Here is a 57,671-nt window from a genome sequence, read left to right on the forward strand (position 1 = left end):
AAGCCTCCTACGTGCTGCAAGTTAGCCTGTTCGCACTGCTGCATCATCTTGGCCTCGTCGTACTTAGAACCTGCACGCTGTGCCTTCTTTACAACTTGGAACGTATAAACTCCAGATTCGCCCTTTACAGGATTCTTGGAGAACTTGCCTGCCTGAGTTGCTGCAATGGCACCGGAAAGAGCCGGCTCAACAGAACCTGTTTCCTGAACAAATGCAGGAGCAGAGAAAGTTACCTGATTGAGTGCTGAAACCTTAGCACCCTTAGCCTGCGCACCAGCGATATTCGTAACGCCCTTCAGCTTAGCCATCAACTGTGCCGCCTTCTTGTCCTTCATAACTTCGCGCTTCAGCATTTCCTTAACCTCTGCATCGTCCCAAGAACGATAACCCTGTGGGTGTATATTTGTGAGCGCAACTACCATAAAGTGGTCGTTGTTGCCACATTCATACAATGGAGAAACATCGCCTGTCTTAGCATCGAAAATCCACTTCAGAGCCTCACGGGTTGAGCGAATGCCTACTACATTGTGAACAGTTGTTGCGATGTTGTTCTGACTCTGAACCTTGTAACCATACTTCGCAGCGTTCTTCTCGAGTTCTTCGATAGTCGTACCCTTTGCCACATATTCAGAGAACTTGTTGAATGCAGCCGATCTTGTATCATTGGAGAACTCGATTGGCTTCTTGATGACAGCTGCCAGCGTCTTGCTTGAAACAGCACGCTTGTCAAGCACCTGAAGAATTACATTGCCCTGAGACAGAGCAAGATTCTGAACTGCATTCACTTCGCCATTCAAGACTGCCTCCACGTACTGACGGTTTTCAGGGCTGATGGTTGTTGCAGTTTCATACGCATTTGTAAACCAAGTCTTTTCGCCAGTCTGCGCATAGCGTTTTGCAATCTCCTCAAAGTTTGCACCACCTGCCAAAGCCTTCTGAATAGAGTCGGCCTTCTGACGAGACTGCTCAACCGTCGCACCTGCTACCTGAATCTGACGAATCTGCACAGAATCTGGAAGCTGCACCTTAGACATCACACGGATGATGTTCAATGTGTTGTCGGCCTTATTCTCGATTACGCCTGTCGTTCCAACTGCAAGAGAATCAATCCTGCCTGCGATGTCAGGATATGCCACATAGGCTTTGCTGCTTACCGGCAAACCCAAATAAGAGATTATGCTACCACTCTTGCTGACAACCTGTGCAGGGTCGGCAGCAGAAGCCAACTGCGCCTGCAATGCTGTCATATTCTTATTGATAGCATTTCTGTCTGCCACACTTGGAAGAATCTGATAGTCTACATATTTAATGTCGCGGGTTTCAACACTCTGCATAAAGAGCGGCTTCAACTCTTCGTACTTTGCCTTCAGGTCTTCGTCAGACACCTTGATGTCGGCATCCTTTACAGAGCTGTATGGCAAAGATGCAAGCTGAACGTCTGCCTCCTCGTTCTCATCCTTGAATGCGAGCTTCGCCTCCACCTTATTGGAAAGAACACAGCTTGCGAGCAAAGACTGATACTTCTGACCCAAAATCTGTGTACGGAGTGTCTTCTCCATAAAGAGCCAGTAGTCATAGAAAGACTGCATCTGCTCCAACTCCGGAGAATTGCTTGCCTTTGCCTTGTTATAGCCGTCGAGGAACTGCTTCAGGGCATTTACATCAAAGCGTCCGGTCTGCTGATTTACGAACGGAGACTGAACGAGCATAGGGTTAGTGCCTTCTTTAAGAACTTCATTAAGCTCATCTTCTGTTACAGCCAGACCCACTTTGGCAGCGTCTCTCTCAAGCACCTTGTTTGTAACCATCTGCTGCCAAACCTGATCCCTGAACTGATTCATTTCGTCCTCAGTAAAGTTATCACGCTGAGACATAATCTTATTGACGTTCTGGAACTCCTCAACCATTTTCTGGAATTCCTGAACATTCACTTTCTCCCCGAGCACCTCGCCAATATTCTGGCTCGCCTCGCCCTTAATACCATTGCAGGAGCGAACTGCTTCTTCAGCAATAAACGCAAAAAGACCCAGACCGATGATGATAATCAGCCAGGCACCTCTGCTTCTAATTTTTCCTAATGCTGCCATTTTTAATTTATTATTTTATTTTTAATTTTTTCCGTTTTTAGCAAATTGCCTACAAAAATACAAAGAAAAACATAATTAGAGTAATATTTTACAAAGAAAATGAACTACTCTATTATTTTTAGCTTTACCAATTCAATCTTGGTCATTGTATTCTTGATGATTTTAAATTCAAGATTGTCTATCTTCACGACTTCGTTCAGCTTCGGAAAACTCTGAAACTCGTGCAGAATCAATCCGCTGATGGTCATATATTCGTCGCTCTCGGGCAATGCCAAATCAAACATATCGTTTACCTTGTCTATCTCAAGTCGGGCAGACAGGAGGTATTCGTTCTCCCCTATCTTCTTGGCAATATACTTTGAATTGTCGTGCTCGTCTTCTATCTCGCCGAAAATCTCCTCAACGATATCTTCCAAAGACACGATTCCGCTCGTGCCTCCGAACTCATCCACCACCACTCCCAAGCTCTTTTTCTGTTGCAGTAGAATCTTCATAAGCCGTTGGGCAGCCATTGTCTCGGGCACGAACGGCATCTGACGGATATGCCCTTTCCACTCTTTCGGATTACGGAAAAGCTCCGACGAATGGATATAGCCCACGATATGGTCGATATCGCCCTTGTAGACGATTATCTTCGAGTTTCCACTCTCTATGAACATCTGCTGAAGCTCTTCGACAGACGAGTTTTCCTCAACGGCATTTATCTCCGTACGGGGAATCATACAGTCGCGCACCTTCGTTTCCGTGAACTCGAGAGCGTTCTGAAATATCTTCACTTCCTCCTCTATCTCTTCATCGTCTTTTGCATTGTCGATGGAGCTTTGCACAAGATAGTCGAGGTCCACCTTCGTAAAAGTGCCGTCGCTTTCCTCCTCGTTCATCTTCACGCCCACCAAACGCAGCATCAGGCGCGACACGAATGTGGAGAAACGGCTGATAGGCCACAACACGATAAAGAAAACGTAGGCCAACGGCGCAAAGATGGTAAGGAGCTTGTTGGGGTTGCTCCTGAAGAAAGTCTTGGGAAGAAATTCGCCCGTGAAGAGTACGATTATCGTGGAGAACACCGTGTCGAGAAAAACCTGTGTGCCCGGATCGAAACCCCTGAATATGGTTTTATTGAACAGGTCGGCGAAAAGGATTCCGTAGAGTACAAGAACCATATTGTTTCCCACCAGCATTGTGGAGACGAAACCGTTGGGATTGCGATAGAAAACCTGAATGCACCGCTGCGAGAGTCCGTTTTTCTCCTTATCCATCTCTGCCAGCATTCTGTTGCTTGCCACGAAACCTATCTCCATTCCCGAGAAGAATGCAGACAGAATAAGGGTTATGATAATGCCGATAACTATACTTATATCCAATTTTCTATCGTTTTAAGACCGGTCCCTGCATATTGTCCACCCTGCCAGTGTCGATTGGCATAGGAGCAAGTGCGGCACTATTCGACGAAGGCAGCTCCTTCTGTTCCATAATAGTCCAGCCCTTTGTTTTTCTTATTTCATAGTTGCTCATCGTCTCATCGCTTCTGAACCAGTCGCCCTCGAGTTCCTTGTCGGGCGTTTTCAGATGCGAATAGACGTGCGACCATATTTCGTGATTCAGTTCGTCCCAATGCAGCTCGTTGCTTTGGAACTCAACGCCTTGCGCCGTATGGATTCTCACGCGGCCTCGAAGCGTCCACCGGCGTTCCTTGTCGTAGTAGACAGCCGTGTCGCACTGGACATAGCCCACCACGTGCTTCTTCAAATCGAACTGCGTGAGCAGGATCCCCTTGTTGAAAGTCCACCGCGAAGGCTTCTTCACTTCGTTTACCTCCCACTCCTCAGCCACGATTCTGTACTTGATAACCCCCGAATCCGACACCAGCGTATTGACGCCATAGGTTGTCATCACAGGAACGGAGTCGCGCTCGTGAATTGCAGGGGCGGTATGTGCCTTCTCTTCGCTGCACGAGGTTGCAAAAACAGAGAATAGAAACAACGAAAATAGTATGAAAGGAGCCGTTCCTTTCATACTACCCTTAGCCTTTAATATGCTGTTCAGCACCTGCATACAACGAGTTGAATTATCTTAATATGCTCTTTTTGAGAGGGTTATTCAACCTTGAACTTCGCAAACCAACGCTCGTTGAAGGTCAGTCCCACGTTGATTCTGAACATATTCTCCTTAATCAGTCCCGGTGCACTCAGGTTCACCCATTCTGCGCTCACGTTCAGGATGCTTCTGTTGTTGTAGCCGTTCACGATGGGAATGCCCACACCCAGACTGGCAGAGATTTCCTTCGGTCCGTCCTGTCCGTTTATCTTTAAATAAGGTGTAGCATAGCTCACGCCGGCACGATAGTGCATTCTGCTGAAGAATCCGCGGTAACGCTCGCCCTTGCAGTAGTCGCCGCCGAAGGTAAACTTCTGACGGTCGTTGAACTGGTTGCCCACGAGCGCGTATTTTCCGACGTTGTTCACTACGCTGAATTCCGGCATTTCTATGTCCTTCCACTTCTGCAACTCATAATCGAAACCCAGTTTCAAACGGTTGTTGTGGTTCCACATAAAGCCCACGCCGTAGGTATGGGGAATCGTCAGCGCATTGTCAATGGAAAACTTGGTAGTGTCTGCTACCATCGTCTGCGAATTTCTGGAAATCACATTGCATTCGGCGTCGGCTCCGAGCTTGTGCCCGAGCGTATAGGCAAGACCTATCGTCAAGGCATCCTTCTTGGACAGTTTTGCTGTGTATTGCAAACCGAAGTTTGCATTGTAATTCCGCACGTCCATGCTGTACGTCTTCGAGAGCGTGTTCACATTCTCGTCGCTGTAACTGTTCACCACGCTTCTGTTCAGGCTGCCCCATAGATAGGAAACATTCGCACCGAAGGCAAATCCCCTGAACGGTTCCCATCCTATACCGAGATAAAACTGATGCAAACCACCATCGCCGGAGTAGGTGTTGGAATAAGTCGCATTAGGTTTAGAAGTGCTTGGGAATGCGTTCACGTTCTGCGTGTTGCTGTAATTGTAGCCCACGTTCGTATAAGGCATAAGACCGAAGCTCACACCCACGTGCCTGAAGGCACGGAACGCCCCCACCACATATTCTATATCTCCGTTGTTGGCATTCTTCTTACGGCCGTTTTCCTCGAAATTGGTCATCTGCAAGCTCACACCTGCATCAAAGATGAACGAAAGCGAATCGAGAGCCGAATAGGAAGCTGGGTTCTGATAGTTTATCTGGTTCCGCTCGTGGAAACCATAGGCAAGCCCGTTCATCCCCCGGTTGAAGCCCACTGACTGTGGTGCCAGCGTTCCCAGCCCAAATTGGCTGTATGGTGAGTTCGTGCCGCTCTGCGCCCAGACATTCAATGAAAGGACTCCCAATAGAGCAGTTGCAAGTAGTTTTTTCATTCGTTTTTTATTTTTCAAGAATATAAACTGCGCAAAGTTATTAAAAAAAAATGATACTCCGAACGGTTCTATACATTAATTAAGTATTAAACATAATCTTATATCTTCATTCAAAAAAACAATAAATCAGAACATAACTGTTTTTGAGTTCAGATTTTTCTTGAATCTGATAGACATTAAGACTATAAATTAACAGGTTACAATTAAGTCTTCTGTTATGCCCGGAGGAATGAACTAAAGAATAAGGATTGCAGCAATTAGGATAAATAAACAAAATTACCCGTTCATCCATTAAATTATACATCTATGGATTTTTTGAATGTAGACAAATATTAAGAAAAATAAAAACTATAAATATTATGTAGAGTTATGAAAAAGAAAAGATTAATCATCATTTGTTTTGCGTTATAATTAATATGTGATATGTTCATTGATTAACCTCAAAAATAAACAATTATGAAATTTAAATTTCTTTCATTATTCAGAATTAGAAAATCGCAAGACAGCTTTCATACAAAGGCAAAGAAGGTACAAAAGACACCAACTACTTTCGGTTCCTTTCTAAATACAGCATCAAAAGGCCTCAGCATATCTACAAAGCAAAATTATGAAACAGCTGTACGGTCATTCATCCGTTTCTCTAATGGGAAAGATATTTCCCTTGCTCAGCTCAGTAGTGAATATATCAAGGCTTACGAACGATGGATGAGAGACAACAATGTCTGTCTCAATACATCTTCCTGTTATCTCCGCTCGCTACGTGCCATTTACAACAAAGCTGTGCTTCAACGGAAAATCAAGGATTACAAGCCCTTTGACAAAGCTTTCACTGGCAATGAAAAAACTGCTAAACGATGCATCACCGAGAATGAGATACGAAAGATTAAAGCAACGGGTATCAACAACAAAAGTTTTAAAAGAAAGCTTACCTGCGATCTATTTTTATTCTCTTTTTATGCAATGGGAATGCCATTCGTCGATATGGCAAATCTTAGACAGCATCAAATAAAAGACGGAATACTGACATATTATCGCCGAAAAACAGGCAAACAAGTGAGAGTGAAGATTGAACAATGTATGCAGGATATCATTTTACGATATACCACAGAGAAGTCCGATTACGTTTTTCCTATTCTATATAAAATAATAAATAAGAAAATAAGAAAACGCACCTATTCCACTGCGCTCAACCTATACAACCAAAATCTGAAACGACTTGCACACGAAGCGAATATAGGCGTAGCACTTACTTCTTATATTTCCCGACATTCATGGGCAAGCATCGCTTACAGCCATAACGTAGAGTTACCAGTAATATCGCAGGCTATGGGACATACAGATACCCAAACAACACTTATCTATATAAATGAAATAGGCGATAAGCAAATCGCACAAGCCAATCATAAAGTTTTGGAGGAAATATTTTCAAGAACTCTTGGTAAGAGGTGTTACACATTCTTAAAAACAATGCAAAGATAGACCTTTTTTTCCATACTTACAAATAAATTCTGAAAAAATTACTATTCCACAATGAAATCCTAATATAAGAATATCCTAACTATACCTTAATATTATAACCAATTATTTTCTAGGTCATTTAGAGATTATTCATACCTCTTACCAAGAGGTAAACTAAATATTTTAACAATATTTCTATGGAAAAAAATAAAAAACAGACATATCTCCAACCTCAAATCAGCATTATAGCCGTAGAGAAAGAGACCCCAATGTTTGCCACTGAATGGAGTACACCACTCAAACAGAAAACAACATAATCACTTGTAAACCATAGTAACTACAAGAAAAGATCTGTATTACCAAAAGAAGTAAAAGTAGAGCACAAGAGGTAGCTGACAAGTACGATACTTGTCAGCTATAAGTTGCATACTTATGAAGTACTACTTCCTTACTTGTTGAAAAGCTAACTAATAACTTCATAAAAATAAGATTATGGCATTTTACAAAAAAGTATTGAAGAAAATCAACAACAAATGGTACCCACAATCGGTACTCGTGGGTAAGCCTATTACAACCGAGCAAATTGCAAAGCGACTTGCCACAGAATCAACTGTAAGCCCTGCCGACGTACGAGCAGTGCTTACTGCTCTTGGCAGTGTGATGGGCGACTATATGGCACAGGGACGTTCCGTAAAATTAGACGGCATAGGTACATTCTATTTCACTGCTACTGCATCCAAGAATGGTGTAGAAACAAAGGAAAAAGTTACAGCCAATCAAATCAATGGCGTGCGAGTACGTTTCGTGCCGGAGACCTATTTCCGTCGTACATCAGGCACCAGGATTGCCACACGCACCTTGACCGATACCAACATCTATTGGGAAGAATGGCATGAGACTGACGAACCAAATCACTCCAGTAAGGATTCTGAATCAGAAGAGGACTCTAATCCATAACAAGGAAGGAAAAGCGTTTAGTTTCTCAATGAAAAGATCGATTTACAGCCAATTGGATATTCATAAAATGATTATTATCCACTTGAAATCATTTTACTGGTTGTTAATATTTCCATATCAGAAAACTTACTGTAAATCAACACATTCCATTTACAAACAACTGTCATTCTGCAGATAATTTACAAAACAATAAAATTTTATACAATATTCTTTTAAAACATCTTTTATGAATAAAAATTATTTACAACGAGCGTTATTTTCGCTTATGCTTTTAGTTTCAGCAACATGGGCAAGAGGACAAGTCAATTCAGGGCAAGACCAGTTGATATTCCATGAGACATTCGATAAGAATTACAACATTGACTTTACCGGTACATCAGCAGGTTCTGGTTTCGGAGGCTTGTTCGGTGCTTGGACTTGGGACAGCGATGACTACTGGGTGAATAACAGAGACCATTCATCTGGAGGATGGGGGTTTTATAAAATGGGACCTGGTCTGAATAGTGTCGTTATGAGAGAGAATGGTGGATACATTACAACTAAACAGCTTGGAGAGATAGATAAAAAAGTCAATGGACGAACTTTTCCCGACAAGGATGACATTACGGTAAAGATTAAAATCGGAAAGCCTTTTGGATTGGTAAACTTGCAGGCAGGCATCATCTCAGCAATTTTCAAGATATTTCCTCGTATTACCAATATTAACCTCAAAGGAGCAGGACCCGACACGAAGTGTAGCGCAGACCATCTTTCGATGGGCGGTTGGCGTACAACCTTTTTCGGCTCTACAACCAAAACCTTCGAAATCAGAAATGCAACGCCGACAACACAGGTCCAGTTTGTAGGCAATATCCAAACCTGTATTTACGACATCCGTTTCTATCGTGAAGGAAGACCAACTGACAAGATTTGGAATATTGATGACATAGATGGCAGCATCATAGGAGAAGCCTCTGGTTGGATGTATGGTTATGTGACCCGTGTAGAAACTCAAAAACATAAGGTTAAGGTCATGGAGGGCGGAAAGGAAGTAGAAAAAGATGAAAACATCTATACCTTGATTATCAGAAAAGACTTCAACGATTTCAGTAAGGAAGTGGCAGTTCCTCTCTACAACAAGACATTTGAAATCAAGAAGAAAGCTATAACCTTAGAGGAAGCAAAAGAATTGCCTTTCAGTGCAGAACAGTATGTGGGTATCAATAAACTTAAAAACATTCATTCAGCTGGAGATTTAATAAACAGCAAGGTTCTGTTCCACGCAACATTCAACAAAGATACGGGACAAAAACTCTACAGATGGCTTGATGACAAGAAAAAGAATTGGGAATATATAGACAACTGGAAAGAACCAGTAGCTGATGTCGACCGAATGCTCGTCATGACCCCTCTATACTCTGAGTTGACAGATTATCGTATGAAGGATAGTGACATCAAATATATGAATTCCGTATTCTCATTCGATGGTAAAGGTGTCATAAATGGAAAGGAATATGATGGAGTTTCAAAAAATCATCTGTTCTATGTCCTTAATACCTCCGATGATGCCGTACGCGAGATAGATAATGTTATTTCCGTTCACTATGATGCCATAAATGCTGGAAACGACGATACTTCCTTGGCAAGTCTTCCTAATCAAGGGACAGCAACAAAAATTTCACTGACAGATGCGGGAAACAATAAGGATTTTTGGAACTTGTACGACGCAGAGGTAGCCGGAAACCTTCCTACATTCGACCGTGACATCAGCAAGAATGGTTCTGTAAAATCTTTCATCTCTCCATTTGATGTAACTTACGACAAGGATGCTTTCACAGCATATTCATTCAACCCCTCCAACGTTTCCTATACCAAAAGTACAGCACGCATCATAATGAAAGAAACAATAGATAATCCACTTAAAGCCAATCATCCATATATGCTTGTGCCTAAAAATCCTAATGACGGATATCAAGTCATTGCAGCAAACAGCAAAATTGCAATATCAGAGTTTCCGACAAAACGTACAGGTTGGACTCTCACAGGTACATTTCGTAAACTCAGCAATGCTGAAGCTGCAAAATATGGAGCAGTAGTGCTAAGCAATGGTAAGCTCTATGCAATTGAAAGTGGAACTGACAGCTATGTGCCTGCATTAAGAAGTTTCATAGAGAGTGCTCCTGGCTTTGAGGTAAAACCAACAACTGCCGGTGTCAAAAGTTTTATCCTTTCTTTCCAGTCTCTCGATGCAGAGGGAACGACTAGTGTTGAGAATCTGTCGTTCGCAGACAAGAAGCCTTTGCCAATCTATTCCATCAATGGTGTTTACCTCGGAACTGATTTTGATGCTTTGCCCAAAGGCATATACATTGTAAATAACCACAAGATAGCTAAATAATAACATTAAAATATAGAACAATTATGAACAAGAAAAAATATATAGCACCACAGACAGAGATAATACAGCTGAATACTGGAGAAATTCTCGAAGGGCCTTTGGACTTAGGCTCCATTCAAGGTGATCCGAAAGGGCTTGGAGGTGAAGGCAGCACTCATCCCGTTGATGCCAAAGAAAACAACTTTCAGTACGAACCATATGAAGTGTGGAAGGATTAAACTGAAACACTAATAAAAACTTATCCCTTATGGTTTGCCAAAACAATCTGCAAATCATAAGGGATTACATTTATTCACAAAATGAAACAACTAAAGAAATATATTCTCAATTCAGTGATCATCCTGACAGCCGGGATGACTTTCTACGCCTGTTCCTCTGACAAAGATGAGCTTTTTGACAAAATTTCTACAACACAGGAAACAACGACAGTCAGCAATATAACAGGAACAATACTGACACCAAAGACTGATTATCCTGATTCTAAAACACACAAAATGCCAACAAAGGCGTTTCTCATAGGGGCTGATGCCGATGTTCCTGGAATACTGTCAAGTAGTCGATTCACAGCACATTGCCTTATCAAGGTAGCTGGCGATGATGGCATAAAACACACAGAAGTAACTATGTCGGCTAAGAGTTCTTCTGACGGTAAGTATACCATTATCGTACAGGATGCCGGAAAAGTGTTCCATAACGCCGTAAAGCGTAATCCATATGCCAATGAGGAATGGGAAATGGCTATCATTGCCGGTGGTGGAAAATGGGACGAGAGCAGCAAGCGTGTAATCTTCGCAATAGAAGGAAATGACGGTGTTTCATCTCACGAAGTCAATCACTTGATTGCACCGTTGACAACAAATTGGACGAAAGTTACAACCAATGGCGATGGCAGCTACAATGTAAAGTTGATTTTTTCCATCAGAGGAACACTCGTGAGATTAAATGTCAACAACGAGCGTACAGAGGCCTTTCGTGGTGCCGTACGTCTGAATTCAAAGGCACTCTGCCGTAATATATATTTTGACATGAGTTCGCCAAGTCACAACGGACAATTGGTATGGAAACCACTTGCAAAATATGATAAACCGACCATAGTGACCAACAGTGCTGTTCCTGCACGCTACGCAAAGCAATTTATATTTTGGGGTATGCCTACAAATGAGCAGACAGAGGCTGAAAATGAATTTACGCCAGATCAGTATGGTTATACATTCATAAATGAAACCAACGATGAACTGTATCGGCGCAAGGGTGATTTCAAGGAAGGGAAATCAACCAATCTTTCCTTACGCATCGCCAATATCAAACTGCCGATTGAATACTTTGATAAGAATAACTATACGAGGCATTCCAAATGGGCATTTACAAACACTTCATATAATAACCAGTCATATTATGTCTACAACCGGGCCTTGGACATTCTTACCGACTTAGACAAGCAGAATAAGGACTGGCATGTGCCAAGCGTTTTTGAATGGGCTGCCATTGTCCCGCGTTCACACGGGTATACAGAAGAAGCTGCTTCTCGTCCGCTCATTTATCTTGATGGTAAGAGCAATCATCGTAAACGTATGGAGCAAAATGAGGAAGTGGAAAGTCCACGAAATAACTTTACCACTTATCGTTCAGAATATATCAACATTAGAAAGGGTGTAAACTATGCCGTACGATTTGCACCCCCAACTGCAAAGGTACGTTGGCGAAGTGCTGCGAGCTACAATGCTTCCTTCCATTCCAAGCCAATACCTTTTGCCAAAGATTATCGATACTATTCAGCTTATAAATATGAAGTTGTAGAGGATGCCGGAAACGGGCAGCGAGGGCTTCTTGTTACCGTACGCTATTTAGGAGAAGGTGGGAAGCATATAACCTTAAAAGATATTAACGATGAATTCTGGAACAATCCTGCACCATCGGGTATCAATGATGTTAAGATATCTTTCCCCTTCTATGGCTATATGGATCAAGGCATCATTAATAAGAAAGTGAAGCAACAAGGAGAAGCCTGCTATTATTGGACGGTTACTCCCGGAGGCTCACTTGTTCCTCTGGGAGGTTGGATGACTTACATTACTGCTGCGCGTTCTATCAGTTTGCGAGACTATCAACTCAATGAAACTCACGACGGCCGACAATACAGATATCTGCTTCGACTTGTGTCCTCTAAATAAGACATACATATTTTCTAACAAAGATTAGTCATCAGGGGCGAAGGTGTGATAATAGTTTTTAAATTGTATAAACTAACCGTAAAATCTTTTCAGCCTTCGCTCCATTATATCTAAAAAATTATGGCTAAAAGATATACCAGTTTTATTTATGAAAGAAGAATGAGGAAAAGACAAAGAATACATAAGATAAAACTATTTGTTTTTTATTTCCTGATTATCATTTCAATCATTATCCTGTTATGGTGTGCCTATCTTTACAGCTATGATTGAGAATTCATTTCATCTTTCAGGACACTAATCTCGTACTATCTGACAATTATATTCAACCAAACTTACCAGAACTTAACTACCTACAACTTTCTTTTGATGAATATCTCTTTCTGTCTAATTGCCTTTTGAGAGAGAATGAATCATTGACTCCTCATATTTTACAATAAAACAGTATCTTCTTTGCGATGTCATTCTTTTTAGCTACCTTTGCGACGCAAAATGAAGAAGAGTACACTATATATAATGTTATGCGCCTTGCTTTCAGTATTCCAACTGGGTGCAAAGGCTCAGAACCTATCGTACTCTGACTCTGTCGAGATTTCCTTGCTTACTTGTTCGCCGGGCAAAGAGGTATGGGCGCAATACGGTCATACGGCCATCAGATACAATGACAGGATTAACGGCAACGACCTCGCCGTAAACTATGGTCTGTTCTCGCAGGACCAGCCCAACTTTATCCTCCGTTTCATCTTCGGACTGACCGACTATCGTGTCGGCATTCAGCCTATGGCACTCTTTATGGCACAGTATGCTTACGAGGAAAGGGGCGTCGTGGAGCAGGTTCTCAACCTTACAGATGATGAAAAGTTAGCCATCTATCGGGCTTTGGAAACGAATCTCCGTCCGGAAAACGTGGTGTATCGCTATAATTTCTTCTACGACAACTGCACCACAAGAGCGCAGCACGTGTTGCTGGACTCCTTGAATAGCGGCGTCGTAAGCGACTGGAACAAAGCACACAAGATGCCTACCTATCGTGAGATGATTCACGAATGGAACAAGGATTACCAATGGGCGCAGTTCGGCGAAGACCTTCTGATAGGTCTGAAAGCCGATATGGCATTGGAGAAAGAAGAGCGGCAGCTCTTTCTGCCCGATAATCTCAGGAAATACATCGGTGCCGCCACACACAACGGCCGCGCTCTGGTAAGGGAAACGAATGTGCTCATAGAAACGCCTGCGATGGTTCCGGAAAAGGGGTTTCCACTTTCGCCTCATCAGGTGGCGTCTATCTTTGCTTTCATTTCGGCAATAATCCTCGCATACGAATGGAAAACAAGGAAACTGCTGTGGGGCTGGGACTTGTTCCTGATGCTTGTTTCGGGCATCATCGGGCTTGTTCTGTTTGCAATGATTTTCTCAGAGCATCCCTGTGTCAGCCTGAATATGATAATCTTTTTCTTCAATCCTCTTCCGCTGCTGTTCCTTTACAGAGCCATCAGAAAAGAGAGGAAGAGAGAACGCGACTGGTGGTGGCTGCTTTGGGGCGTGCTCATCGTCATCGGAATCGGCGGAGCGTTTTTCCAACGCATTCCCATTCCGGTACTGATTGTGGCACTGTTCTTGCTTTTAAACTGTATCACGCATCACGCAATACAACAGAAGAGATAAAATAACTGTCAATGAATAAGTATATTACCGCGCTGCTCGTAGTTTTGGCAGCAACTGGCGTAGAAGCACAGACCTATCAGTCTGCGCTCAAAGCGGCATTGGGTAATTGCAGCATTGAGGAAATCTGCCATCAGGTTGAGCTTCGGGGCGTAGAAACAGACATTCTGTCAGTCATCGAGGCTTACAAGAACATATCTAAAGAGGAAAAGAAAGAGCCGTCCGGCAAAAATGCACTTGCACTCTCCGACAGAAACGAGGCGAAACGCATTGAGGAAGGCGTCTTTACACGTTATAAGAAAGAATTGTCCCTTTATCTTCCGAATCCTTCTGTCAATTCGGGAATTATTATCCGTGCGCCGAGTGCAGCCTGACATTTCGGGTATCGCAGCACAAGGAGCTGCACAATAAAATTATAAACAAAGGAAATACTTTTCTTAAAGCATACAAACAATGAATTTCAATAAAATATTAAAGTCGCTTTTCGGCGACAAGTCCACACGTGATATGAAACTTATTCAGCCTTTCGTAGAGAAAGTAAAGGCTGAATACCCTGCAATCAAGGAACTTAGCAACGACGAACTTCGTGCCAAGACCAAGGAAATACAGCAGTATGTGCAGGATGCAGGCAAGGCACAGCGCGAGGAAATTGAGAAACTGCGCGAGGAAATAGAGAAAACGCCTATCGATGAGCGTGAAGAAATCTTCAACAAAATCGACAAACTCGACAAGGAAGCACTCGAAAACTACGAGACTGCCCTCAACGAGGTAATGCCGGTGGCCTTCTCCATCGTGAAGGATACAGCACGCCGATTTGCCGAAAACGAAGAAACCATCGTAACGGCGACTGATTTCGACCGCGAACTCGCTGCCGACCCACGCAAGGACTTCATCACGATAGACGGCGACAAGGCTATCTATCACAATCATTGGACTGCCGGAGGCAACGACCTGAAGTGGGAAATGGTTCACTACGACGTGCAGCTCTTCGGTGGTACGGTGCTCCATCAGGGTAAGATTGCCGAAATGGCAACGGGTGAGGGTAAGACACTTGTGGCTACGCTGCCGGTGTTCCTCAATGCACTGACGGGCAACGGCGTTCACGTCGTAACCGTGAACGACTATCTTGCAAAGCGCGACTCCGAGTGGATGGGTCCGCTCTATATGTTCAACGGTCTTTCGGTAGACTGTATCGACAAGCATCAGCCTAACTCTGAGGCACGCCGCAGGGCATATCAGGCCGACATTACTTTCGGTACGAACAATGAGTTCGGTTTCGACTACCTCCGCGATAATATGGCTGTGTCGCCTTCCGACCTCGTTCAGCGTCAGCACAACTATGCCATTGTCGATGAGGTGGACTCCGTTTTGATTGACGATGCACGTACACCTCTTATTATTAGTGGTCCTGTGCCGAAGGGCGAAGACCAGATGTATGAGGAATATCAGCCATTGGTGCAGAAACTGTTCGAGGTTCAGCGCAAGCAGGCAACAGAACTGCTTTCCGAAGCTCGCCACAAGATAGCAGAAGCAGGCAAACTGACAGACGACAAGGCACGCTCTGCAATGCTCGAAGAGGGATTCCTCGCACTCTATCGTTCTCATAAGGCGTTGCCAAAGAATAAGGCACTCATCAAATTCCTGTCGGAAGACGGCATCAAGTCGGGAATGCTCAAGACCGAGGAGTTCTATATGGCAAACAACAACCGTGAAATGCCGAAGGCTATCGAACCGTTGTTCTTCGTTACCGACGAAAAGATGAACTCAAGCGACCTTACCGACAAGGGTGCTGCGTGGTTGGCGAAGGAAGTTAATGACGATAAACTCTTCGTTTTACCTGACATTACGACAGAATTGTCGCTCCTTGAAAAGGAAAAGGACGAGAAGAAAATCGACGAACAGACCTATATCGACAAGAAAGACGACCTGATGAGCTTCTATGGCGTGCAGAGCGAGCGCGTCCATACGCTTCAGCAGCTCCTCAAGGCATACACAATGTTCAACAAGGATGATGAATACGTGGTTCTTGACGGCGAAGTGAAAATCGTAGACGAGCAGACAGGCCGTATTATGGACGGTCGCCGATGGAGCGATGGTCTGCATCAGGCCGTTGAAGCCAAGGAACACGTGAAGGTGGAGGCTGCAACGCAGACTTTTGCCACAATCACTTTGCAGAACTACTTCCGTATGTACCACAAGCTCGCAGGTATGACCGGTACTGCTTCCACCGAGGCAGGCGAGTTCTGGGACATTTATAAACTCGACGTTGTTGAGATTCCTACCAACCGTCCTATCGCCCGTAAGGATATGGACGACCGTGTCTACAAGACTGCACGCGAGAAATACGCAGCCGTAATCGAGGAAGTGGAAGCAATGCGCAACAGCGGCCGTCCTTGCCTTGTGGGTACAACATCCGTTGAAATCAGCGAACTCTTGAGTAAGATGCTGAATATGCGCAAGATACCTCATCAAGTATTGAACGCCAAGCAGCACCTGAAGGAAGCACAGATTGTTGCCGACGCAGGCCGTTCTATCGACGGCAAGGGTGCCGTAACCATCGCTACCAATATGGCGGGCCGTGGTACGGACATCAAACTCTCACAAGAGGTTAAAGACGCAGGTGGTTTGGCAATCATCGGTACGGAACGCCACGAGAGCCGCCGCGTAGACCGTCAGCTGCGTGGCCGTGCCGGTCGTCAGGGCGACCCGGGTTCTTCCGTATTCTATGTTTCGCTCGAAGACAAACTGATGCGTCTGTTCGGTTCAGAACGCATTGCAAAGGTAATGGACAGGCTCGGTTTCGACGAAGGAGAGCGTATCGAATCCTCTATGATTTCGAGCAGCATCGAGCGTGCTCAGAAGAAAGTCGAGGAAAACAACTTTGGTATTCGTAAGCGTCTGTTGGAATACGATGACGTTATGAACAAGCAGCGTACCGTTATTTACGAAAAACGTCGCCACGCCTTGATGGGAGAGCGCATCGGTATGGATATTTCCAACGTCATTTGGGACCGTTGCGTGAACATCATACAGAACAACGACTACGAAGGTTGCAAGGAAGAGTTCCTCAAGGTATTGGCAATGGAATGCCCATTCTCTGAAACAGAACTTGCAACAGCAAGCAAGGACGAGCTTGCAGAGCGCAGTTTTCAGGCTGCCATCGATACTTTCGAGCGCAAGACTGAGCGAATCCAGACTGTTGCGTGGCCGGTTATCAAGGATATTTACGAGAATCAGGGCGCAATCTACGAAAGAATTATGGTGCCAATCACAGACGGCAAGCGCGTCTACAACATTCCTTGCAACCTCAAGGAGGCATACGACTCTGAAGGTAAGGATGTTGTGAAGCAGTTTGAAAAGGTCATCCTCCTCCATCTCATCGACGACGACTGGAAGGAGAACCTCCGTCAGCTCGACGAGCTACGCCATTCCGTTCAGAACGCATCCTATGAACAGAAGGATCCGTTGCTCATCTTCAAGCTGGAGAGCGTGAAACTGTGGGACAATATGATCAACGACCTGAACAACCGTACTGCAAGTGTGCTTATGCGTGGGCAGATTCCGGAAATGCAACCTGCCGAAGAGGTCAAGGAAGCAGCTCCGGAGGAAAGAACCCAGCGTTACAATGAGCAGAAGGATGACTTGATTGATCCTAACCAACAGGCGGCTGCCCATCACGATACACGCGAAGGTGCGCAACAGCCGCAGCGTGTGCCTTATCAGGCCGAAAAAATGCCACGTCCGAATGATCCATGCCCTTGCGGTAGTGGAAAGAAGTTTAAGAATTGCCACGGTCGCAACTTGCGATAAACGGCAAATCATACGAACAAAAATGGTGTTTGGAAATTCCAAACACCATTTTTTATTATCTCTTCTTTGCATCCACTAAAAACAAATATCTGCATTCATCTCGAACAGATACAGTAAAAATGCCTCTGCTTCCTCTATGCGAGGAAAAAACCGTGATTCCGTGAAACCTGTGCGAAATAAAATCGCCACACCAAGAGGCTATCAATCGCCAAATTTATTCTGCCAAAAACGATTCGTAATGTCTTCCAAGGAACCGTTCTCCCCCACTCTATACATTCTCTGATTCGTTTTACGGCTGTCAAGCCCACCGAGATGTTTGATATACGGTCCCACCTTTATATAATCGAAGTTCCGTTTTTCAATCTGACTGGCTATCATCGTGCGCCCCGTGTACCATCCGATTTTCAGTTCCGGATGCCTTTCTCTTACCTCTTTCGCCAAGACATTCACGGCATCGGGTTCAGCGTCGCCACCCATTATTCCCAGACAGGTAAGCCTGTTGTTGCTCGACTGCAACATAGTCTCAACGGCATCGATGGTCAATAGTTCCCCAACGTCTTTCCAAAGAAACGTGCTGTGGCAACCGGGACACCTGCAAGGACAGTTGGAGAGATTGATTGCCAGCGTTACTTCGTCGGGAAATTCCTGAAAAACGATGTCGGAATTAATGTATTTCAGCATAGAGATTACAGACAATAAAGACGTGAAAGGAATACAAAATCGTGTTTAAAAGGGAGAAAGCGATGGAGTGAAGAAGCGAAAAAACTTCACTTCTTCACTACCATTACCCGTGTTTTCCTAAACAGTATATTTCTCTTTCGTTGCGTAATATCTGCGCTCAGCCTCGGCCTGACGCGGAGCAGAGAAGTTGCTGACACGCTTCATATAACCAATGACACGAGTGAGATAATCCAAATTCTTGGAATGGCAATGCGGACACTCCTTCAGATTGCGCTTGTCTATGTGCCCACAATCGTTGCAGACCGTGTTCGGGATATTGAACGTAAAGTAGTTGCAACCTTCCTGTGCTGCCACCTTCAGCAACTGGCGATACTGTGGCTGTGTAAGATGCTCGTCAAGATTCATGTGAAGTGCCGAACCACCCGTCAGATGCTCGATATACGGCGCACCGTGCAGACGGAACTTGTCGAGAATCGTCAGCGAATTGTCTTCCACACGATAGAAATAACTGTTGTAGCAGTCGCGTGGAACGAAATAGCCGTCGGTCTTATCCCATTTTGCGTGCTTCACACCCACATTCTCGGCAGGTATCATTTCGCAGTTGAACATAGCTTCCTTGGTGCGATAGCTCTTGTTGAACTTCTCTACCAGACCGAGCACACCCTGCACAAATTCCTTATACGCATCGTTCGGAGTGATGTCCAGTCCCATAAATTCCGCCGCTTCCACCAAACCGTTGATACCGATAGTGAGATACTGTCGGTCGATGTTGATATAGCCGGCATCGAACAACGGCAGCATACGGTTGCGCAGCAAATCCTTCAGATTCTCATTGTAAGCCAACTGCACCTTGTGGCACACATCAATCACGTGCGAAAGATATTCCTTATAGTCCATCCCACGATTGACGGCATACTGAATGCAACGGTTCAGATTGATGGTGAGCACACTCTTCGAGCCCGTTGAAACACCACCTGCACCGAGCGTATAGGAGAAACCATTGTCCTGAATCTCGTTACGGAGACGGCAGCAAGAACTGAGTGAGTCGGCATTGTCGCTCATATAAGTGAAGAAGCTGTGCCCTTCGGCATACATCTGCGCAGCATAATCGCCCCATTCCGCATCGCGGCACTCTCCGTTGTCGGCGAGCAGAGCCATTGTTTCCACCGGGAACGTGAGCACGGCCTTCGTTCTTTCCTGATTGAACCATTTCATAAAGCGTTTCTGCAACCACGACACGCCTTCCCAATCAGGCTTTGAACCGTCGGGGAAATAGAAATTCTCGAAGAGCGATTCAAAATAATACTTGTCGTAATACGAGATATTCCAGAAAACAGCCTGATAATTGCGTGCACCGGTCGGTTGGTTCAGCGAATAGACAATCTGCTCAAAGTAATCCGTGATAATCTTGTCAATCGTGCGCTGCTTCAAACTCAGGTCCACCACCTTGTCGGAATGCTGCCAATAGTCCTTTCCATACTCTAATTGGATGAAATAGTTCATATACATAAGGAACTCCGGCGTGGCGCAGGCACCGGCCAACATACTGGAAACCATAAACACCATATTGATGAAGCCCCCGCAGAAGCTCCTCAGATTGGTAGGTGCCGTAGAGTTGCCTCCGATGGAAGTTGTGCCGCCAATCAGCCAAGGATACATCGTGATGGATGCACAATAGTTCGCCAGATTCGTTTCGTCGTTCTTATAGATAAAATGATGAGTGAGCAAGTGAACATACTCTTCTGCCAGCTCCTTTCCGTACATCTTCTTGATTCTGTCCGTCAGCAGACGACGGTTCAGACGAATGAAACCCTGCTTCGGCAATTCGCCAATCAATGTAGCGATATTCTTGTTTTCCACATTGGCATTCGCATCAAATTTTGAACCCGTTGCGGCATTCTCTGCCATACAATAGTCTGTCAGGAAGCGCATCTTCTCCAAAACCTCTCGGTCTTCGGTGTGCTGCTGACGATACACGATGAAGCTCTTGGCTACGTTGTAATACCCCTCCTTCATCAGTGCCACCTCCACCTGATTCTGAATATCCTCTACCTTAATATCATTGTGAATGTCAAGATTAGCCAACACCTTAGACACCGTTCCGAGATCCGTCGGTTCATTCACACTTTCAAATGCCTTTACGATGGCATTCATAATCTTGTCGAGCGAGAAACGCTCCTTAGTTCCGTCACGCTTAGTAATCGTGAAATTCTTGATTTCCATTTCTTAGTATATTGTATTAATAAATATTATTCTGATTCTCAAAAAGGTCAGACAAGGCATCCTAAAAAGAGAATTTAATCAAACATAAAATCCGATATAGTTTTCAGTTTTGGACAACTTTTCCCATTTGCAAAGGTATAAAGTTTTCCCAAATAAACAATTAATAATTTCACTAAGAAATATAGAACATTTCTATTATAAAACTATAACAAACTGATACACAATAGTTTGTGAATTCACAAAAACAAGAATAACATAGAAAAATTTTCCATATTTATTACAAACTTTATTCGCAATGACAATTCATAAAATATTATTTTGGAAAACTTTTATATTTCAAATAAAACAATATAGTATTCATTTTACTCATTCAAGAAGAAAAACACAGCCTAAAAATATATTTATATAAATACCTCTGAACCTGAAACTATCCTATATCTCCCTTTGATTTTGTGTTGATATCAAACCCGGGCGAACTCATTTTCAATCCTAAACCCGAACAATTTTATGGGCACAAATCAACGAACAAACCATCAGAACAGCATCTTCAATCCATCAGAATATCTCCCTTGTTTCAGACCCACAAAAACTCGTTTTGCATTCTTGCGAAGAATACATTCCATTCTTCGCAAGAATGCAAAACAAACGTGCGAAGATTGCCTTACAATCTTCGCACGTTTGAAAAATAAAAGTTTGCCTATTGATTTTCAACCACTTACAAGCAACCTGACATTGTCAATATTTCATCTGCCAACATTACTGTATAACAAGGCTATAAATGCCCAAATGATGGTTCACTTGCAGTATAGAAAGGTTTGTTTTTCTTACAAATATCAGATGCCTTTCGCCTTATTGGCAACGAACACGCCCAAAAGGATGAGGGCACAGCCGACAAAGGCCATCAAGGTCATTGGTTCGTCGAGGAAAAGGGCACTGGCGAGAACCGTTGTAACGGGGCTGAGATAGATGTAGTTGGATGATTTCAGCGCACCGAGCTTCACGATAACCCACGTCCACGATACAAAACATACAAAGGATGCAATGCAGCCGAGGAAGAAAAGATTGCCCCAGATATTCACATCAAGGAATCCACTGAGAGGGAAGGTCCAAGGATTGACAATATAGATGGGCAGTATCGACAGCACTCCATAGAAAAACACTTTGCGGGTAAGAAATACTGACGAATAACGGCCGGAGACATTCTTCATCAGCAACGAATAGAAAGCCCAGCTTACCGCAGCAGCCAGTGCAAGAAGGTCACCGAGAGGGTTAAGTTTAAGATTGAACTGACCATTGTAAATCACAAAACCTACACCCAGAACCGCCATTGCCGAACCAATCGTAAGCAGCCAACTTGCCTTGACGTTCTTATAAATCATCAGCGCAATCATTACCGTGATAAGCGGCGCAATGGAAACGATGAAGCTCACATTGTTTACAAAGGAGTATTTGATAGCCCAATTCTCGGTGCAGAAGTAAAGCGAACCACCGAAAACACCGAGCAGAAACATCAGGAACTCGTCTTTCCACGAGTCAGCAAAGAGCTTCTGGGGGGAGATAAACCATATACAGATATATGCAATGAAGAAACGAAGCACGAAGATGTCTTCCGGTTTCAGCCCTCCGTCCATCAGCTTACGCGTGTTTACAAAAGTTATACCCCATATCATTGCAGTAACGATAGCCACGATATGGTAAACGATAGTGCGCATTGCGCCAGATTCTTTTTTTGTCTTCAAATTCATAGTTATAAAGATAGGAAAAAAGGAAAAGAAAATTTCATTGAAAAGAAGGAAAAGGTTGTGTTATTTCAGAACCGATTCCTGTCAGATTCATTTAATTTACGCTGTTTTATTTATTACCTTACTAAATTATTCATCATTTTACAACCACATCCCCCTCTGCCAAAGCGAAGGGGGATGAGGAGATTTGTATTATTTCATTTTCATTCCGAGATGATACATTATGAATCCATAGATATCGGCACTCTCTTCGAGCTGCTTGCTCAATGGTTTTCCGGCACCGTGGCCTGCCTTGGTGTCGATTCTGATGAGCGTTGGTGCGCTGCCCTTCTGGCAATCCTGCAAGGTAGCGGCAAACTTGAACGAATGGGCGGGAACCACACGATCGTCGTGGTCGCCCGTCGTTACGAGTGTTGCAGGATAGGCTGTGCCCGGTTTGAGGTTGTGCAACGGAGAATAACCCTTCAGGTATTCAAACATTTCCTTGCTGTCCTCGCTTGTTCCATAGTCAGGTGCCCAGTTCCATCCGATCGTGAACTTATGGTAACGGAGCATATCCATTACGCCCACCTGCGGCACACACACCTTGAAGAGGTCGGGACGCTGCGTCATACAAGCACCGACGAGCAAACCACCGTTGCTGCCACCCACGATGGCAATCTTTTCGTTCGAGCTGTATTTGTTGGAAATGAGCCATTCTGCCGACGCAATGAAGTCGTCGAACACGTTCTGCTTGTTCATCTTCGTGCCGGCCAAGTGCCATTCCTCGCCATATTCGCTTCCGCCGCGCAGATTTACCTGTGCATAGATGCCGCCATTCTCGAGGAACGGAATGCGCATTGACGAGAATCCGGGAGGCAACGATACGTTGAAGCCACCATAACCGTAGAGATAAACCGGATTCTTTCCATTGCGTTTCATACCCTTCTTATAGGTAAGGAACATCGGAACCTTCGTTCCATCCTTGCTCGTAATAAACACCTGTTCGGTGTGATAGCCATCCGACTTGAAATTAACTTTCGGAGAAGCGAATACCGTGCTCTTATTACTGTTTACATCGTAGGCATAAATCATTCCCGGAACGGTAAAGGAAGAGAAGGTGTAGAAACATTCCTTGCGTTCGCGCTTGCCCGAGAAGCGAGCCGTACCAACGGTAGGCAACTGAATTTCGTGCAGCCGCTGTCCGTCCATATTATAAAGGTAGGCGTGGCTTGAGGCATCCTTGCTGTAAGAAAGAATCATCTTTCCGTCCACAAAAGTTACGTCTTCCAGCACGTCCGACGTTTCGGGAATCAGCTCTTTCCAGTTTTTCATTCCCGGATTCTTCACGTTTGCCACCATCAACCTGTTGCGTGGCGCACCATCGTTGGTGTAGATGTAGATATTGTCGCCGATGATCTCGATGGGCATATACTGCAAATCCATATTGGAAGTCATCTGAATGAACTGCGAATTGGGCACACGGAGGTCGCGGACGAAAAGATTGTTGCCTGCACCTCCTCCACTTTCGGTAAGGAACATCATTGTTTCCTCCTCATTCACGCTAACGCTGTAAAAGCGAAGGGGCTGCGAAGGATTCTGATAGAAAAGCACATCCTCGCTCTGGGGCGTCCCCATCTTGTGATAATAGATCTTATGCACCTCGTTCTTGCTGCTGAACTCCCTGCCCTTTTCGGGAGCATCGTAGGCACTGTAATAGAAACCGTCGCCACACCAGACTGCACCCGTGAACTTTGCCCACACGATATGGTCGTCGAGCACCTTTCCAGTAGCCACGTCCTTCACGTAGATTTCGTTCCAATCGCTGCCACTTCTTGCAATCACATAGGCCATATACTTGCCATTATGCGAAAACGATGTGCCTTGCAGAGCCACCGTACCGTCCGTACTCAACTGATTGGGGTCCAAGAACACACGCTGCGTGCCATTCAACTCGTCCATCTGATAGAGCACGCTCTGGTTCTGCAAGCCATTGTTGCGATAGATATACCATTTTCCGTCTTTCTCGAAAGGTGCTCCCACCTTTTCGTAGTTGGCAACTTCAGTAAGTCGCTTCAGGAGTTTGCCACGAAACGGAATCTTTTGCAGATAAGCATTCGTCAGTCCGTTTTCAGCCTGTACCCAAGCCGTCGTTTCTGCACTGCGGTCGTTTTCCAACGGTCGGTAAGGGTCGGCCACTTTCGTACCGAAATACTCATCGACTGTATTGTCGCTCGGAGCTTTTGGATACTTAATGCCTACACCCGTTTGTCCCATCATAGTTGTTGATGTCAGCATAAGAGCCGACAATAGGAATGTCTTCTTCATATAGATTTATTGCCTTTTCAGTATCTTAGGTTTATGTTTTTGCTAAATTCGATTTGGCGCAAAGTTAGTAAATTAATCGGAAGAAACAGAAAGGAAAGGTAATTTTAAATGTAAAAAAAACAATGTATTATATATTTTTAACAAAGAAAACTTGCAATAATAAATTATTACTCTTAATTTTGCATCGTGTTTTTCATGGTATTAGATTATTAAGGTTTAAGATTGGTTGTCGTGAGACAGTCAATCTTTTTTTGCTCCAACGGACAGTTGGGGCAATTTTGTTTATATTCGACAAGGCAAAACACGCCTGTCAGACCTATAAACCTCGCCTACCGAAAACTCTCTTCGCCCTCATCCACACCCGATTTCGGGATGAATTGATGCTGAGAAAAACACTATTCACAAGCGCACAAGGTAAGAGCTCCACGAGGCAATCAATCAGTCGTGATACGAAATTGCAACAGATTTGTCAAGTTGCTATTATTTCAGCCCTACTCCCATTTCACTCTTTGACTTAAATTGAGGTGGTATTATTCCAAGCCTACCTGTCTCCTGTCCTTTAACTACGGAGTTCGGAACACGCCTTGATTCAACTAATCCGTATCCCTTTTCCCAAAAATCCCAAGCATATAAAAACAAAAAATCCTGCAAATCAATGATTTACAGGAACTGTTTGTAGTCGGTACGAGAATCGAACTCGTATGCCAAGATTGAGAATCTTGTATCCTAACCGTTAGATGAACCGACCGAATGGCATCCCCAAAAGGGTGGCGGAAGGAGGGGGATTCGAACCCCCGGTACGCTTACGCGCACGGCAGTTTAGCAAACTGCTGGTTTCAGCCACTCACCCATCCTTCCAGTCAGGGCTCGTTTACCGAGTTGCCAAGCATCCGTTTTTTCAAATGCGTTGCAAAGTTAGTGTTATTTTTTCTATCCCACAAACTTTTAAAGGAGTTTTTTTACAAAAAATATTACAAGATGTGTGTTTGCATCAAGCCTCAACGAAAAGACCAAGGAGCTAAGACAGACAGATTATGATTCATTCGCGCTTCAGCCGTTCAAGCCACAGCCTTGATCTTCTGCCGAAACTCGGACACGCTCAAAGCAAACATTGTAAAAACAGATTACCAAAAATCGAACAATTTTTTTCTGCAATCCAGAGATTTTCAGGCGTTATAAGGATGGTTGAATTTCATTTTTCTGCCATTCGGCTACTCTTCAACCGAAGATTGCATTCCATTCTTGCGACAAACGCATTGCGTTCGTCGCAAGAACGAAAGATGACTGTGCGAAGATTTCACGCAAAAAAGAGGTTGAAAAATCGGATTTATTCGTCTGTTCGGGAAGTATTTCGGGCTTTGCCGATGCACACGCTCACACTAATTAGTCATAAACAACAGAATGATAACCTTTTACATTTGCACGTTAAAAACCTGCATATTTGAAAAACAAAAATATCTTTCTCAAAATAATCGAATTATGAAGGGACTTTTGTCAAGATTATTCACACGAAATCCTGTGCAGCAGACGGCTATCTGCCACACAGTTGTCTGTACGGACAATACTCACAGGTGCGCAACGTTTCGGTGGGTTTGAAAGGAATGTCCTTGTTGAATATCTCTTCCATCTTCGCTTTCAGCAGCGTAAAAAACTCATCGGCGTAGTCTTCGGCTCTGTCGATGCGTTTCTTGCCGAGCGAAAGCACCGGCGAATAGTCGTCGCCACCGGCGTGCTGTATGAAAAGCAGAGCCGGACTTACGGGCAGATGGGCGAGATTGTGTTCCTCGTCGTCGGTAGATTCTATGATGCTGTAAAGCAAAGCCTGAAGCGTGTAGTCGCTCTTCTTGTCGTGAATGTTGGCCGGATTAAAGATTTCCTCCACACTTCCGAGTTCCTTTGCCACCTTGTTGCCCGTCTTGTAGTCCACCACACGCAACCGAGGTCGGCTCGTTCCCGTTCCCACTTCGTCGAGCCTGTCCACACGTCCTCCTATCTTCAGTTTCTTTCGGGTGCCATTTACCTCGATTTCCACCTCTTTAAATATATCGAACTCGTGCTTTATGACGCGCATCGGCGCAATCCTTGCATCGAGACGGAGCAACTGTCGGAGATACTTCTCCACCACTTCACGGTTAATCAGTTGCAGACCATTGAGCTTAGGATGCTGCTTTGTGCCCTTTTTCTGAAGGAAAAGCTCGCGCGCAAAGGCTTCGGAAATCACGTCGTCGAAGGTGGATTGATGGTTGCCCGTGGTAACGGATTGTGCCGACTTGCCTGTTTTCAGCACATATTCTATATTTTCCCGCGTGATGACCTCACGAGGCAGCAACTGCTCGTACATCAGTTCGGCAGCCAGATGGAAGATGTTTCCGAAGACACGGCCGTCTATGTCGTCCTCGTCGCTGTCGTCGCTTTCCGCCAGTCCTCCTATGTATTTATAGTAGAACATCAGTTGGCAACGCTGATAGGTGTTGAGTGCCGTCGGCGAAAAATAGGATATCTCGTTGAGTTTCTCCACCACAACGGCGTCTTTCGCAATGTCGGTTGCAGTGCCCTGCATCGGTTCCTGTCCGGCTTGCAGTGCCAATCGGCGAATCGGCTGTCCGAGTTCCACCATCATCTGCAACATAAACCGGCTCATTTCGCCTGTCTTGCTGCCCTGTGTGGAGTTGTTGTAGAGTATGGTTACGTCCTTGGCACGCTGCAACAGACTGTGGAAATAATAGCTGTAAATCGCCACTTTGTTGTCGATGGTGGTAAGTTCGTAGGCCTTACGGATGAAGTGAGGGATAAACGACGTATCGTCTACGCCCTTCGGCATATTGCCCTCGTTGCAGGAGAGCAGCAGCACGTGGTCGAAGTCGAGATTTCGCGTTTCCAGCACGCCCATTATCTGCACGCCTCGTGCAGGTTCGCCGTGGAAGGGAATGTTTGTCGATGCGATGAGTTGGTTGAGCAGGCGTCTGAATATCGTGAAGTTGGCTTCCAAGTCGCCCGCAGCCATCAGTTCGGCAAGCCTGTTCAGCAGGGTGTACATTCGGAAAACAGACTCGCTGAACAGTTGGTCGTCCTGCATTCTGCCGTTTTTTGCAATCATCCGCACGATTTCAGACAGCCACGCAACGAATTGTTGGAGGTGTTGCCTGTCGTGCTCAACGTGTCGGAATATGGAGTTTTCGGCTGCCTTGATGTAATACTGCTTCGTGGAATTGAATTTGCGCAGCAGCGCATCGGCCTCATCAGTAATGAATTTTCCGTAAGGATGGCGCAGAACCCGGTTGATGTGGTGCAGCCGATAAGCATTTTCGCGCTGCGAATAACCCTCGGTCTGCAGATTGATGAGCTGCGCCACCATCGATGCTATCGGTGTTTGCTGCAACGGATAGCCCGTGGTTACGTTCACATCCTCTACGTTTTCGCCCGGAATACAATGTATCACGGTCTGTAAAAGATTCTCATCGCACATCACAATAGCCGTGCGCTTGCCGTCGAGATAGCGTTTGTTTTCCTCCAGCCAATGCGTGATGTAGCGTGCTTGGAGGTTTTCCGTCGGGGCAGAAATGAAGGTAATGTCTTTCTTTTCCTTAAAGTTGTTGTAGAGTTCTTCCTTTACCTCGCTGAGTTCGTTCGGGAAAATGCTCAGCCATTTACGGATATATGCGCCGGCTTCATTCATCGGCTGGAGATAATAGTCGTCGTAATCCCAGTAGAACAGAGCCTTGCCTTCCTTTCGCAAAGCCTTGAAGAGTTTCTGCTCAACAGTCTGCAACACGTTGAAACCCACGAAAATGTACTTTTCATACTGGTCGGGAAGGTTCTGACTTTCCACTACTTCGCGATACAACATACCTTCGTAGGCCAGATTCTGCGCACGGAGGCGTTCCTTAAAGTCTGTGAACACGGCGTGCAGCTTGCTCCATAGGTCGATGAACTTGCGGCGGATGCCCTCGTCGCTGCCGGTAAAGTTCGAGAAGAATCGCTTCAGCTCGGCCTTCTGCTCGTCTGTGAGATAGCTGACCGTGTCCAGTTCGTGGATATCCCTTATGTTTCTGAACACCAATTCGGCATCGGCCATATTCTTGTCTATGTCGTCGAAGTCGCCTAACAGCAGTTGTCCCCAACCATAGAACTGGTCGAGGTCTTCCGTGCTGCCCGTAATCTTGGTGTAACTCTTGTATAAATCGCACAGACTCTTGATGGGGTCGGCCACCGTAAACGTGGATTGCTGACGGAAAAGTTCGGAAATAGTGATGTAAGCAGGGCTCCACATAGGGCCTTCCGACAGCTTCGCCAGTTCGCTATTGAGGAAGAGCGAGGCGCGCTTGTTCGGGAAAACCACTGCTATGTGGGCGAGGTCGGTGCCGTGTTTCTGTATCAGGTCTTTTGCTACTTGCTTGAGAAATGTCTGCATAATTCTATCTTTTGGCTTGTGGGAAAACATCATTGGATTTGTGGAGGAACTTCATTAAGATTATGAAAATCTTTATTAAGCTTATGGGAAAAGTTCATTAAGACTGCGGAAGAACTTCATCTATCTGATTGCGCATCACATACCAGAGATAGCCCTTCACGTTTCGGTATCCCATCTTCGTGAGCATATTCATATATCCCCGCACCTGTTCGGAATATTCATCGCGGGGAATGCCGAACTTGAAGTCTACAACGATGGTTTCCTGTCCGTCTGTCATCACTCTGTCGGGCCGCCGCGATTCTACGGTTTCGGTTTCCTCATTGTACTCTATGATGGCACATTCGTTGAAAATCTTCCATTTCGGCGAGAACCAGTCGCGCACCTGTGGGGTGTCGATGGCTGTTTCTATCTTTCGGCGCAGTTCGCTCGTGGTCACCTCATCGTTGTAAATGATGCCTTCCTGTTCCAATTCGGCGAGCTTTGTAGGAATATCGTCGGTCGTATAGATGGTGGAGAAAAGCTGATGGAGAATATTTCCCACCTTTATATATCTGTCCCTGTCCGACATTTCCAAATCATCGCTCTCCACAAACTCCCTGCTTTTCCCGCTCTGCCTGAATCCGAGAATGTGTGGGAAAGTCTTGATTTCCACCTGAAAATTCGTTGAATCCACCAAGAAAGGATTGTCCTGACTGTTCTCCTTCGCCTTGTCCGTACCGTTTTCCAACTGTCCGTACTCAAAGATTATCGGTTCTTTTTCCGATGCCGGTTTGTCCAATACGCTGCCTGTGAGCCTTGCGGCAATGGCTTCCAAAGCCAGTTCCATTCCCTGCGAACGGTTGGATGTGCCCGGATTGGCCTGCTGTTCCTTGAAAGTCTTGTCCGTCATACGCTTACCCGTAACGAAAAGGTTCTTCGCAGCACGTGTGAACGCCACGTAAAGGAGGTTCATATTGTCGATGGTGTTCTGAAAATGCTCTTGCTTGTAGTCGTCCTCATACACCGTTCCCTGCATAGCATTCTTGGAAAAGTCCACCGGAACGAGTGGAATTTCGTTGAAAGGTGCTTCCTTTCCTTCCGTCTTACACCATATTATATTGCCTTTTTCCAGCGTCCAGTCGCAGAACGGAATGAGAACGTTGTCAAATTCCAGTCCCTTGCTCTTGTGAATGGTAATCAGTCTGATGCCTTCTATCTCGTCGCTCTGTATCGTCTTGGCGGAAAGGGTGCTGCTCCACTCCTTGATAAAGTCGTCTATGTCGGCGGGATGGTCGCGAAGATACTCGTTGAGCGTGTCGTAGAAGGTGCAGACATACGTATTCTGTCCTTTCAGCGTATCAAGATTGAAGAGTGTGAAAAGCTCATCCACAAGGTCGATGATAGGCATTCCGAGCAGTTTCTCCCCGTTTTTCACGAAGTTATCGGGAAGAGATTGGTTCAGTTTGCGCATCTGGTTCTCTTGCGACAGTCGTATCAGTTCCTGTTTCTCGGCCTTTGCCTTAATCTCTTCGTCGAACTTATTGAGATTCACAAGTATATCGCTGTCGGTAATGTTCTGTTTCAGCACCTTCTGCGTATAGGTTTTGGCGAGCTTTCCACGCGTGAGCAGGTCATCGGGATGCGTGAGCAGGTGGAGCGCATCAATGATAATGTTTACGGCGAGCGACGCATCGAGACGGAATGCCTCATCGGAAACAATGCTCACACGGCTGCCCAGACGCCTGACAAACGTGTCGGCAATGTCCTGTATCACGCCTTTTGAGCGCACCAATATGGCAATGTCTTTCTGTTTATAACCCTTTTCCAGCAGCATTTCAACCGTATTGGTAAGTGTTTCCAACACAGCTTCCCTGTATCCGTCCTTACTGCTCGGCAACAGTTCCATTCTCACGTAGCCGTGTCCATCTTTCCTATTCGGAATCTGCCTTACGTCCGCATAGGCTTTCCTCAACAGTTCCGAATCGGCAATGCCGTCGTTTTCCAGTTCGGCTACGGTGGTATTGATGACTTCTTCAAAGAAAACATTATTGAAGTTCACAATGTTCTCTTCGGAACGGAAGTTATGCTCCAGCGTCTGCACGTCCACCACCTCATCGTGGAAGCCCCGTGCATCAGGATTGTCAATATCGTTGAGCAGTTTCCAGTCGCCTTCGCGCCAACGATAGATACTCTGCTTGATGTCACCCACGATGAGGTTGCGGGATTCGGCCTGCGAGATGCAGTTGTCGAGCAACACCCTGAAGTTCTCCCACTGAATGGTGCTCGTATCCTGAAACTCGTCTATCATTATATGCTTCAGGCGTGCGCCGATTTTCTCGAAAACGAAAGGTGCATCGCTGTCGACAATGAACTTACGGAGCAGCGACTGCGTGTTGCTGAGCATAAACCTGTTGCTGTCCTTGTTCAGTTCGTCCACCTGATTGGCAATGGCGTTCAGCAAACGCAACTGCGACAGATGGGCAAGTGTGAGAATGCACGACTGGTATTCGCACCAACTGCCGATTCTTGCTTCTTCCAACTCCTTGAGCATTTCGCACAAATGCGACGATGCGAGGCTTACGACAATGTCCTTTTCGGCTGCCGGACACGATTTACTCACCCATTTTTCAGCTTTTTCAATGCAGCCCAACACGTATTTAGGGCTGTCTTCATTGCTGATTCTGCCAGTAGAACGCTTCACGATGTAGTCGTAAAGCCAACGCGTAAAGTAAGAGGAATCGTCCACACACGCATCACGAATCAGCCGGAGCATCTTCTGCGCAATGTCGTTCATCGATTTCTGAAGCTGATTTCGCTTTTTACGAAGCATATTCGTGTACTCCTTGAAGAAATCCTCATCGCCGAATAGTGCCTGCAAACGGTCTTTCTCGTCCTTGTAGAAGTCCTTGAAAATATTGAGACCGAAGTCCTTTATCTTCCCGATTACGTTCCATCCGAGGTCGTCTTCAATGCTCTTGTCAATGTAATCGCGAATCCATTTCAGCACATCCTGTCCCGGTTCAAGCCCTTCAATCATCTGGTCCACGGCGTTGTTTTCCACCTGTTCGTCGTTAAGGTCCACACGGAGATTGGCCGAAAGGTCAAGCTCGTGCGCCAGATTGCGGAGCACGTGCTGAAAAAAGGCATCAATGGTCTGCACACGGAAGTCGTTGTACTTATGAATGAGCAGCGACATTGCCGCCTTTGCGTTGTTCCGAATCACAATCTCTTCCAGTCCTGTCTTCTCCTTAACTTTCTCCAGATAGCTGTCCGACGATTCCAGCCCATTGGCAATGCCATAAAGCTGCGACAGGATACGCATTTTCATTTCCTGCGTAGCCTTGTTAGTGAAAGTAACGGCGAGTATTTTCCGATAATTCTCGGGATCTTTTACCAAGATTGAAATGTATTCCACGGCCAGCGTAAACGTTTTTCCCGACCCTGCCGATGCCTTATACACAGTGAGCGACTTGTTCATATTGCGTTCTTCAACTAATTTTTATGTAAAGTTAGCGATAAATTCCCGAAACGCCAAAACTTTTTTCACAGTTAAAGCCACATCTGTTGTCTCAACAATGAAGGCAACAGACGTAGCTTTATTGCATTTTCAAGAGAATAAAGACTGCAAAAGTCTATCTCTTCATCATCTTTTTTATACTGCCGTCTGAATATTTCACGATATTGATGCCGCGCACAGGTGCAGGTATCCGTTGTCCGTTGATATTATAATAGCCAACAACATCTGCGTTTCTCTCGTTGGACACCGTTCCGTCAATGGCAGTTGTTTCGTTAGCCACGAGGCGCAATACGATTCTTTCATTGGATTCCCCTGCTGCGTTCTTCACGATTTGAGACGGAATCACAAGGAAATACTCTATGTTTTCATTGAAGTTATAGAGCTGAACGGCACCGTCTGCATCACCTGCCCATACGTTTACCGATTTTTGGTCGGAGTTGAGCGTTACGTGCCAACTGCCGTCAGCCGTGAAAACGTTCGGATAGAATACTGCATTCTTTCTGAGCGTAACCTCCGGTGTTTCTGTCGCCACCGAAACTTCTTCGTCAAATGTAATCTTGAAAGTCATAGGCTTGTATCCCTCCATCACAGAACCGTCGCTCGGATCCGTGCCGACCGGACTTAAAACGCCCAGTTCGCTTTCCACAATGGCAAAGTATTCATCCCAATGCGCCTCCTTAAAAGCCTCGAAACAACCCTTCGGAACAACGAGTTCCACACCTGAAGCAATGTTGTAGAACGGGCTGTAATAATCTTCACTGTAATCAATTATTTCAGGAACTTTCTTTCCCTTATAAATCACTTTCGCCAATTTCGCATCGAAACCGAATGCAAGATTGTCTATCTCCTCTATTGAAGAAGGCAACGTTACAGTGATTAAATTCTCGCATTTGCCGAAAACTCCCTTGGAAAGGAGAGTTACATTTTCGGGAATTACAACTTCCGTCAATTTTGTTTCGGCAAATGCCTGCTGCCCAATAAAGGTAAGCGAGTTTGGAAGATCAACCTTGGTCGCCTTTATGCCGAAGAAAGAATGGTCGCCGATGGCCAACAATGTATTCGGAAGAGTAAGCTGCTCTATCTCGCTGCCCCAGCAGGCTCCACCGTTGATACCCACGCATTCATCTTCTACAACAAGATTTGTAAGCCCACGCATCAGCACCAGATACAACACCTTCTGCTTCTTTCCATAAAGTGCATTATTGTCTTTCAGATAAAAATACTCCGAGTTCGGGTCTACGGTTATCGAGGAAATAGAGGTTGCAGCCATAAAACTGTCGCCAAGTTTCTCCACGCTTGCAGGGATATTCACTGTGGTAAGACCAGAACAATTCAGGAAAGCCTCCGTTCCTATAGTCTTCAACTTGTTGGGAAGCGTTACATTGCTCATTTTTGCGCATCCCATAAATGCTGCATCGCCAATGGAAATCAGTTCTTCGGGGAGCGTCAGCGTCTTGAGAGCCGTACACTTGCTGAACGCTGCATTGCCGATTGTCTCGAGTGTCTTTGGCAAATGCAATTCAGTCAATTTCGGAAGATGATAGAATGCACCTGCCGCAATCGTTTTCAGACCGTCGTTAAACTTTATCCTTTCAAGATTAGAACAGCTCAAGAAAGCATTTTCGCCAATTTCAACAACCGATGTCGGAATTTCCAGTTCAGTTATTTTCGCCGACGAATAAGCCGATTTTCCTATCTTCTTTAAATTCTCAGGCAACTTTACCGTCTTGATTTCTGCATACTGGAAAGCCTTGTCTCCGATGCTTTCAATCGTAGAAGGCATATCCGCTGATTCTACCTTAGTCCACGAAAATGACTCTGCACCAATCGCCGTAACGGTATAGGTCTTGCCATTATTCTGCACTTTCTCAGGAACAACCACCGAAACCTCAACGCCATTATATTTCTGCGTTTCAACCGTACTCTCGCCAGTTATCAAATAGACAATCTGGTTTGACTCAAAAGTATCCTGTGCGCTTGCAAAAAGCGACAGAAACAGGAATCCAATAAGTAGAATTTTCTTCATAGATTTGATTATAGTAAATTAAATATTAAGTGATTAAAACACATCTCTATTTCTCGAACATTCATCAAGATTGTAAGGTGCGACATACAAACAACTTTCCATAATGAACCATTAAGCTTATCTACGGAAAAGGACTGCATCTAATCACACTTGACAAAGATACGACAAAAAATCAATATCATCATATCTTTCCACCAAAAAATATGTATTTACTATTTAAAACACCCAAATAATTCTGATTTGCCATAATTTTTAAAAACTCAAACTAACAAATATACGCACATTTCTATGAGCAATTATCTTCATTTCAACTTCAGCTCTTCATATCCCTTTTGTAGATAACAAATTATTACTATTCAATTCTCCTTGAATCAATGGACGCTCCTGTGTTCTTTTCTAAGTGGCTCCGAATTAATAAGCACAACACTACAATTAAAATTATAAACAACTGAAATCAATTATTTAAAACCATTCTTCATTCTTGCGAAGATTGCATTTCATTCTTCGCAAGAATGCAGGGCAATCTTCGGACAAATGGAATGCAATCTTCGCACATTTGCAAATCGCATTTCCGAAGCAGGTGTTCAGGGATTGATTGACAGAGTGAGGACGAAACTGAAACCGATAAGCAGAAGGTGTATGGAGAATAATAAAGAACTTCCGTCCGAGACTGCCTGCTCCTTATCAATACGCATTGAACCGTATATAAACAAGAAAGTGCATCATTGCTGATACACTTCAATGCGGTGCGTACGAGACTCGAACTCGTGACCTCCTGCGTGACAGGCAGGCATTCTAACCAACTGAACTAACGCACCTTGGTGCTGATAAAGAATGATAACTGCGGTGCGTACGAGACTCGAACTCGTGACCTCCTGCGTGACAGGCAGGCATTCTAACCAACTGAACTAACGCACCAAAATGATGGTCGCAAGCTACCATTTCTGTTTAGCGAGTGCAAAGATAGCAATTTTATTTATATTGACAAAGAACTGAACCTTTTTTTTATAAAAAAAATTGCATAACCACTGCGTCTTTAAATTCTCCCTGCACAAAGAACCAGTCCTTCAACTGGGCTGTTTCCCTGAAACCAACCGAAGCAAGGCATCTTATGGAGTCTTTATTGTCTGTGTCGATATAGGCATAGACCTGCCGCAGATGGAGCACCTTGCGGGAATGGTCCAGTATTTTCGTTATCGCCGACTGTCCGTAGCCTTTGCCGCGGTGTGCCTTCAATATGATTATGCCCAGTTCCGCACGCTGACTCCGTGGGTCGAAGTTCACTAAGTCGAGTACTCCCACCGTGATTCCGTCAGCATTGTCTATCAGGAGCCGCACCTGTCCGTCCTCGTAGATGTCGTTACGGGACGAGGCAATGTAGTCTCTCAGCACATACTTGCTGTAAGGAACATTGGAAACTCCGACGTTCCACGCCTCATCATTGTTTTCTATCTGATAAAGAAGCTCCAAATCCTCGGGTTCCATCGCACGGAGGCGCACCTGTACATTGTCGTTGTCCATCATCTCAGCACTTCTTTTGGTGTAATGATGCAACCCGTTCGGGCACTATACGTGCCTATCAGCACGTTGTGTTTGGGCGACTGGGAGAAGAACTCCAGTATCTGTTCGTATGAGAATGTTTCGGCATCATACACTATATAGTTCAGCCGCTTGGGGGCTATGATGTGTTCGAGCGTCCGGTGGCCTGCCGCTTTCAGCCTGTCGTCGGCAATAAGGAACTCGGAAGACAGTCCACGCCTGTCGGAAATCCGTCTGCAATCGTCTATTGCCGACCGACTGCCTATGAAAACATAGTTTGGAAAAGCCTCTCTGGATATTCTGACGAATCCCAGGGAACGGCTGGTTTTGTCGTAAAGCATCTGCATCAGGGAGACAAACGCCTTCAGATAGATGGCCAACTTGATAGGAATGCTGAGCAAAAGCGACATACCACTGTAATGCTTACGGAAGAATATCAGCATCGCATCGTAGAAAACGTGTACGTATCGGAAGCTCGACTTCTTGGTGCTTTCGCCTTTGTAATGCAGAATCGCAGCCGGGATATACCAGTTTTGGTATCCTCCTTTAAGAATCCTGTAACTCAAATCCACGTCTTCGCCATACATAAAGAAGTCTTCGTCGAGCAGTCCCACCTTGTCCAACGCCGAACGGCGCAGCATAAAATAGGCTCCGCTGATTACTTCTATGCGTCCCGGCTCGTCCCACGAAAGGTTGCCCATATAATAATGTCCGAACTTGGGATGATTGGGGAAATGCTTACACAGACCTATCATCTTGTAGAAAGCCACCTTCGGAGAGGGAAGTCCGCGCCGGCTTTCCATCGCCTTGCTCCCGTCGGCGTTCAGCATACGCAGCCCCAATGCGCCGGCTTCGGGATGGGAATCCATAAACTGCAGGGACTTTACAATGGTTGATTCTGCCACCAACGTATCGGGATTCAGCAGCAGCACGTATTCGCCCCTGCATTGTCTGATGGCGAGATTGTTGGCACGCGAGAATCCGAGATTATGGAGCGACGAAATGCACCTAACGTCGGGAAAACGCTGTTGGATATGTTCCACGGATTCGTCCTTGGAATGGTTGTCCACGACGATGATTTCGGCATCAACGCCCTCTATTGCGCGCTTCACGCTCAGTATGCACTGCTCGAGAAAGAACTTTACGTTGTAGCTTACGATGATAACACTCAGTTTCATAACTCCTTGATCAAGCTGTTTTGTTGTTATCACCCGCACCCGTTCTCCCGTTTTCTCCGAATGAAGTTTCGCGTTTGCACCGGTCTTCCGAAGGATATACAAAATAGAGAGCAAGGAAAAGCACCACGGCAAGATAGAAGAATCCTACTTCCGAACCGTAAAGATAATAGAAAAGAATGTTCAGCACCAACGGAACGCAGAGCATCAGCATCCTTACCGAAGCCCAAAGGATATATATTCCCTCAGACCGTGCGCCCACAACGGATTTCTTCACGATGCCGTTGCGCAGCAGATAAAGCCCGGTGGGAATCACGAAGAGCGTTGTAAGCTGCATAGCCATCTGAACATAATAGAGCGAACCGTGCCCCGACAGGCTGCCGGGCATCAGCAAACCGAATTCGAATGCTATCACAATGAGCAGCGTCAATAAGATTGCCGCTGCCAGTTCTCCTAAAAGTATTTTCCTACTTTTATTCATTTTTTTTTGCCATCAAGTGTCAAGCGTCGTGCGGTTGAGGATGCTTCTGCCCAGCGTTATCTCATCGGTGTACTCCAATTCGTCGCCGACGGAAATACCTCTTGCAATAACCGACAGTTTCACCTGCGTATCCTTGAGCTTGCGCGATATATAAAAATTAGTGGTGTCGCCCTCCATCGTGCTGGCCAGAGCCAATATCACTTCCCGGACGTCATTAGTCTTAACGCGTTCCACCAACGAATCGATCTCCAAATCATTGGGACCAATCCCGTCAATCGGCGAGATAATGCCCCCGAGGACGTGGTAAAGCCCGTTGAACTGCTGGGTGTTCTCGATTGCAAGCACGTCCTGAATATTCTCCACGACACAAATCAGCGACGCATCGCGCCGTTCGTTGGAACAGATGGAACACACATCGGTGTCTGAAATGTTATGACACACCTTGCAATACTTCACGTCGTGGCGCAGCCGCGAAATGGAATCCACGAAAGCCTCCACGTCGTCGGTCGTGTCTCTCAGTATATGAAGTGCAAACCTGAGAGCCGTTTTCCTGCCTACTCCGGGCAAGCGCGTGAGTTCATCAACTGCCTTTTCGAGCAACTGCGACGGATATTGCTGCATATTTTATCGAACGGTATTAATCGTCGAAGAGATAAACGCCCACACCTATCTTGAATCCGATGGTGGAATAGTCGGAATCGTTGAACGAATGGTCGTAGTAGACAGCCGGCTCTACCGTTACCGAACGGTTGATGAAGAATGCGTAGCCCACTTCCGCGCCGGGCATAACGTCGTTGTAGTTGTGGTTGGCGTGGATGAACTTGGCATTTGCGCCGAGATACAAGCCGTTCTGCGTGATGTAGTAGCGTGCGCCGGCACCGGCCATAATGTGGTCGGCCACAGCTTCCGAGCCGTTATGGTTTGCGCTCAGCATTCCGAGCACCATTATGTCGTCCCACAGGAAATAACCACCCTTTGCTTCCAAGCCGAAGTTGAATCCGTCGCGGCCGTTATAGTGCAGGTCAAGTCCCGTAAGAGACGCTCCCACATAGCCTTTACCCTCCTGAAACTGCGCATTTGCAGTCAGAACCATCATTAAAGCTGTTACCAGCATTGCCAATTTCTTAGTCATACGTTATAATTTTTGATGTTAATATTCCAACACGTATAAAGTATTCTATTTATAAGAGTATAACGAAAACAAACGCTGAATAGTATTTTGAAACGAATCAAAACGACAGATTGAAATGTTATAATTAATCTTATAATCCAAGACAAAGGTAGTGCAAATATTTGGATTACAAAAATTATTACCTATCTTTGTAACGCAATCGCTCAGGCTAACTGCCTGTCAAACATATATGTACAAAGAAAAAACGATGAAGAAAATATTCTGTGCAGCCATCATAAGCTGTCTGGCTCTCAACGCATTTGCCCAATACGGCTACAACGCAGTTCCATTCAATATAAACGGCACGCCGAAGAATGAGATAAGGGCAGTATGGCTCACCACGCTTGCCAATCTCGACTGGCCAAAGACCCACGCAACATCAGAATACACCATAGAACAGCAGAAGCGCGAACTTACCGACATTCTCGATAAATACGCAGCAGCCAACATAAACACCGTGCTGCTCCAGACACGTGTGCGTGCCGCAACCATCTATCCTTCGTCCATCGAGCCTTGGGACCAGTGCATTACCGGACAGGAAGGCGGCAATCCCGGATTCGGCTACGACCCTTTGAAGTTCGCAGTCGATGAATGCCACAAGAGAGGTATGGAACTCCACGCGTGGATAGCTGCCATACCCGTCGGCGCATCGAAATCATTGGGATGCAGAATGCTGAAACAGAAAGGATTCAGCATAAGAAGCTACTCAACAGGCTCTTACGTGAACCCTGCCGACCCGAAGATAGCCGACTATCTCGCCGAAATCTGCGGAGAAATCACACGAAACTACGATGTAGACGGCATCAATCTTGACTACATACGATATCCGGACGGATGGCCGAAGCCGAGCAACAGAGACGGAGATACGCCCGACGACAGAAGATACAACATAACAAAGATTGTCAAAGCCATTCACGACAAAGTGAAAAGCATCAAGCCGTGGATAAAGATTTCCTGTTCGCCAATCGGCAAGCATTCCGACCTGAGCCGATACTCCTCAAAGAACTACAACGCAAGGGAGCGTGTATCGCAAGACGCACAACTGTGGCTCGAGAAAGGATATATGGACCAACTCTACCCGATGCAGTATTTCAGGGGCGACAACTACTATCCCTTCTGCGCCGACTGGATGGAAAATTCAGACGGAAAGGACGTTGTTACCGGTCTCGGCACTTACTTTCTCGACCCTCGTGAAGGCAACTGGACGCTCGGCGAACTGAAAAGACAGATGCACGTGAGCCGTTCGCTCGGAATGGGGCACGCCCATTTCTGTTCCAGATTCCTTACCGAGAACCTCCAAGGGGTCTACAACTTCGAGAAGGAATTCAATTCAAACCTCGCCCTTCCTCCCGCAATGACGTGGATGGGAAAGCGAAAGCCCGCAACGCCCACCTACGACAAGCGGCTGAACGACCTGAAAACCATCGGCAGCGACAACAGGGTTTCGCTCTCGTGGTCGGGAAATTCTCCTTATTATAATATATACGCAAGCTACAACTACCCCGTAGACATCAGCGATTCACGCAATCTTGTCTTCGCCCGATTCAGCGGCAACAGCCTTTCCTTTACCGAAAAGGGACACCACGACCTGCATTTTGCCGTTACATCAATGGACAGATTCGGCAACGAAAGCTCTGCGCTGCAAGAGTACAAGGCGAGCTACGAAGAATTTGAAAGCCATTTCATCGAGAACGACGGCAAAACGCTCCACCTTTCAAAGCAGGCACAGCGCATAGACATCGACTACTTTGAAATCAAATCCCTGTCGGGCAACACCATCAGACGCATCTATCCAGTCGCAAAGCGAATGCAGGTCGATATTTCTCTCCTCCCCAATGGTGTCTACACCGTTTACGGGCACTCCAAGAAAAAGGACATCAGCCACCGCCTGGGCTATTTCATCATCAAAAGATAGTGCGTGAGGGAGGAATGAACGCCCAAAATGAGAAATCACACATACAGTCTGTTATCATCATCTGATGATGACGGACTACATAATACTCCCAAAGAAATACATCCTATAAGTACCTGAAAATCAATGGGTAAAACGTTGATTTCCAAACGTGCGAAGAATGCAGTGCAATCTTCGCACGTTTGCATTGCATTTTTGCGAAGATTACAAGGCATTCTTCGGTCAGTTGCAAAGCTTATCAACCTTCGAGATAACTCCAAGTTTATTTTTGCTTTTGCTTCTCACTTATTTTACAGAACCACAGGCTTTTCCCTTCGGTATTTGACAGCCTGAATCTATTGCGTTTTTGTAAATTTGGCTCGAAATCGGATTGCAAATCTGTTCTAAATTGCATTCCACACAGGAGAAAGAGAATGGTTGTGGAATGAAAGTGTCCGACAAAGCGCAAAAAACAGTCAAAAGATTGCATATAAATAAAATCTTTTCTTACCTTTGTCTACACATTCTTTCCAAAACTCTTAAACTATGGAAGTTATTGAACAAACACAGCAGCAAGTGGAGCGATTTCTAAGAAAAGTGGCTCAGAAGTTTCCTAATTCAGAAGAAACGGACCTTATGACCGATATTCATCTGAGGGTTTCGCAGGACAGCGGCGACCTAATGGCATTCGATGATGACGGAACGGAAATTACCCGCTGCGTTGTGGACGAATGGATTGAAAACAAAAACGACAACTTCAACGAGCTTGTTACGGCCTTTCTTCGTCAGGATATGATTCGGCTGAAGGACGTTGTGGACAATCTCGGCATTATGAAGCCTTACAGCTTCGTTTTGGAAGACGAGGAGGGAGAGAACATTGCCGAACTCTACCTTGCCGACGACGACACCATCATCATAAGCGACGAGCTGCTTCCCGGCTTGGATGAAGAGCTGGACGACTTTCTGAAACACCTAATCGACTAACGCCGATGACAAGAAAAAGCCTTGTCCTTGCATTACTGCTGCTACTGGCCAACGTAGTTTCCGCACAGCAACACCAGATTTACAGCGACAATATTAAGTCGTTGCAGGTGGTTGCAAACGGCGATTGGCTTTCGATGCCCGTAATGGAACTTGGCAACGGCTCTGTAACCATCGATTTCGACGACATCACGCACGAATACCATCGCTACACCTACGCCATTGAGCACTGCGAAGCCAACTGGACGCCGTCGGCGCAGCTTTTTGAAAGCGACTATCTGCTCGGTTTTTCAAGAGACAACACCATCGACGATATTCAGGAGTCCACGCTCACAAACACGATTTACACGCACTATCGCATCAGCATTCCCAATGAGAAATGCAGTCCGAAGATATCGGGGAACTACATACTGACGGTATATGACAATGAAAATCAGCCTGTGCTGAGTGCCTGTTTTATGGTAACCGAACCTAAATTTCAGGCTATGGGCGTAGGGCTTTCCGTAACCACAAACACGGATGCCACCATCAACAACGCCCATCAGCAGGTGGAAATGGAACTGAACTACGGCAACTACAACGTTTCCAATCCTCAAACGCAGATAAAGACCGTGGTGCTGCAAAACAGAAGATGGGACAACGCACGGTGGAATGCCAAGCCGCAGTACGTGATGAGCGACGGGCTGAAGTGGAGCCACAATCAGAATTATATCTTCTGGGCGGGCAATGAGTACCGGAAGTTCGAGATTCTCTCTACCGACGTGGCATCAATGGGCATCGACCATATCAGTTGGGACGGCAGGGAGTTCCACGCCTACCCTTTCATTGCCACTCCCCGACCCAACTATCTCTACGACGAAGATGCCGACGGTGCCTTCGTTATTCGCAATTCGGACAACGTCAGGAATGCTTCCGAAAGCGACTATATGCACGTTCACTTCCAGTTGGACCTCCCACGGATGAAAGACGGAGAGATATTCGTGAATGGCGATTGGACCAACGGCAGCTTCTCCGAGGAATACAAGATGGAATATGACGAGGCGTCGAAGCTCTATCAGCTCACGATACCGCTGAAACTGGGCTATTACAGCTATCAGTATCTGCTGCGCGACCAGTATGGACAAATACAGCCGCTGCCTTCCGAGGGCAGTTTCTATCAGACAGAGAACAGCTATCAGGCATTGGTCTACTATCGGGAACAAGGCGGCAGGACGGACAGACTGGTGGGATACAGTTCCGTCAAGTTTCTGCCGAGATAAAAAATCAAATCTGATTTGATTGGAAACACAAGTTTTCCGAGCAATTTTTAGAACTTTCAATGACAGAAATTACATTATTATTTGTAATTTTGTAGCTTATTATAGTTATAATATTTTTATGATTAGATTTATCTTTGCTATTATGGCAATACTATTGTCAGGTGCCGACGGATTTGCACAAAAGAAAGAAATAACGATTCAGCTTGTAGAAACCACTGATGTTCACGGTTCGTTCTTTCCATACGACTTCATCAACAGAAAGAATATGCCCGGCTCAATGGCAAGGGTTTCTACGTATATCAACAACCTGCGCAGGGAAAAGACTCCGGACAACGTATATCTGATGGATAATGGCGACATTCTCCAAGGGCAGCCCATATCCTATTACTACAACTATGTAAAGCCGGAAAAGAAAAACATAGCGGCGAGCGTGCTCAACTATATGAAGTACGACGTTTCTACGGTGGGAAACCACGATGTGGAAACGGGGCACAGCGTGTACGACAAATGGATTAAAGAACTCGACTGCCCGATGTTGGGGGCAAACATCATCGACACCAAGACCAACAAGCCCTATCTCTTACCTTATTATAATATAATAAAGGGAAACGGAGTGAAGGTAACCGTAATCGGAATGCTGACGCCTGCCATCCCGAACTGGCTGGAAGAACGGCTGTGGAGTGGTCTGAGGTTTGAGGAAATGGTGGCGTGCGCACGCAAGACCATCGAAGAGGTAAAACAAAAGGAGCATCCAGACGTGATAGTCGGGCTGTTCCATTCGGGTTGGGATGGCGGCATCCGTACACCGGAATACACCGAAGACGCAGCAAAGATGGTGGCAGAGCAGGTTTCGGGCTTCGATGTTGTATTCTTCGGACACGACCACACGCCGAGAAACACCACCGTGCTGAATCCTGACGGCAAGGAAGTGCTCTGCCTCGACCCTGCAAACAATGCGCAGAAAGTGGCTGTTGCCGAGATTACCTTGCAGGCAAACCCACGGAAGATGGCGAAGAAAGGAAAACGATTCAGCATCGTGAAGAAGGAAGGAAAGCTCATCGACGTGAGCAAAATGGAGATAGACAAGGCGTTTATGGCTCATTTCCAAGATGATATCAACGAAGTGAAGCAATGGGCAGACAGAGAAATCGGCACATTCGAGCAGACCATCTACTCCAAGGACTGCTATTTCGGCAGCTCGGCATTCAACGATCTGATTCAGGAATTGCAGATGAAGATTACCAATGCAGACATCTCCTTCAATGCGCCGTTGCAGTTCAACTCTTCCATCAAAGCCGGACCGATAACCGTTGCAGAGATGTTCAAACTCTATAAGTACGAAAATCAGCTCTACGTAATGCGAATGACGGGAAAGGAAATACACAATTATCTGGAAATGAGCTACAACCTTTGGGTGAACACGATGCAGTCGCCAGACGACCATATCCTCTTATTGTCCGACACAAAGAACGACGCACAAAGGCTCGGCTTCAAGAACTTCTCGTTCAATTTCGACTCGGCAATGGGCATAGACTACGAGGTGGACGTAACGAAACCTGAAGGTGGGAAAGTGAAAATCCTGAAAATGACGAACGGCGAACCATTCGACGAAAACAAATGGTACAACGTTGCAGTAAACAGTTACAGAGGAAACGGTGGAGGAGAGCTGATGACGAAGGGAGCAGGCATACCGAAAGATTCGTTGCAGAGCAGAATCGTATGGCGAAGCGAGCTTGACCAACGGCACTATCTGATGGATGAGATTTCAAAAGCAGGAAAATTGAATCCCCAACCTCACAACAACTGGAGGTTTGTGCCCACGGAATGGACCGAACCTGCCATTGCCCGCGACCGGAAACTGCTCTTCGGAGAATAAAAAAGAACACGAACCAACCGGAAACAACGGTTCGGGAAATATAAAGATAGACGTATGAAGTGTTATTGGTTTATATTCTGCAAGTCGGACTTGGTGCTTGAGAAAACAAAGGATGGCTACACGATTCCCCTTTCCGAGGAATCTCCGGTGAGTTTACGGGCTTGGTCGCAGGTATTGACCATTGCACCGATGGACGACGGAACGGAAGTGAGAGCCGTGAACATCGACGCACCAGTTACAGACAACGAACGTCTGGAAATGTGCGGCCTGCGACAGAGCTACTATAAACTCTCCTCTGCGTTCTATCTCAAGGCAGGCAAATGCGCCGAACTGCTGTATTGGAACCAGAACACGCAGTTCTGCGGCATCTGCGGCGCGCCGATGAAATTGGAAACAGAGATTTCCAAGAAATGCACAAACTGCGGAAAGGAGATTTGGCCGCAGATTTCCACTGCCGTTATCGTGCTCATACACAGAGGCGAAGAAGTGCTTCTGGTGCAGGCACGCAACTTCAAGACCGACCACTACGGACTGGTGGCAGGCTTTATTGAGACGGGCGAAACCTTAGAAGAGGCCGTTCACCGCGAAGTGATGGAAGAGACAGGGCTGAAAATCAAGAACCTGCGCTACTTCGGGTCGCAGCCGTGGCCCTATCCCTGCGGAATGATGGTCGGCTTCAATGCCGATTACGAAAGCGGCGACATCCATTTGCAGAAAAGCGAACTCACGAAGGGAAGTTGGTTCACGAAAGAAAACCTGCCCACAATACCCGAAAAACTCTCCATCGCCCGTATGCTTATCGACGATTGGCTCAACAAGAAGTAAACAAACAAATATTTATTGATTCGTATTTAAATAACCTTAATTATGACCTTTTTAGAGAAAGCCTTAGGATTTGATCCTAAAACAATGAATCATCGCACCGAGATGATTGCCGGAGCCACGACATTCCTCACTATGAGTTACATTCTGGCTGTAAACCCTGCTATCCTTTCTGCAACGGGAATGGACAAAGGAGCATTGTTCACCGCCACGGCGTTGGCTTCTGCCATTGCCACGCTTCTGCTCGCATTTATGGCAAAACTCCCCTTCGCACAGGCTCCGTCGATGGGCTTGAACGCCTTCTTTGCCTACACGCTCTGCCTTTCAATGGGCTATTCGTGGGAACACGCCCTCGCAATTATGTTTATAGAAGGCATCACATTCATCATCATCACGTTCTTCAACGTGCGCGAAATGATTCTGGACTCCATTCCTACGAATCTGCGCTATGCCATTTCTGCCGGAATCGGTATGTTCATAGCCTTCATCGGATTGAAGAATGCCGACATCATCGTGCAGAAAGAAGGCACGTTCATCGGCTTGGGAGAATTTACAAACACCTGTCTGTTAGGCATTTTCGCCATTCTGCTTAGTGGAATACTGATGGCAAGAAACGTAAAAGGCGCGCTCTTCTGGAGCATTATCTGCACCACGCTGCTCGGCATTCCGATGGGAGTAACCACAATCGAGTCGGGCTGGCTTCCCGTTTCAGCCCCACAGGACATCTCGCCCATCTTCTGCAAGTTCAACTTTGAGGGGCTGCTGAATCTCAAAACGGCACTCGTGGTGTTCTCCCTGCTCATCATCAACATCTTCGACACCATCGGAACGCTGATGGGACTGGCAGAGAAAACCGGCATTGTGAAAGAAGACGGCAGTATTCCACGTGTCAGAGAGGCAATGATGAGCGACGCCATCGGCACAACCTGCGGCGCAATGCTCGGCAGCTCAACCCTCACGACCTACGTTGAAAGTGCGAGCGGCATTGCAGAAGGCGGCAAATCCGGTCTGACTTCGTTTACCGTGGGCTGCCTTTTCCTCGTTTCGCTCCTCCTCTCCCCTATCTTTATGCTCATTCCCAGTCCCGCCACGAGTGGCGCATTGGTTATGGTAGGCGTTCTGATGATCGATTCCGTCAAGAAAATCAATCTTCAGGACATCAGCGAAGCCTTCCCCGCCTTCATCACGATGATTACAATGGTGCTCTGCTACTCCATTGCCGACGGAATCTGCCTCGGAATCCTCGCCTATGTGATTATGAAGCTCTGCACCCGACAATGGAAGAGCCTCAACTGGACGCTCTGCATCCTCTCCGTTCTCTTCATCCTGAATTTCGTGCTCGGATAGTCGGAACACGAATCAAACGGATTCAAGAATAAAAACAGCTCATCGGCTGAATCAGCTTTACCATATCCGGCAACGAGCGATTGCATATATTGCAGGCTATTATCCTACCAAGTAATATCTTTGTAATCTTCTGATATTCAACTGAAGACACTTTCTTTTCCAAACGTGCGAAGAATGGATTGCATTCTTCGCACATTTGTTTTGCATTCTTGCGAAGAATGGAACGCAATCTTCGGTCATTTGAAAACCACCTTTCCATTACCCTACAACGATGCCTGCCCTGACAAGTTCAGAGAGCCTATTTCCGTTCAGGAAACAGAGATAAAATACGAGAAAAATCTCTAAATTTCAGCCTACCGTGAACTCCGATTTCCTATATTTCCGATTCATTTTCATCATATATCAGAACCTATTCCCGATTGCATTTGATAGTTAAGGAATGTTATAGACAATTGCCATTTTACAGAAAATCAAGCAAAAAGAATTAACTTTGCAGTCAAAATTATGAATTTTGGTAAGAAATAGGCGAATTTCACACCAATAAATTAATCACAAATAATAATAGTTAATTAATCACACACCACAATGAAGAAGATTTATTTTTTGATGTTGCTATCAATTTTGAGTGTTTCAGCATTTGCACAGCAGGATGATACAGAAAAGCTCCTTGGCGAATATCAGGGCGAAGTTCAGCTGATCACAAATGGAATCGGCGTAAAGAAGAACGCAACCATTGAATTGGTAGCACAGCAAGATAGAGACAATTATCAACTGACTTTGAAAGGATACAAATTAGGTAATAGTGAATTTAATAAAATTACTATTGCAGACGTAACTATCTCGCCTGACCATCAAAGTTATTTCGTTGGCATCGGGCAAGCTTTCATTTATGAAAAAAACACAAAAGGTGCTCTTTGCGTAATCAGTTATAAAGACCAATTTGACCAGTCTAACATAGATAATAAGGAAGAGATATCTATAAACATCCTTTTCCGTACACAGGAAGGTAAACAATATATTGAAACAAAAACTATTTTCACAGGAAAAAAGAAAGTAGCTACTGGAATCAATCAGATAGAGCGTACAAATGATTCATCAAAGCCCGAAATCGTATATAATCTTAACGGTCAGCGTGTAGACAATCCTCAGCACGGCATCTATATCGTAAACGGTAAGAAGGTTATTTTCAAGTAAATAACAAGCCTGAGTTCAAGATTATCCCGAACTCAGAATTACAAGATAACCCTAAAAAACGGCCTATTGGACATCTGGAGCTTTCCAATGCCAAATATCCAATACGCCAATTTCTCAGAGAAACAAGGATAGAAAAGGAGTATAAGAATTATTCATTAAAAGACAAAAGGAATCTCCATCAGGAGATTCCTTTTGTTGTATAAAGTTGATTCGTCATTATCCGAAGTCATCAAAACGGATGGCATCCTTTTCAACTCCAAGACTGTCGAGATAATCCGTAACGGTCTTGATGAGCATTGGAGGGCCGCAGAGATAGTATTCGCAGTCTTCCGGTGCCTCGTGGTCTTTCAGATAGGAATCGCGGATGCAGTTTACGGCAAAACCGGTGTAATACTTCACGCCTGCTGCATCTGCCTTCGGATCGGGCATATCGAGAGAAAGGTGGAAATGGAAGTTAGGATATTCCTTCTCCAATTCCCAGAAGTCTTCCAAGAAGAATGCCTCGCCCAACGCACGGGCACCATAGAAGAAGTGCATTTCACGGTCGCGCGTGTGCAGAGTGCGCAACATGTGCATAATCTGACTGCGCAACGGAGCCATACCGGCACCACCACCAATCCATATCATTTCCTTACCGGAAGTGAAGTTAGGAGCAAACTCTCCGTAAGGACCACTCATCATTACCTTATCGCCCGGTTTGAGGCTGAAGATATAGGAAGAACCGATACCAGTCGGCACATTCTGGAATCCTACCTGCGGACGTGGCAGGAACGGAGTAGAGGCAATGCGCACCGTGAGCGTGATGATGTCGCCCTCGGCAGGGTAGTTCGCCATTGAGTATGCGCGAACCGTGTCTTCGGGATTGGTAGCCTTCAGGGAAAGAATGTTGAATTTCTCCCACGGACCGATATAATCCTCGCCTATGTCGTTCTTATCGAAGTCCTTATCGTAATCAATGCAGTCGTACTTAGGAATTTTAATCTGCGCATAAGAGCCGGGAACGAAGTCCATGTGTTCGCCCGGAGGCAGTGCAACCTTGAATTCCTTGATGAAACTTGACACGTTCTTGTTGGAAATAACGGTGCATTCCCATTCCTTGACACCCATCACGGAGTCGGCAATCTTCAGTGAAAGGTCGCCCTTCACCTTAGCCTGACATCCCAGACGCCACCCCTCCTTGACTTCCTTACGGGAGAAATGAGGACGCTCGGAGTCGAGAATTTCGCCACCTCCTTCGAGAATCTGACACTTACACTGTCCACAGCTCGCCTTTCCACCACAGGCAGAAGGCAGAAATACGCCGTTTTCATTCAACGTTGCCATAATGGAGCTGCCCTGCTCCACCGACATTTCCTTGTCGCCATTAATCGTAATCTTTACCTTGCCGCTTGGACTGAGATATTTCTTGGCTACAAGCAGTATGACAACCAAAAGCAATATGGTTATCAGGAAGATACAAATACTATATAAAATAAAAGATATATCCATTTCTTATTATATTTTAAGACCCGAGAAACACATCATAGCCATAGCCATCAAGCCTACGGTAATAAACGTAATACCCAATCCCTGCAATGGTTTCGGCACGTCTGAATACTCGAGACGCTCGCGAATGGCACCCAAAGAAACGATCGCAAGCGTCCATCCGATACCCGAACCGAGACCATAGACAAGTGCGTCCAATGTTGAACCGATGTACTGAGAGCTTGCCGGATCCAATCCGATGCGCTGCTGCATAAAGAGCGAAGCTCCCATAATGGCACAGTTCACGGCAATCAACGGCAGGAAAATACCCAAAGCACCATAAAGAGCCGGAGAATATTTCTCCACCACCATCTCAACCAACTGCACGATACCGGCAATAACGGCGATGAAGAGGATGAAGCTCAGGTAGGAAAGGTCTACACCTTCCACCAGACAGCCGTCAGCCAACACCTTGGTCTGCAACAGATAGTTGATAGGAACGGTTACTATCAGCACGAACGTAACGGCGACACCGAGACCCATAGAGGTCTTAACGTTCTTTGATACAGCCAGATAAGAGCACATTCCCAAGAAAAATGCGAATATCATATTGTCCACAAAGATGGACCTGAAGAATAAACTTATCAAATGTTCCATAATTATTTCTTATCTTCTTTAACGAAATATGCACGATGCACCCAAATAACAATACCGAGAAGAATCAACGCCATTGCAGGCATCGTCATCATACCGTTGTCCATATAGCCGGCATCGTAAAAACTCTGTGGAATAATCTTGAATCCCATCAGCGAACCTCTTCCGAAGAACTCACGAATACCGCCAACTATCACAAGAATGACAGCGTAGCCGAGGCCGTTTCCAATGCCATCGAGCAAGCTCGGCCACGGCTTATTGGTCATAGCGAATGCTTCGAGGCGTCCCATCAAGATACAGTTCGTGATAATCAGACCGATATAGACGGAGAGCTGAACGCTCACATCGTAGGCAAACGCCTTCAGCACCTGACTCACGACCGTTACCAAGGCGGCAACCACCACAAGCTGAACGATGATACGGATACGGTTTGGCACGGTATTGCGAAGAACTGAAATAATCACGTTTGAGAATGCAGTAATGATAGTTACGCACAATCCCATCACGATAGCAGGCTTCAACTGCGAAGTTACGGCAAGGGCAGAGCAGATACCCAGCACCTGTGCCATAATAGGGTTGTCCAGATTCAGAGGATTCGTGAATACCTCCTTATTTTGTTTTGAGAATAAATCCATTGTCTTTTTCTATTTAAATTATTAAATATTTACAGATTAATTCTGCTGCAAGAACTTTATGTAAGCCTGAAGACCACCATTGTCTGACTGGAACATATCGGTAACACCATTGCAAGTCAGCGTGGCACCGGTTACGCCGTCCACCTGTGTCTTAGAATCTTCAACCTTCTTCAAAACAGAGAGTACAACGTTGTCTTTCTTTTCCCCGAAGAGGCTCTTGCCCTTGAACTTTGCCTGCCAATCTGCATTGTCTTTGATTTCAGCACCAAGCCCGGCTGTCTCGCCCTCGTGATTGAAATACACGCCGAAAATAGTAGCCTTGTCCTCGTTCAATGCGATGAATCCGCTGATAGGTCCCCAGAGACCATTGCCATAGACGGGAATAACGTACTTGTCTTTTCCATCAACCTTGCAACGGAACAGAGCCAGTTCGCCTGCCTTTGCATCCTTGCTGTTGAGCTTGAAACCTGCGTCCAAGCCGCCTTGTTTGCCGGGAGTAACCACATTTCCGTCCTTATCGAGAATATCATCGGCTACGACGATTTCATTCCAGAGCTTCAAAGCCGTTTCGTTGCTCATATCCCTGTCCTGATTCAGCGCAAAGAGAATCTGCTTCTGCTTGTCGAGCTGCACATTGATATCCTGTGCCGGCTTCAATGCCTGAAACACGAATGCCAAGAGGAAAGCCACCACCACAACGAGAATAATCGAATAGATTATTGTATAAGAATTACTGTTTGTTTTCATCTTAATCTACTCCTTATTATATTTTAGCACGCTTAGCACGCTTGTTGATATTTGACTGAACCACATAGTAGTCGATCAGCGGCGCAAACATATTACCGAAGAGGATGGCAAGCATCATTCCTTCAGGATAACCGGGGTTGAGCACACGGATAATGACTGCCAAAGCACCAATGAGGAAACCGTAGATCCACTTGCCAGTCTCGGTACGTGCAGACGTAACGGGGTCGGTAGCCATAAACACGGCACCGAAGCAGAATCCACCGAGCACGAGATGTTCGTACCACTGAATCGGTGTTGCGTCAGTGCTCTGGAAGATATATGCCATCAATGTGCCGCCGAGGAACACGCTCAGCATAGTTTTCCAGCTTGCGATATTGGTCCAGATGAGAATCAAGGCACCGAGTGCAATGGCGATAACCGAGGTTTCGCCCACCGAGCCGGGTATCAAACCCACTATCATATCGTTCAGGGATGCGTCTACCGGTGCTCCCTGTGCAATCTGTCCCAACGGCGTTGCCATCGTCGTTCCGTCGGCAACGGTGTATCCGAATCCGAAGATGGAATCCGTGGAAACCCAGATGGAGTCGCCGGTCATCTTGCTCGGATAGGCAAAGAAGAGAAACGCACGCGCTATCAAAGCCACATTGAAGATGTTCATACCTGTTCCTCCGAAGATTTCCTTGCCGATAATCACGGCAAAGGCCACGGCAAGCACAAGCGTCCAGAGCGGCGTTGTAACCGGGATAATCAGCGGAATGAGGATACCACTCACAAGGAATCCCTCCTGAATCTCCTCATTCTTCCATTGTGCCCACGCAAACTCGATGCCCAGACCCACGATGTAGGAAATAAGGATGTTGGGCAGAAGTACCAGCAAACCATAAAGGAACATTCCGATATGCGTTGCCTCGCCGACCTTGCCTGCCGCAACGGCATTCTGATAACCAATATTATACATACCGAACAGCAATGCCGGCAGCAGCGAGATTACCACAATACTCATTATGCGCTTTGAATCAATTGCGTCGTGGATAGACGAACCACTCTTCGATGTTTCGTGAGGAACATAGAGAAAGGTATCAAAGCCGTCATAAACACTCTTGAAAGCGTGCAATTTGCCACCCTCTTCAAAATTCGGGCGCAGCTTATCAAGATAATTTCTTAAGCTCATATTATAATAAAATTCTTAATTAAAATTCACGTTGTTATTTCCTTGGAAAGGAGTTATGCGTTTTCCTTTCTGAGAACGTTCAATCCGTCTCTTACGATTTTCTGTAATGGCAATTTAGAACTGTCCACAAACTCTGCCAGCGCAAAGTCTTCAGGACTTACTTCGTAAATACCCAGTTGCTCCTGTCGGTCGATATTACCAGAGATAATTGCCTTGATGAGATATTCCGCATAGATATCCATCGGCAACACCCTGTCGTACTCGCCGCTCATAATCAGATGGCGTTCGCCACCCTTGATACGGGCGTCGAGGTCGTACTCTCTGTTCTTGCCCAACAGCCAACTGAAATAGCTTCTTGAAGTGGAGAAATCGTTGAAACGAGGCATAATCCAGCCTGCCATTTCGTCCACATCGTCGCCTTCGGGAATCACGGTTACTTCGGAGGTATGTGCGCCAAGCACGGCACCCTCGCCTGCCACAACGCCCGTCAAGGGGTTTCCGTTCAGGATACGTATGTGCGCCTTCTCCTCCAACTGTCCCTCCAGGAGAACGGACAGAGGCGTTCCCACCAATGCCTTCACGTAGGCGGGACTCTTCACTCGGCTTCCTGCCACGGCAACGGTGCGTGTCAGATCGACCTTTCCCGTATTGAAAAGTCTGCCGAAGAAGATAACGGCAGTCGGTTCTACGGTCCATACCACCTCGCCTTTATTCACAGGGTCGAGATGATTTACCTGAACGCCGACATTTCCGGCAGGACAAGGACCGTCAAACACATTCAGTTCAACGTTTTTTGCAGCAGTTAATGCTTCTGAACTTTGCTTTGAGCCTAAAGACAGATAAACTTTCGCAATCTTTGAAAGCGCAGTAAGACCCGTCTGGAAATCCTTTTCCTGACCCCTCAACTCGTATTCAAAGTCGCCCTGCAAAGGCATATCCCTGAGTGCGGAAACAAAAATTGCCTTAGGAGATTCTGTCGGACGTGTTACCACGGCGTAGGGCAACTGGTTGATATAGCCAAACAAGCCCGCTTCCAACAATGCTTTCTTCACTCCCTCGCCATCCAAGTCAGCCAAATTCTTCGCTCCGAACTCAACAAACTCTTGCTGAGCATCGGCCTGAATGCGCACGCAAACCAGCTTTCTCCGGTCTCCTCTCTCAATCGCACTAACCGTTCCGCTTACAGGAGATGCAAATCCCAACTCCGGACAGCCTTTGTCCACGAACAATGCCTGACCGGCCTTCACGCGGTCGCCTTCCTTGACCACCACTTTCGGCATCAGTCCCACAAAATCATCGGGCACCAGAGCGTACTCTGCTGATGATTTTAAAGGCAATGTCTGTTCCTTAGCACGTCCCTTTAGATTTAGATCCAACCCCTTACGCAACTTTATTACATTTGCCATAATTTAAAAATGGAATATTTTAAGATATCTTTCGCTAAATTATTGTGCAAATATAGCAATTTTCAGGCAGTATAGAAACTTTTTTTTACACAAATTTCACAATAAAGAAGAAATTTCGTAGTTTTGTATTTGAATTGAATAAAATCGAATCCGTCGGTGGCAGAATTTCCGCCTGAATGCGCTTGCTTTCCCGTGCTTTCCGCTTCTTCCCCAAAAGGAATTACGACAAGGAAACGGCAGCACAGCAACCATTTCCGACCGACGAAAACACGATTTGCAAGTAACCGAAAAATGCAGGGCATTCTTCGCAAGATTGCCCTGCATTCTTGCGAAAAACGGAACGCATTCTTCGCAAGATTGAAAAGCGAGAGTATGCACGCTGATTTTCAACCACTTACAAACGCATCAGGAATTGACACGCTGCACCCCTTGGAATGGCTGCCCCGACGGTAAACGGCAAGATGCACGATTTCCTGCTGACGGTATTTCATAAATCAAGTTATCCAATGGGTAAAATCAAGATAGCAATAAGATGGACGGTTTGGACTTTGCTGGGTCTGTATCTCGCCGTAACTGTGCTGCTCCACGTGAAGCCGGTACAGAGACTCATCGGGTCTACGGTGGCGGACGCACTCTCGGAAACGCTCGGCACGAAGGTGGAAATAGGGCGTGTGGCCCTCGGAGTCTTCAATAATATCATCATCGACGACGTGCTGATAGAAGACCGGAGCCGCAAGGCTATGATTCAGGCTTCGAGACTGGCTGCAAAGGCAGACATCATAGAACTGATAAGAAGCGGGAAAATACGGATTTCGTCGGCGCAGCTATTCGGGCTGAACGCAGATTTATACAAGAAAAACAAGGAATCTGAACCCAATTTCCAGTTCCTCCTCGATGCGCTGTCGTCTAAGGACAAGGACACCGAAACGCCGTTGGACTTGAGAATCCACAGCCTTATCATCCGAAACAGCTCGGTGAAATACGACGAATGGGACGCACCTATCACAAAGGGGATTTTCAACACAAGGCATCTTGACCTGAAAAACATTTCCGGACATTTCAATCTTGACGAACTGACCGATGAAAAAATGGATTTCGGAATCAGAAACCTTGCTTTCACGGAAGGCTCGGGACTGGAGGTAAGAAAGATTGCGCTCAGTCTTATTGCTGACAAAAACAAGGCAGAGGCAGAGGATTTTACCATAGAGCTTCCCCACTCCACGCTCAGCATTCCGTCGTTTACGGCGCAATACAAGTTTGCCGACAAGAAGATTTCATTGAAATCGGTAGAAAGCAGCGTTGTAATTGAAAATTCCTCAATTACACCCAGCGACTTGGCAAGTTTCCTTCCCGCCTTAAAACAGATTGACGACAAGATTTTCATTACCGGAGCATTGGACACTTCGGGCGAATCGGTTGCAATAAAATCATTAAAGCTGAACTCCGACAGGAATTTCAACATAGACATTAAAGGAAAGGTTTACGATGTTTTCAGGAATTTTTCGTGGGATATTGACGCGAAACGGTTGGAAATTCGCAGCAATGCCACCCAGAAGATAAACAGGATATTGAACCTCCGGCTGACGAAAGAACTTGCAGGCATCGGCGACATAGCATACACCGGAAAGGTTGCAGGCGGCAGAAACAGCTACGCAGCGAAGGGAAACCTGAAAACTGATTTAGGAAACGTGCAACTTGATGTTGCAATGAAGGGCAATAATATATATGGTAATGTCAAAACGCAGACGTTCAGGTTTGACAACATCATCAGAAATTCAGGCTTGCAGGAGATAGCCACCGACATAAAATTCAATGCCAACAAGCAACTGACAGCAGTTTCTGCCAAAGGAAAGGTTGCCAGACTCAAGATAAACGGCTATACCTATCAGAACATCGACATAGACGGCAGCTATACCAATGATGCTTTCCAAGGCATTCTTGCCTTGAACGACATCAACGGAAAGGTAAGAATTGACGGAAAAATACAGAACATACGTGCATTTATCGAAAAGAAGGCTAAGATTGATGCCGAGGCAAGCATCGAGGCAGAGCATCTGAACCTGCACGCCCTGCGGCTTTCGGATGCACTCGGCGACAGAACGTTCTCTTTCTCCACGACCATCAAGGGCTATGGCTCGTCTGTGGACGATATCATCGGCACGCTCAATCTCAACCATTTTGCAATGGTGGACAAGAACGAGAGCTTCAGAATCAACACGCTCAACATTAAGACGAGCAACAGCCCTGCATCAAAGGCTCTGAGCGTTGAGTCCGATTTCGGCAACATCAACCTGTTGGGGGCATACGATTACAGCACCATCGCACAGAGCATTGCCAACGTTCTCAACCATTATCTCCCTGCACTCGTCAGGCAGCAGCGCAGCGGCAGCAGCCTCTCGGGCAACAGTTTCAAGCTGAATGCAAACATCAGAAACACGGATTTGCTGAAACGCATCATCGGCTCAAAGGTAAACTTCTCCGAGGCTACAATCGATGCCAGCGTGAACGAGCGTGCCAAAATGCTCGACCTTGACATCGACGCACCCGAACTGACCGTAAGCGGGCAGAATATCGAGCACCTTCAGGTATCGCTTTCCACTTCAGCAAATGCGCTCAACGCAGACATAGCAGCCGAAAGGGTTGATGACTCGGGCAGAAGAATCTCGCTCAGCACGCACGGCGAGGCTCAGAACGGTGCGCTCACCACCAATTCGCATTTCAACATTCCGGGCAACAAGCCCATTTCGGGCGTCATCAACTGCGATGCGTCCTTCCATCGGAACGGCAATCGCCTCACTTCGCAGATTCATTTCAATCCTTCTGAAATTCAGATAGACACAATCACATTGAATGTGCAGCCGTCCGACCTTACCTTCTCGCAGAACAATCTCGAAATCAGACACTTCGAGGTGTCCAACAACAATCAGCACATTACCGTGAACGGACAGACGAGCGGCAACTCCAAGGACTCCCTGATAGTGCAGTTGAAAGACATTGACGTACCTTATATATTAGAACTGGTCAATTTCAGCAGCGTGGAGTTCGACGG

38 protein-coding genes, 4 tRNA genes and 1 pseudogene (2 of these 43 cut by a window edge) are annotated in these 57,671 nt (G+C 45.9%); 17 read left to right on the forward strand and 26 right to left on the reverse strand.

Annotation, left to right across the window (positions count from 1 at the left end):
• From P150_RS0102620 to P150_RS0102635, 4 genes are all read right to left on the reverse strand, one after another.
• On the reverse strand, positions 1-2,087 hold the 5' portion of the coding sequence (locus tag P150_RS0102620; RefSeq protein WP_028896367.1) for a peptidylprolyl isomerase. Its footprint begins 58 nt before the window's first position; the window shows 2,087 of its 2,145 coding nt (coding positions 1-2,087); the start codon lies at positions 2,085-2,087; its stop codon lies off the left edge, out of view.
• 104 nt (positions 2,088-2,191) lie between these two features.
• Positions 2,192-3,451, reverse strand: a complete 1,260-nt coding sequence (locus P150_RS0102625) for a hemolysin family protein (RefSeq protein WP_028896368.1) — start codon at positions 3,449-3,451, stop codon at positions 2,192-2,194.
• 4 nt (positions 3,452-3,455) lie between these two features.
• Positions 3,456-4,103 (reverse strand): LPS export ABC transporter periplasmic protein LptC, encoded by a 648-nt coding sequence (lptC, locus tag P150_RS0102630; protein WP_028896369.1) that lies wholly within the window; start codon positions 4,101-4,103, stop codon positions 3,456-3,458.
• Between the two features lie 80 nt (positions 4,104-4,183).
• Positions 4,184-5,491 carry a membrane protein gene (locus P150_RS0102635; protein ID WP_028896370.1) on the reverse strand — a complete coding sequence of 436 codons (1,308 nt, stop codon included), beginning with the start codon at positions 5,489-5,491 and terminating at the stop codon, positions 4,184-4,186.
• 456 nt (positions 5,492-5,947) lie between these two features.
• Here P150_RS0102635 and P150_RS0102640 point away from each other — a divergent pair, with 456 nt between their 5' ends.
• From P150_RS0102640 to secA, 8 genes are all read left to right on the forward strand, one after another.
• Complete coding sequence (locus P150_RS0102640) at positions 5,948-6,970, forward strand: site-specific integrase (protein ID WP_036931988.1); 1,023 nt, start codon at positions 5,948-5,950, stop codon at positions 6,968-6,970.
• Positions 6,971-7,441: 471 nt separating this feature from the next.
• Positions 7,442-7,906 (forward strand): HU family DNA-binding protein, encoded by a 465-nt coding sequence (locus P150_RS0102645; RefSeq protein ID WP_028896372.1) that lies wholly within the window; start codon positions 7,442-7,444, stop codon positions 7,904-7,906.
• Positions 7,907-8,171: 265 nt separating this feature from the next.
• Complete coding sequence (locus tag P150_RS0102650) at positions 8,172-10,283, forward strand: hypothetical protein (protein ID WP_028896373.1); 2,112 nt, start codon at positions 8,172-8,174, stop codon at positions 10,281-10,283.
• Between the two features lie 23 nt (positions 10,284-10,306).
• Positions 10,307-10,501, forward strand: a complete 195-nt coding sequence (locus tag P150_RS0102655; protein ID WP_028896374.1) for a hypothetical protein — start codon at positions 10,307-10,309, stop codon at positions 10,499-10,501.
• An 81-nt stretch (positions 10,502-10,582) separates the two neighbouring features.
• Positions 10,583-12,454 (forward strand): hypothetical protein, encoded by a 1,872-nt coding sequence (locus tag P150_RS0102660; protein WP_028896375.1) that lies wholly within the window; start codon positions 10,583-10,585, stop codon positions 12,452-12,454.
• 489 nt (positions 12,455-12,943) lie between these two features.
• Positions 12,944-14,116, forward strand: coding sequence for a DUF4105 domain-containing protein (locus P150_RS0102665; RefSeq protein ID WP_028896376.1), 1,173 nt, complete (start codon positions 12,944-12,946; stop codon positions 14,114-14,116).
• Between the two features lie 11 nt (positions 14,117-14,127).
• The gene (locus tag P150_RS0102670; RefSeq protein ID WP_028896377.1) at positions 14,128-14,487 is read left to right on the forward strand and encodes a hypothetical protein; all 360 of its coding nucleotides are present in this window, start codon (positions 14,128-14,130) and stop codon (positions 14,485-14,487) included.
• Between the two features lie 79 nt (positions 14,488-14,566).
• Positions 14,567-17,923: a preprotein translocase subunit SecA gene (secA, locus tag P150_RS0102675; protein ID WP_028896378.1), complete on the forward strand. Its 3,357-nt coding sequence runs from the start codon at positions 14,567-14,569 to the stop codon at positions 17,921-17,923.
• Between the two features lie 201 nt (positions 17,924-18,124).
• Here secA and nrdG read toward each other — a convergent pair whose 3' ends face one another.
• The 16 genes from nrdG to P150_RS0102765 all read right to left on the reverse strand — a co-directional run bounded on the left by nrdG (position 18,125) and on the right by P150_RS0102765 (position 39,136).
• Complete coding sequence (gene nrdG, locus P150_RS0102680; RefSeq protein WP_028896379.1) at positions 18,125-18,604, reverse strand: anaerobic ribonucleoside-triphosphate reductase activating protein; 480 nt, start codon at positions 18,602-18,604, stop codon at positions 18,125-18,127.
• A 117-nt stretch (positions 18,605-18,721) separates the two neighbouring features.
• Positions 18,722-20,827 (reverse strand): anaerobic ribonucleoside-triphosphate reductase, encoded by a 2,106-nt coding sequence (nrdD, locus tag P150_RS0102685; protein WP_051617466.1) that lies wholly within the window; start codon positions 20,825-20,827, stop codon positions 18,722-18,724.
• A gap of 833 nt (positions 20,828-21,660) precedes the next feature.
• Positions 21,661-22,572, reverse strand: a complete 912-nt coding sequence (locus P150_RS0102695; protein WP_081819260.1) for a DMT family transporter — start codon at positions 22,570-22,572, stop codon at positions 21,661-21,663.
• Between the two features lie 189 nt (positions 22,573-22,761).
• Positions 22,762-24,876 (reverse strand): prolyl oligopeptidase family protein, encoded by a 2,115-nt coding sequence (locus P150_RS0102700; RefSeq protein WP_028896382.1) that lies wholly within the window; start codon positions 24,874-24,876, stop codon positions 22,762-22,764.
• 676 nt (positions 24,877-25,552) lie between these two features.
• Positions 25,553-25,624 (reverse strand) — tRNA-Glu (locus P150_RS0102710).
• A 20-nt stretch (positions 25,625-25,644) separates the two neighbouring features.
• A tRNA-Ser gene (locus P150_RS0102715) sits at positions 25,645-25,734 on the reverse strand.
• A 673-nt stretch (positions 25,735-26,407) separates the two neighbouring features.
• Positions 26,408-29,287, reverse strand: a complete 2,880-nt coding sequence (locus P150_RS0102720) for a PD-(D/E)XK nuclease family protein (protein WP_028896383.1) — start codon at positions 29,285-29,287, stop codon at positions 26,408-26,410.
• A 97-nt stretch (positions 29,288-29,384) separates the two neighbouring features.
• Positions 29,385-32,744, reverse strand: coding sequence for an exodeoxyribonuclease V subunit beta (locus P150_RS0102725; RefSeq protein WP_028896384.1), 3,360 nt, complete (start codon positions 32,742-32,744; stop codon positions 29,385-29,387).
• Between the two features lie 154 nt (positions 32,745-32,898).
• Positions 32,899-34,809, reverse strand: coding sequence for a leucine-rich repeat domain-containing protein (locus tag P150_RS0102730; RefSeq protein ID WP_028896385.1), 1,911 nt, complete (start codon positions 34,807-34,809; stop codon positions 32,899-32,901).
• 744 nt (positions 34,810-35,553) lie between these two features.
• Positions 35,554-35,627: transfer RNA gene (locus P150_RS0102735), tRNA-Asp, on the reverse strand.
• 26 nt (positions 35,628-35,653) lie between these two features.
• Positions 35,654-35,727: transfer RNA gene (locus P150_RS0102740), tRNA-Asp, on the reverse strand.
• 87 nt (positions 35,728-35,814) lie between these two features.
• Entirely contained in the window at positions 35,815-36,333 is a 519-nt protein-coding gene (locus tag P150_RS0102745) for a GNAT family N-acetyltransferase (RefSeq protein ID WP_028896386.1), read from the reverse strand.
• A complete protein-coding gene (locus tag P150_RS0102750; RefSeq protein ID WP_028896387.1) occupies positions 36,330-37,526 on the reverse strand; it encodes a glycosyltransferase family 2 protein in 1,197 nt (398 codons plus the stop codon). Before P150_RS0102750 ends, P150_RS0102745 begins: the two co-directional genes overlap by 4 nt.
• A 10-nt stretch (positions 37,527-37,536) precedes the next feature.
• A complete protein-coding gene (locus tag P150_RS0102755; protein ID WP_028896388.1) occupies positions 37,537-38,004 on the reverse strand; it encodes a hypothetical protein in 468 nt (155 codons plus the stop codon).
• A 12-nt stretch (positions 38,005-38,016) separates the two neighbouring features.
• Positions 38,017-38,625, reverse strand: coding sequence for a recombination mediator RecR (gene recR / locus P150_RS0102760; protein WP_028896389.1), 609 nt, complete (start codon positions 38,623-38,625; stop codon positions 38,017-38,019).
• Positions 38,626-38,641: 16 nt separating this feature from the next.
• Positions 38,642-39,136: an outer membrane beta-barrel protein gene (locus P150_RS0102765; RefSeq protein ID WP_028896390.1), complete on the reverse strand. Its 495-nt coding sequence runs from the start codon at positions 39,134-39,136 to the stop codon at positions 38,642-38,644.
• Between the two features lie 229 nt (positions 39,137-39,365).
• On the opposite strand from P150_RS0102765, the gene P150_RS0102770 reads away from it, so the two are divergent.
• The 8 genes and pseudogenes from P150_RS0102770 (at position 39,366) to P150_RS0102805 (ending at position 48,545) form a co-directional block, all read left to right on the forward strand.
• Positions 39,366-41,090: a glycoside hydrolase family 10 protein gene (locus tag P150_RS0102770; protein ID WP_051617474.1), complete on the forward strand. Its 1,725-nt coding sequence runs from the start codon at positions 39,366-39,368 to the stop codon at positions 41,088-41,090.
• Between the two features lie 522 nt (positions 41,091-41,612).
• Entirely contained in the window at positions 41,613-42,050 is a 438-nt protein-coding gene (locus P150_RS0102775; protein WP_028896392.1) for a hypothetical protein, read from the forward strand.
• 5 nt (positions 42,051-42,055) lie between these two features.
• The gene (locus P150_RS0102780; RefSeq protein WP_028896393.1) at positions 42,056-43,306 is read left to right on the forward strand and encodes a DUF5103 domain-containing protein; all 1,251 of its coding nucleotides are present in this window, start codon (positions 42,056-42,058) and stop codon (positions 43,304-43,306) included.
• A gap of 118 nt (positions 43,307-43,424) precedes the next feature.
• Positions 43,425-45,182, forward strand: coding sequence for a bifunctional UDP-sugar hydrolase/5'-nucleotidase (locus P150_RS0102785; protein ID WP_028896394.1), 1,758 nt, complete (start codon positions 43,425-43,427; stop codon positions 45,180-45,182).
• 51 nt (positions 45,183-45,233) lie between these two features.
• A pseudogene (gene nudC, locus P150_RS0102790) lies at positions 45,234-46,007 on the forward strand (NAD(+) diphosphatase); the annotation flags it as partial.
• 42 nt (positions 46,008-46,049) lie between these two features.
• Positions 46,050-47,351, forward strand: a complete 1,302-nt coding sequence (locus P150_RS0102795) for an NCS2 family permease (protein ID WP_028896396.1) — start codon at positions 46,050-46,052, stop codon at positions 47,349-47,351.
• 174 nt (positions 47,352-47,525) lie between these two features.
• Complete coding sequence (locus tag P150_RS17375) at positions 47,526-47,696, forward strand: hypothetical protein (protein ID WP_155952896.1); 171 nt, start codon at positions 47,526-47,528, stop codon at positions 47,694-47,696.
• Between the two features lie 240 nt (positions 47,697-47,936).
• A complete protein-coding gene (locus P150_RS0102805) occupies positions 47,937-48,545 on the forward strand; it encodes a hypothetical protein (RefSeq protein ID WP_028896397.1) in 609 nt (202 codons plus the stop codon).
• Positions 48,546-48,761: 216 nt separating this feature from the next.
• Here the strand turns inward: P150_RS0102805 and nqrF are convergent, their stop codons facing one another.
• The 6 genes from nqrF to P150_RS0102835 are packed head-to-tail and all read right to left on the reverse strand — an operon-like array spanning position 48,762 to position 54,622.
• Complete coding sequence (gene nqrF, locus P150_RS0102810; RefSeq protein WP_028896398.1) at positions 48,762-50,033, reverse strand: NADH:ubiquinone reductase (Na(+)-transporting) subunit F; 1,272 nt, start codon at positions 50,031-50,033, stop codon at positions 48,762-48,764.
• 6 nt (positions 50,034-50,039) lie between these two features.
• Positions 50,040-50,666 carry an NADH:ubiquinone reductase (Na(+)-transporting) subunit E gene (gene nqrE / locus P150_RS0102815; RefSeq protein ID WP_028896399.1) on the reverse strand — a complete coding sequence of 209 codons (627 nt, stop codon included), beginning with the start codon at positions 50,664-50,666 and terminating at the stop codon, positions 50,040-50,042.
• A 2-nt stretch (positions 50,667-50,668) separates the two neighbouring features.
• Positions 50,669-51,298 carry an NADH:ubiquinone reductase (Na(+)-transporting) subunit D gene (locus tag P150_RS0102820; RefSeq protein WP_028896400.1) on the reverse strand — a complete coding sequence of 210 codons (630 nt, stop codon included), beginning with the start codon at positions 51,296-51,298 and terminating at the stop codon, positions 50,669-50,671.
• Positions 51,299-51,334: 36 nt separating this feature from the next.
• Positions 51,335-52,045 (reverse strand): NADH:ubiquinone reductase (Na(+)-transporting) subunit C, encoded by a 711-nt coding sequence (gene nqrC, locus P150_RS0102825; protein WP_028896401.1) that lies wholly within the window; start codon positions 52,043-52,045, stop codon positions 51,335-51,337.
• A 16-nt stretch (positions 52,046-52,061) separates the two neighbouring features.
• On the reverse strand, positions 52,062-53,216 hold the full coding sequence (locus tag P150_RS0102830; protein ID WP_028896402.1) for an NADH:ubiquinone reductase (Na(+)-transporting) subunit B: 1,155 nt from the start codon (positions 53,214-53,216) through the stop codon (positions 52,062-52,064).
• A gap of 53 nt (positions 53,217-53,269) precedes the next feature.
• Positions 53,270-54,622: a Na(+)-translocating NADH-quinone reductase subunit A gene (locus P150_RS0102835; protein WP_028896403.1), complete on the reverse strand. Its 1,353-nt coding sequence runs from the start codon at positions 54,620-54,622 to the stop codon at positions 53,270-53,272.
• A 434-nt stretch (positions 54,623-55,056) separates the two neighbouring features.
• Here P150_RS0102835 and P150_RS0102850 point away from each other — a divergent pair, with 434 nt between their 5' ends.
• Positions 55,057-57,671, forward strand: the 5' portion of a protein-coding gene (locus tag P150_RS0102850) for a translocation/assembly module TamB domain-containing protein (RefSeq protein WP_369793300.1). 1,912 nt of this gene lie beyond the right edge of the window; the window shows 2,615 of its 4,527 coding nt (coding positions 1-2,615); it begins with the start codon at positions 55,057-55,059; the stop codon falls past the right edge of the window.

The organism is Prevotella sp. HUN102 (assembly GCF_000688375.1).
Classification (GTDB): domain Bacteria; phylum Bacteroidota; class Bacteroidia; order Bacteroidales; family Bacteroidaceae; genus Prevotella.

What these genes read in the sequence shown, in the direction of transcription:
- lptC (WP_028896369.1), bottom strand. Translation starts at nt 4,103, where the DNA reads ATGAAAGGAACGGCTCCTTTCATACTATTTTCGTTGTTTCTATTCTCT.
- P150_RS0102635 (WP_028896370.1), bottom strand. Translation starts at nt 5,491, where the DNA reads ATGAAAAAACTACTTGCAACTGCTCTATTGGGAGTCCTTTCATTGAAT.
- P150_RS0102640 (WP_036931988.1), top strand. Translation starts at nt 5,948, where the DNA reads ATGAAATTTAAATTTCTTTCATTATTCAGAATTAGAAAATCGCAAGAC.
- P150_RS0102645 (WP_028896372.1), top strand. Translation starts at nt 7,442, where the DNA reads ATGGCATTTTACAAAAAAGTATTGAAGAAAATCAACAACAAATGGTAC.
- P150_RS0102650 (WP_028896373.1), top strand. Translation starts at nt 8,172, where the DNA reads ATGCTTTTAGTTTCAGCAACATGGGCAAGAGGACAAGTCAATTCAGGG.
- P150_RS0102655 (WP_028896374.1), top strand. Translation starts at nt 10,307, where the DNA reads ATGAACAAGAAAAAATATATAGCACCACAGACAGAGATAATACAGCTG.
- P150_RS0102660 (WP_028896375.1), top strand. Translation starts at nt 10,583, where the DNA reads ATGAAACAACTAAAGAAATATATTCTCAATTCAGTGATCATCCTGACA.
- P150_RS0102665 (WP_028896376.1), top strand. Translation starts at nt 12,944, where the DNA reads ATGAAGAAGAGTACACTATATATAATGTTATGCGCCTTGCTTTCAGTA.
- P150_RS0102670 (WP_028896377.1), top strand. Translation starts at nt 14,128, where the DNA reads ATGAATAAGTATATTACCGCGCTGCTCGTAGTTTTGGCAGCAACTGGC.
- secA (WP_028896378.1), top strand. Translation starts at nt 14,567, where the DNA reads ATGAATTTCAATAAAATATTAAAGTCGCTTTTCGGCGACAAGTCCACA.
- nrdG (WP_028896379.1), bottom strand. Translation starts at nt 18,604, where the DNA reads ATGCTGAAATACATTAATTCCGACATCGTTTTTCAGGAATTTCCCGAC.
- nrdD (WP_051617466.1), bottom strand. Translation starts at nt 20,827, where the DNA reads ATGGAAATCAAGAATTTCACGATTACTAAGCGTGACGGAACTAAGGAG.
- P150_RS0102695 (WP_081819260.1), bottom strand. Translation starts at nt 22,572, where the DNA reads ATGAATTTGAAGACAAAAAAAGAATCTGGCGCAATGCGCACTATCGTT.
- P150_RS0102700 (WP_028896382.1), bottom strand. Translation starts at nt 24,876, where the DNA reads ATGAAGAAGACATTCCTATTGTCGGCTCTTATGCTGACATCAACAACT.
- P150_RS0102720 (WP_028896383.1), bottom strand. Translation starts at nt 29,287, where the DNA reads ATGCAGACATTTCTCAAGCAAGTAGCAAAAGACCTGATACAGAAACAC.
- P150_RS0102725 (WP_028896384.1), bottom strand. Translation starts at nt 32,744, where the DNA reads ATGAACAAGTCGCTCACTGTGTATAAGGCATCGGCAGGGTCGGGAAAA.
- P150_RS0102730 (WP_028896385.1), bottom strand. Translation starts at nt 34,809, where the DNA reads ATGAAGAAAATTCTACTTATTGGATTCCTGTTTCTGTCGCTTTTTGCA.
- P150_RS0102745 (WP_028896386.1), bottom strand. Translation starts at nt 36,333, where the DNA reads ATGATGGACAACGACAATGTACAGGTGCGCCTCCGTGCGATGGAACCC.
- P150_RS0102750 (WP_028896387.1), bottom strand. Translation starts at nt 37,526, where the DNA reads ATGAAACTGAGTGTTATCATCGTAAGCTACAACGTAAAGTTCTTTCTC.
- P150_RS0102755 (WP_028896388.1), bottom strand. Translation starts at nt 38,004, where the DNA reads ATGAATAAAAGTAGGAAAATACTTTTAGGAGAACTGGCAGCGGCAATC.
- recR (WP_028896389.1), bottom strand. Translation starts at nt 38,625, where the DNA reads ATGCAGCAATATCCGTCGCAGTTGCTCGAAAAGGCAGTTGATGAACTC.
- P150_RS0102765 (WP_028896390.1), bottom strand. Translation starts at nt 39,136, where the DNA reads ATGACTAAGAAATTGGCAATGCTGGTAACAGCTTTAATGATGGTTCTG.
- P150_RS0102770 (WP_051617474.1), top strand. Translation starts at nt 39,366, where the DNA reads ATGTACAAAGAAAAAACGATGAAGAAAATATTCTGTGCAGCCATCATA.
- P150_RS0102775 (WP_028896392.1), top strand. Translation starts at nt 41,613, where the DNA reads ATGGAAGTTATTGAACAAACACAGCAGCAAGTGGAGCGATTTCTAAGA.
- P150_RS0102780 (WP_028896393.1), top strand. Translation starts at nt 42,056, where the DNA reads ATGACAAGAAAAAGCCTTGTCCTTGCATTACTGCTGCTACTGGCCAAC.
- P150_RS0102785 (WP_028896394.1), top strand. Translation starts at nt 43,425, where the DNA reads ATGATTAGATTTATCTTTGCTATTATGGCAATACTATTGTCAGGTGCC.
- P150_RS0102795 (WP_028896396.1), top strand. Translation starts at nt 46,050, where the DNA reads ATGACCTTTTTAGAGAAAGCCTTAGGATTTGATCCTAAAACAATGAAT.
- P150_RS17375 (WP_155952896.1), top strand. Translation starts at nt 47,526, where the DNA reads ATGGATTGCATTCTTCGCACATTTGTTTTGCATTCTTGCGAAGAATGG.
- P150_RS0102805 (WP_028896397.1), top strand. Translation starts at nt 47,937, where the DNA reads ATGAAGAAGATTTATTTTTTGATGTTGCTATCAATTTTGAGTGTTTCA.
- nqrF (WP_028896398.1), bottom strand. Translation starts at nt 50,033, where the DNA reads ATGGATATATCTTTTATTTTATATAGTATTTGTATCTTCCTGATAACC.
- nqrE (WP_028896399.1), bottom strand. Translation starts at nt 50,666, where the DNA reads ATGGAACATTTGATAAGTTTATTCTTCAGGTCCATCTTTGTGGACAAT.
- P150_RS0102820 (WP_028896400.1), bottom strand. Translation starts at nt 51,298, where the DNA reads ATGGATTTATTCTCAAAACAAAATAAGGAGGTATTCACGAATCCTCTG.
- nqrC (WP_028896401.1), bottom strand. Translation starts at nt 52,045, where the DNA reads ATGAAAACAAACAGTAATTCTTATACAATAATCTATTCGATTATTCTC.
- P150_RS0102830 (WP_028896402.1), bottom strand. Translation starts at nt 53,216, where the DNA reads ATGAGCTTAAGAAATTATCTTGATAAGCTGCGCCCGAATTTTGAAGAG.
- P150_RS0102835 (WP_028896403.1), bottom strand. Translation starts at nt 54,622, where the DNA reads ATGGCAAATGTAATAAAGTTGCGTAAGGGGTTGGATCTAAATCTAAAG.